This window comes from Catellatospora methionotrophica (assembly GCF_011297335.1).
In the GTDB taxonomy this organism is placed as follows: domain Bacteria; phylum Actinomycetota; class Actinomycetes; order Mycobacteriales; family Micromonosporaceae; genus Catellatospora; species Catellatospora methionotrophica.
In genome coordinates, this window is the sequence record NZ_JAAOTJ010000006.1 from 171,008 (window position 1) to 228,220 (window position 57,213).

The window sequence follows — 57,213 nt, forward strand, 5'->3', positions numbered from 1 at the left end:
GGGCACGGGCGGAGGCGTAGTTCAGGCCCGCCCAGCCCTCGGTGGGATACATGTGCCCCGAGGTGAAGTCGATGTACGGCGAGGACTGGATGTAGGTCCACGGGCCGCCGGAGTCGCCGCCGTAGCCGTACTTCGTCTCCTGGCCCTCCTGGCCCGTACCCAGCAGGTGGTTCGGGTCCAGGCTCTTGACCAGCGCGCCCATCTCGTCGACCCAGGCCCGCAGGGTGGTGCCGGTGGTGTTCTCGTTGGGCGTGGCGTCGGGGTAGCGGGGCTCGTTCATCAGCTCCCAGGCCAGCACCGTCGGGTCGTTCTTCCAGGCCACGCCGGTGAACGAGTTGACCCGGGTGAGCGCCTTGGTGACGTAGTTCCGGTACTGGGTGAAGCAGCCGGGGCAGGCGGTCTTGTTGAAGAAGCGCCACCGGTTGGCGTATCCGGTGGGCAGGCCCTCCCAGGACAGGCGCTTGTCGATGCCGCCGTACGCCTCCCAGAAGTTCTCGAACACCGGCACGAGCCGGATGTTGTGGTCGCGGGCCGACTTCATGACGTAGTCGAAGAGGATGAACGCCTCCTCGGTGTAGACGCCCTCGGTCGCCTCGAAGCCCATCCAGTCCTCGTGGCTGAACATCCACAGCCGCAGCACCGACACGTTGTCGCCCTGCAGCCGGGTCATGTGGGCGTCGATCTTGGCCTTGTCGACGTACTGCTCGCCGGGCAGCCAGTCCGAGCCGAAGGTGAACACGTCGTAGGTGTTGGTGCCGGCGAAGTAGTAGGGCTTGCCGTCCAGGCAGAAGCGGATGCCGCAGCGGGTGACGAAGCTGTCGCGCGGGTCGGCCGCCTGGGCGGCGGGGGAGGCGACGAACGGCACGGCCAGGGCCAGCGTGGCCGTGACCGCCGCCAGTGCGGCCAGCAGGGCACGCCGTGGGGAACGGGACATGGGGACTCCTCGGTAACGCGGCTGCTCCCAGCGATGCGGGCACATCGCGGGCGATGGGAACAACCGTCAATGGAAGCGCTCCCATATTAGGGCCCGGCCCACCCCAGGTAAAGCGGTTCAGTAGCGGCCGAACCCCGGCCCGGAACGCATCGAGGCTCCGTCCCGGGTGGGGCGGAGCCTCGATCGACGAACTGCGGTGTCAGCGGTCCTGCATGCCCGCGCGGCGGCGCAGGGCCGGAACGTCCATCACCACGATGCGGCGGCCCTCGGTGCGCAGCCATCCCCGGCTGGCGAAGGAACCGATCGCCTGGTTGACGCTCTGCCGCGAGCCGCCCGCCATCTCGGCCAGCTGGCTCTGGTTCAGCTCGATCGTGATCATCGGCGCCTGGCTCTCCCCGGCCAGCCGCACCAGCGTCTTGGCGACGCGGCCGGGCAGATCGAGGAACACGTGGTCGGCGTTCTGCTCGGTCAGCCGGCGGATCAGCGCGCCCAGCGAGCGCATGACCGCGTCAAGGATGCGCGGGTTCGAGTGCACCAGCTCCATGAACGCGCCGCGCGACAGGGCCAGCGCGGTGCAGTCCTCCAGTGCCTCACACGACGCCGAGCGGGCCGAACCGTCCAGAAGGGACACCTCGCCCAGCACGTCCGGCGGGCGCAGCACGGACAGCACCGCGCGCTCGCCGGTCGGGGACGTGCGGAAGATGGCCACCGATCCCCGCTTGAGCACGATGAGTGACTCGCCGGGGTCGTTCTCGACGAACAGCAGCTGCCCCTTGCGGAAGGTGCGCGGCACCGCCGCGGCGATCACCCGTTGCCGTACCTCAGGCTCCAGACCAGCGAACATGTCGACCCCGGTGAGCGCGTCCGCAGCTTCCGGAATGCGAATCTCCACCGCCTACCCCTTCCGTGTTCCCACCCCCACCGACATCCACGGTCGTGGCGGTCGGTGCAACCCTGGACAGATCATCGCGTGCGTGAGCCGCCACGTCCACTCCGTGCCTCGGCATCGGAGGCTGTCCATCGACGAATCTGCCGCAACGCAGACACCGCCGACGGATACGACAGCGTGCCGCCACATGTGATAATCCGCCCGTGCTGGCTGACGATACGATCCGCACGACACTTCGTACGGCATGGCACCTTCAGCCGGATGGCTGCACTCCGCTGGACGGTGGGCCGACGACATCGACCAGGTCGGTTGCCGTAGGTGACCGGCGGTACCTGGCGGTGCTGGTGAGAGGCCCGCAACGGGCCAGTTTCGAGGCCGGCCTCGCCGCGGCCGAACATCTCGCCCGGCGGGGCTTCCACACCGGCGCACCCGTGCGCGCGGCGGACGGCGCGCTGTGCGTGCCCGTCGGCGACTGCGTGCTCGCCCTCGTGGAGTCGGTGCCCGGCCGCCCGCTCGACGGCGCGGACCCGGTCGACCAGCAGTGGTGGGGCGACCGGCTCGGGGCGGCACACCGGGGGCTGGCCGGATTCCGGCACGCCGGGCTGCCCGCCTGGCATCCGCTGCGGCCCGAGGCCCCGCACCTGTCCGTGGCGGGCTGGCTGCGCCCGGCGATCACGGGTGCCATCACGGCGCTGACCAAACTCCAGGTCACCGACCGGCTGACGGTCGGCCCGCTGCACGGCGATCCGCGCCCCGACGCGTTCCGGATCGACGCCGGAACCGGCCGGATCGGCCTGGTCAGCTGGGGTCGTGCCCGGTTCGGGCCACTGATGTACGACGTCGCCTCGGCCGTGCGACACGCCGGTGGCCCGTCCCGCGCGGCGGAACTGCTGGCGGCGTACGAGGACGCGGGCCCGGTGCCGGTCGCCGAGATCGAGGGCAGCCTCGACACCCTGCTGCGCTTCCGCTGGGCGATGGAGGCCGACGCCTGCGCCCGCGCCCTGGCCGCCGGGCACTCCGACGAGGACGCCGCCGACCTCTGCCGAGCAGCCCTCACCGAAACCCGCACCGCCCTCCTCGACTGACCCACCGCGCCCCGCCTGCCGCCGGCCGCCTGCCGCCTCCCCGCCTGCCGCAACTCTTAAAGAGTCGCGGCATCCGGGGAGGCTGAGGCCGCGACTCCTTAAGAGTTGCGGCAGGTGGGGGTGGGGGTGGGGGTCAGGGGGTGCGGAGGTGGGTGAGGACGAGGGGGTCCATGTGGCCGGGGACGAGGCGTTCTTCGAGGTTCTCGATGCCGGCCCAGTCGGACAGGGCGGTGTCGAGATCGGAGGCGGTGTGGCCGCGGGCGGTCAGCAGGGTGCGGACCTCGTCGGCGAGGGCGTCGCGCAGGGGGAGCAGGGTGGCCGGATCGGGTCTGCCGAACAGCAGGGTGTGGATGTCGAGTAGGCGGGCCAGTTCGGCGCACGGGTCGGGGTGGTCGTCGACGCGCAGGTCGGCGACGATGTCGCTGGTGCCGCCGTAGCCCTGGCCGGGCGCGACGACGTACAGGGACGCGCTCTGGCGTCCGCGCTTGTCGCCGCCCGCGCCATCGCCCGCGCGCAGCGCCGCGAGCAGCCGTACGGCCAGGTCGGCCGCGGGGTCGGACGACAGCCAGGCGCTCTCCATCGCGGCGACCACCTCGGGTCCGGCGAGGATGTTGCCCTGGATGGCGTATCCGTCGCCGGTGCGCCCGCCCGCCCAGCCGTGGCAGCCCGCCCCGGTGTACGTCGCGCCGTCGCCGGTGCGGCCCACGACGCCGAGCTGGCGGGAGTCGCGGGCCGGGTCGGCCGCGGTGAGCCCGGCCACCACGTCGGCGGCGGCGGTGCCCGTACGCAGCAGGGCGAGTCCCTGCGGCCGGTAGGCGAGGTTGGCGTAGGACTGGGTGGCCAGCGCGCCGACGGCGGCCTCCGCGGCGGGCACGGCGGCTCCCACGGCCAGGAACTTGCTGGCTACGGCGACCCCGAGGGCGACCCCGTCGGCCGAACGCGCGACGATCGAGAACGTCATGGCGCTCAGGGTAGGGGTCCCGGTGCCGGGCGTACAGGAGAGATCCTCACGACAGGGGAAGACGTGGCCTACCGCTATTTCTACGACTGCGAGTTCATCGAGGACGGAGTCACCATCGACCTGGTCTCGATCGGCGTGGTCGACGAGTTCGGGCGGGAGTTCTACGCCGTGTCCACCGAGTTCGACCCGAACCGGGCCATCCCGTGGGTGCGCGACAACGTGCTCAACCTGCTGCCGTCCCCGGCGGACAAGGCGTGGCGCTCGCGCGAGCGCATCCGGGCCGAGCTGCTGGAGTTCCTGACCGAGCCGCTGACCGGCCGCCCGCAGGAGACCATCGAGCTGTGGGCCTGGTACGGCGCGTACGACCATGTGTGCCTGGCGCAGTTGTGGGGGCCGATGGTGACGCTGCCCCGGGCGATTCCGCGCTTCACCAAGGAGCTGCGCCAGTTGTGGGACGACAAGGGCCGCCCGGCGCTGCCCGAGGCGGCCACGGCGCGGCACGACGCGCTCGTCGACGCCCGGCACAATCTGGCTCGCTACCGGGCGATGACAGCGCGTAAGCGCAAGGACGCGAGACCGCCCGCGGTGGACGCGGGGTGAAGGGCCGATGACAGGCCGGATCGGCACGGACCGGCCTGCCGCGGGTCTGTCACGCACGGGTAACCTTGCCATGACGACACTGTTGCGCTGGCCTGGTGGCCGGCTCGCAGCCCCGGTGTGCAGACAGCGGCGGGGCGTGCTGGCCTAACCCAGGTGAGCCCAGTACAGTGCGCATTTGCGGCCCGCCCCGGCCGGCAACGTAGCCGTGATCACTCGTCTCCCGGGGCCCGGCAACTGACTACCCGTAATCGGGAGGACGAGAAAATGCGTATCGGCGTACTCACCGGCGGCGGCGACTGCCCCGGTCTCAACGCGGTCATCCGCGCCGTGGTCCGCAAGGGCGTGGGCACCTACGGGCACGAGTTCGTCGGGTTCCGCGACGGCTGGAAGGGACCGCTGGAGGGCATCACCCGCCCGCTCGGCATCCCCGAGGTCCGCGGCATCCTGCCGCGCGGCGGCACGATCCTGGGCTCGTCCCGCACCAACCCCTTCAAGATCGAAGGCGGCGTGGAGCGGATCAAGCAGAACCTGGCCGACATGGGCGTGGACGCGCTCGTGGCGATCGGCGGCGAGGACACCCTCGGGGTGGCCACCAAGCTGACCGAGCTGGGCGTGAACGTCGTCGGCGTGCCGAAGACGATCGACAACGATCTGGGCGCGACCGACTTCACGTTCGGCTTCGACACCGCGGTCAACATCGCCATGGAGGCGATCGACCGGCTGCACACCACGGCCGAGTCGCACCACCGCACCGTCGTCGTCGAGGTCATGGGCCGCCACGCGGGCTGGATCGCGCTGCACGCGGGCCTGGCCGGCGGCGCGAACGTGATCCTGCTCCCCGAGCAGAAGTTCGACCTGGACAAGGTCGTCGAGCACGTGGAGACCCGGTTCCAGACCAACTACTCGCCGATCATCGTGATCTCCGAGGGCGCCATGCCGACCGACGGTGACATGATCACCCTCAACGGCGAGCTGGACGCGTTCGGCCACGTGCGCCTCGGCGGCATCGGCAACTGGCTGGCCGACCAGCTGGAGAAGCGCACCGGCAAGGAGGCGCGCGCGGTCGTGCTGGGCCACACCCAGCGCGGTGGCACCCCCACCGCCTTCGACCGCGTCCTGGCCACCCGCTTCGGCCTGCACGCCATCGACGCCGTTCACGAGGGCGACTTCGGCAAGATGGTCGCCCTGCGCAGCACCGAGATCGTCCGCGTCCCGCTGGCCGACGCGACCCGCGAGCTCAAGACGGTCCCCCCGCACCGCTACGCCGAGGCCGAGGCCTTCTTCGGCTGACCGGTCCGGTCGATCCATGGCGGGTTGATCATGAACTTGGGGGCACCCCTGACTTCATGATCAACCCGCTCTTGCTCTTTGGAGGGAGCGCGGATGTACACCGTTGCCGTTGTCGGGGCGGGGAAGATCGGTGAGGTGCTGCTGTCGGGCTTGGTCAAGGCCGGGTGGCCGGTGGATCAGATCGTGGCCACGGCGCGGCGGGCCGAGCGGGCCGAGCAGTTGCGCGAGCGGTACGGCATCAGGGTGCTGGACAACGCGGCGGCGGTGGCGGCGGCGGACGTGGTGGCGATCGCGGTGAAGCCGCAGGACGCCGGGGCGCTGATGGCCGAGCTGGGGCCGCAGATTCCGGCCGGCAAGCTGGTCGTCTCGCTGTGCGCGGGTCTGCCGACGGGGTTCTTCAGCAAGTGGCTGGCCGAGGGCACGCCGGTGGTGCGGGTCATGACGAACACGCCCGCCCTGGTCGACGAGGCGATGACGGCGATCTCGGCCGGGCCGCACGCCACAGCGCACCACCTGGGCATCGCCGAGGAGCTGTTCTCGCCGCTGGGCCGCACCATCCGGGTGCCGGAGAGCCAGCAGGACGCCGTCACCGCGCTGTCCGGCTCCGGCCCGGCGTACTTCTACTTCCTCGTCGAGGCCATGACCGACGCGGGCATCCTGCTCGGGCTGCCGCGCCAGGTCGCGCACGACCTGATCGTGCAGACCGCGATCGGCTCGGCCATCATGCTGCGCGACTCGGGGGAGCACCCGGTGAAGCTGCGCGAGGCGGTCACCTCGCCCGCGGGCACCACCATCTCCGCCATCCGCGAACTGGAGAACCATGGCGTACGCGCCGCGTTCCTCGCCGCGCTGGAGGCCGCCCGCGACCGGGCCAAGGAGATCGCCGACCAGGCGTCCTGACCGCGTTCACGTGATCGGGGGACCCCCGCAGGCTCATTCACGCCTGCGGGGGTTCCTGCTGTTCGGACGGTCGCCTTAGGCTCAGGAGCAGGGAGTTTGAGCCGAACGCCCGGTCCGCTCCGCCCCCGGAGCCGCACGCAAGGAGACCGCCATGCGACGCGCCGCAACGATCCTCGGGACCACCCTCGCCGCCCTCATGATCTCCGCCCCGGCCTACGCCTACGCCCACGACAAGGTCACCAACCCCGTGCTGCACGCCATCCTCGACGTGCTCACCCTCGCGGTCGTCACCGCTCCGGTGTGGACCGCGTTCGCCTGGTCCCGCGGCCGCCGCTCGGCGGCGCTGATGCTGCTGATCGCACTGGTGCAGGTCCCGGCCGGCGTGCTGGCCTTCGTGCCCATCCCCGACCCCGCGCTGCACGCGGCGGCGCTGATCACCAGCCTCGCCGTCACCGCCACCTCGATCGTCTACGTACGGCGCGAGGCCGCCGTCGCGGTCGAGGCGGCAGGCTGAGAGACCCGCTGCCGGGGCGACCCGGCGGACGGAAGGGACCCGCTGTCGGCTGTGTGCGACGAGTCGCGGACGGCCGGCGGCGGTGCCGCGCAACCGCCCGATCCGGCGCCCCCGGATCGGGCGGTGGTGCGCAGGGCGACCTTCTCGCCGTCCAGGTCGAGTTCCAGGTGCTCGCCGCTGTGCCGCACCTGGGGGCAGCCCGGATGCGGCGCGCCCCAGTCCCCGTCGGTGCGCCGGTACGCCGTCCAGCGGCAGTGCTCCTCGTCGACGTACCCCCAGGCCATGAACAGCTCGCTGCCCAGGTAGCGGTAGAGCCCCACGGTGGCGGTGCGGCCGTCCTCGGGTTTGCGGAAGAACTCGCCGGTCAGGCCCGGCACGACGTGTCCTTCGAGGTCGACGTCGGCCGCGATCCGGTGCGGGGTGTACTCGGCCAGCCGGGGCAGGGCGGAAACCCGCGCGTCGCCGTGTTCGCCGTCGACGAGGCCCGTCGCCGGAATGGTCTGCTCGCTCATACCCGATCAACGACGCCGTGCCCTGGTGGCGACACGTTCGCGCGCGCTGATCTCAGGTTGCGGAACGCGCCACGTCGGCTGCGGGCGGTCACCGGTGCGGCCTTACCCTTGAGCCCATGCGCCACGAATGGCATGAGCTCAGGCACCCCGGTCTCGAACTGGGCGACAATCGGCAGCCCGGCGAGTCCGGCGTCACCATCGGGCGGCCGACCACGGTCGCCTCGGCGGAGGACCTCGGGCTGGACCGCTGGCGCACCCTGCCGCGGGCGCAGATGCCGCCGTGGGAGGACTACGACGAGGTCGAGCAGGTGTGCCGGGTGCTCGACTCGGTGCCCTCGGTCGTCGCGCCCTACGAGGTCGACCAGCTGCGCCAGCGCCTGGCCCAGGTGTGCGAGGGCAAGGCGTTCCTGCTGCAGGGCGGCGACTGCGCCGAGACCTTCGCCGACAACACCGAGCACCACCTGCTGGCCAACGCCCGCACCCTGCTGCAGATGGCGGTGGTGCTGACATACGGCGCGAGCATGCCGGTGGTCAAGGTCGCCCGGGTCGCCGGGCAGTACACCAAGCCGCGCTCGCAGGCGCTGGACTCGCTCGGCCTGCCCGCGTACCGCGGCGACATGATCAACTCGCTGGAGCCGACGCCGCAGGCCCGCGTCGCCGACCCGCAGCGCATGATCCGGGCGTACGCCAACGCCGCCGCCGCGATGAACATGCTGCGCGCGTACCTCGGCGGGGGACTGGGCGACCTGCACGCCGTGCACGACTGGAACCGTGACTTCGTGCGCACCTCCGCCTTCGGTGAGCGCTACGAGGCCATCGCCCGGGAGATCGACCGGGCGCTCGCGTTCATCCGCGCCTGCGGCATGACCGACGAGGAGGCCCTGCGCACGGTCACCCTCTACGCCTCGCACGAGGCGCTGGCGCTGGAGTACGACCGGGCGCTGACCCGCATCGCCGACGGGCGGGCGTACGGCCTGTCCGGCCACTTCCTGTGGGTCGGCGAGCGCACCCGCGACCTCGACGGCGCGCACCTGGACTTCATCTCCCGCATCGCCAACCCGATCGGCGTGAAGCTCGGCCCGACGACCACCCCGGAGTACGCGCTGCGCCTGTGCGAGATGCTCAACCCGGACAACATCCCCGGCAAGCTCACGCTGATCAGCCGGATGGGCAACCACCAGGTCCGCGACGCGCTGCCGAAGCTGGTCGAGACGGTGCGCGACAACGGCGCGAAGGTCGTCTGGCAGTGCGACCCGATGCACGGCAACACCCACGAGTCGTCCAACGGCTACAAGACCCGCCACTTCGACCGGATCGTCGACGAGGTGCTGGGCTACTTCGAGGTGCACAAGATGCTGGGCACCCACCCGGGTGGCATACACATCGAGCTGACCGGCGAGGACGTCACCGAGTGCCTGGGCGGCGCGCAGGCCCTGGTCGACTCCGACCTGCCCGGCCGCTACGAGACCGCCTGCGACCCGCGCCTGAACACCCAGCAGTCCCTGGAACTGGCCTTCCTGGTCGCCGAGATGCTCCGCGGCTGACCCAACCCCACCCCCCCCGGCGCGTCGGGCCACTGCCCCGGTTCATGATCGCCGTTTGTGGTCAAGATCTGCGCTCAGACCGCAGATCTTGACCACAAACGGCGATCTTCGCATCGGGGACGTGGGGACGGGGGCCGGACCGCTGGGTGGGTGTGCGGGCTGATGCGGTAGGAACGGGGTATGACGCAACTGGTTGATCTTCGCAGCGACACCGTGACCAAGCCGACCGCCGCGATGCGGGCCGCGATGGCCTCCGCCGAGGTCGGCGACGACGTGTACGCCGAGGACCCGACCGTCAACGCGCTGGAGCGCAAGGTCGCCGCGATGTTCGGGCACGAGGCGGCACTGTTCGCCCCGACCGGCTCGATGGCCAACCAGATCGCGCTGCAGCTGGTCGTGCCGCCCGCGCAGGAGCTGCTGTGCGACGCGAACGCGCACGTGGTGACGTACGAGATCGGCGCCGCCGCGGCCATCGGCGGCATCTCCAGCCGCACCTGGCCCTTCGCGGGCGGTCTCATCGACGTGGACCAGGTCACCGCGATGATCCGCCCCGACGGCTATCACGCCGTGCCGACGCGGGCCCTGGCCGTCGAGCAGACCCACAACATGGCCGGTGGCGTCGTCATCGGGCTGGACACGCTGCGCTCGCTGCGCGAGGTCGCCGACACCGCCGGGATCGCGATGCACTGCGACGGGGCGCGGATCTGGCACGCGCACATCGCCGACGGGGTGCCGCTGGCCACGTACGGAGCGTTGTTCGACACGCTGTCGGTGTGCCTGTCCAAGGGCCTGGGCGCGCCGGTCGGCTCGCTGGTCGTGGGCAGCGCGGAGAAGATCGCTAAGGCACGCTGGATCCGCAAGCGCATGGGCGGCGGTATGCGCCAGGCGGGCATCCTCGCCGCGGCCGGTGTCCACGCGCTGGACAACCACCTGGAGCGGCTGGTCGAGGACCACGTGCGGGCCCGGCGGCTGGCCGAGGCGCTGGCCGCGTACGGCGTGGTGGATCCGGACCGGGTGCGCACCAACCTGGTCATCCTCGACCTGGCCAAGACCGCCCTGGACGCGCCCACGCTGGCGGCCCGCGCCCGCGAGCAGGGGGTGCTGGTCAGCGCCCTCGGCCCGCGCACCGGCCGCCTCATCACCCACCTGGACATCGACGACGCGGCCCTGGACCGCGCCATCGAGGTGGTCACCGGCCTGCTCTGACGGCGGCACGGAAGAGGGCCGGTGCGTCGCCGCGCCGGCCCTTTCCTGTCCGTACGTCAGGAGGCTTCCGGGTGCTCCGTGACGTTCTGCAGGTACAGGCCCTCGCCGAGGCTGGCGATCAGGCCGAGCTGGGTCTCCAGGTAGTCGATGTGGTGCTCCTCGTCGGCGAGGATGTCCTCGAAGATGTTCGCCGAGGTCACGTCACCGACCGAGCGCATGTACTCGATACCCAGGCGCAGCCGTTCGACGGCCTCGACCTCGACCTTCATGTCGCACTCGAACTGCTCCTTGACGGTCTCGCCGATGCGCAGCGCGAACAGTTTCTGGAAGTTCGGCAGGCCGTCGAGGAACAGGATGCGCTCGGCGAGGCGGTCGGCGTGCTTCATCTCGTCGATGGACTCATGCCGGGTGTACTTCGCGAGCTTCGTGTAGCCCCAGTTCTCCTGCATGCGGTAGTGCAGCCAGTACTGGTTGATCGCGGTGAGCTCGGCGGTCAGCTGCTCGTTGAGGAACTCTATGACTCGGGCGTCGCCTTGCATGGTGAAGTAACCCCCCACGGGAACTCTCGTATGGGGGCTAATCTACGCGGGTTGTCCGGTTATGCCGCGATTGCCACGAGCGTGTCGGCGCTCTCCTCGTCGATCAGGTCCACGATGCGGTCCAGGCAGGAACCGCACCCGGTCCCCGCGCCGCATGCCTCGCCGACGGAGTCCTCGCAGCGCGCGCCCGCGCGGATCGCCGAGCGCACCTCGCACTCACGAACCCGTTCACAGATGCACACGAACACAGCGGGGACCCTTCGGCACTGAGGAGTGAGGCTCCGGTCAAGCAAGCCTTGCCTCAGTAAGGGTGCCCTAAAGGAAATGTCTAGCGCAAGCCCCTGAGCAGGGAAATGTCTGCGGCATGGGTCTCACCCGGCGTCTCGACGACGACGGGCACGCCGGCGAGTGCCGGGTGGCGGAACATCTCGGCGAACGCGTCCGCGCCGATCAGGCCCTTGCCGATGGCCTCGTGCCGGTCGCGGGTGGACCCCATCGGGTCCTTGGAGTCGTTGGCGTGCACCAGACCGAGCCGGTCCGGCCCGCACACCTCGACCAGGGTGTCCAGGGTGAGCGTCATGCCGCCGGGCTTGGCCAGGTCGTGCCCGGCCGCCCAGGCGTGGCACGTGTCGAAGCACACGCCCAGGCGCGGGTGGCGGTCCACGGCGTCCAGGTACGGCCCCAGGTCCTCCACGCGGGCCGCCAGCGAGCGCCCGCCGCCCGCGCTGGGCTCGACCAGCAGCCGGGGGCCGTCGTCGGGCAGCGCGTCCAGCAGCGGCAGCAGCACGTCGCGCACCTGGCGCATGGCCGCCGGGGTGTGCTCGGCGTCGACCGAGGAACCGGCGTGGAAGACCACCCCGTGCGCGCCGATCGTGGCCGCCCGCAGCAGCGCGTGCGCCAGCACCTCGCGGGACTGCTCGACCGTCGCGGCGGTGGGGGAGCCGATGTTCACCAGCAGGGAGGCGTGCACGTACGCGGGGACGGACCGGGTGTGGCAGCCGGCGGTGAAGGCCTCGTCCTGGCGCGGGTCGCCGGGCGGGCGGGCCCAGCCCCGCGGGTTGCCCACGTAGACCTGCACCGCCGCGGCGCTGACCGCGTCGATGTAGGCCAGCGCGGCCTTGGCCAGGCCGCCTGCCACCGGCGCGTGCGCGCCCACCGCGTTCGTCATCCCAGCTGACAATCGATGATCACGTGCTGTCCCTGCTGTACCGCCGTGTTGGGCGCGGGGTCCTGGTTCACGACCTTGAACCAGTTCTTGTCGCCGAGCACGCCCCGGACCTCGACCTGCAGCCCCATCGAGGCGAGCAGGCCCTCGGCGTCGCCGCAGCGCGCGTTGCGCACCTCCGGCATCGCCTTGACGTTCTGATTGTTGCTGACCTGCAGTTTCACTTCGTCGTTGGCCTCTACGCCGGCCCCGTTGGCGGGGGTCTGCTTCACCACGGTGTCGTAAGGCTTGTCCGATTCCACCCGTTCGACGACCACGCGCAGGCCCATCTTCTGCAGGGTGTCGGTGGCCTCGGCCAAGGACTTGCCCTCGACGAACGGCACGCTCAGCGGGGCCTTGCCCTTGCTGACCACGACCTTGACCTCGGCGCCAGGCTTGACCTCGGTGTCGGCCTTGGGGTCGGTCGACAGCACGGTGCCCTTCGGGGCGAGGTCGTCGTACTTCTCGGCGAGCTTCACCGGCTTCAGCTTCAGCGGCGCGGCCTGCAGGTCGGCGACGGCCAGTTCCCAGGACTTGCCGACCACGTCGGGCACCAGGTAGCGCTCGGGGCCGTTGGACAGGGTCAGTTTCACGATGCCGCCGCGCACGACCCGCTCGCCGGGCGGCGGGTTCTGCACCAGCACGACGTCCTTGGGCACGTCCTCGCGATACTGCGGGTCGGCCAGCTCGTACGCCAGGCCCGCGCTGGTCAGCGTGCTGATCGCCTGGTCCTTGGTCAGGTTGACCAGCTGCGGGGTGACCTCGTAGCGGCCGAAGCCGAGCCACCAGCCGCCGGTCAGCACCAGCAGCACCAGCACGACCGCGGTCGCGGTCAGCGCCGTGCGACCCCGCGGGTCGGCCATCAGCTGCTGGTACCTCGCCTTGAGCCGGTCCAGCGGGCTGGTCGGGGCCGGTGCGGGGCGGCGGCGCGAGCGGGGCGCGGGCTGCTGCGTGTCGGGCAGCCGGGCCCAGGACGGGCGGTCGCGGGGCACGACGTGGCTGACCACCACGGTCTCCTGCTCGACCGGGCGCAGCCGCTGGGTGGCGGCGCTGCTCGCGGTGACGGTCTCGCGGGCGGCCTGCACGGCGGTCAGCAGCGCCCCGGCGTCGGTGGGCCGGCCGCCGGGGGAGCGGCGGGTCGCCTTGGCGACCAGCTCGTCCAGGGCCGCGGGCAGGCCCGCGACGATGCGCGAGGGCGGCGGCACGTCGCGGTCCACGTGCTGCCAGGCCACGTCGACGGGGCGCTCGGCGTCGTAGGGCACCCGGCCGGTGAGCATCTCGAACAGCACGATCCCGGCGCTGTACACGTCGCTGCGCGGGTCGGCGTGGCCGTCGGTGACCAGCTCGGGGGCGACGTAGGCGACGGTCGCCATGAGCTGCCCGCCGCTGGGGTCGTCTGCGCTGGCCTCGACGGCGCGGGCCAGGCCGAAGTCGGCGACCTTCGCGACGGCGTCGATGAGGTTGTGGCTGCCGCCGGTGGGCGCCTCGGCGACCAGCACGTTCTCCGGCTTGACGTCGCGGTGCACCAGCCCGGCGCGGTGCGCCGCGGCCAGCGCCGCGAGCACCTGCTCCATCACGGCCAGCGCCTCGACCGGGGTGAGCCTGCGCCGCTCGGCGAGGATGTCGCGCAGCGTGCGGCCGCGTACGTACTCCATCACCAGGTAGGGCAGGCCGAGGTGGGTGCCCTGGTCGTAGACGGCGACCACGTTGGGGTGGGTCAGCCGGGCGATGGTCTTGGCCTCGTCGGTGAAGCGGTCGAGGCTGAAGGCCTGGCCTGCGGCGTCGCGTACCTGCGCCGGGTGAATGATCTTCAGGGCGACGGTGCGCTCCAGGCGCTCGTCCACAGCCGTGTAGACGGTCGCCATGCCACCACGAGCCACGCGACCGCGGATGCGGTAGCGCCCGTCGACGAGTGTGCCGAGTAGTGGATCGGCGACCTGAGTGTCCATCGCAGCGCAGTCTAAGTCAGGCAGGGGCCGACGTCGTACACCCGCGCGTGCGAACACGTCGCGACCGGGCGTTTCCGCAGCATCACGGGGTCTCCGGGCCCTCGTGGCCGGTCGGCGGAACCGGGTCCACCGGGTACGAGGTCTCGGGCAGGACGATCGCGGACGCCGATGCCATCGCCGACGCGGACGCCGACGCCGACGCGCTGGGGCTCGGCGACGGGCTCGGCGAGGGGGACGGCGACGGCGACGGGCTCGGTGACGGGGTCGGCGACGACTCGCAGTCGCACGGGGTCGGCGACGGGCCCGGCGAGGGGGTGCGCCGGGGGCTCGGCCGCGGCGTGACGATCCGCCCGGCCGGGACGTCCTTCACCCGATCGGTGGGACTCGGCGTCGCGTTGGTCTGCCGCCACGGCGCGGGTTCGGCCGAACCCGGCGGTGCCGGGACGTGGGGCAGGGTCCCCGGCGGGCGCTCCTCGCCGACCAGGGCGTCCACCCCGGCCGCGACGGCGTAGTAACCGCCGACCACGACCGAGCCCACCACCAGCGCGCCCGCGGCGAGCACGGCGCGGCCGCGGGCGCGGGAGGGCCGGGGGTCGTGGCCGCCGGGCGCGGGCATGACGGTGGTGTCGTCGTGCATCCGGCGCCGGGCGAGGTCGTAGCGCAGCGAGCGGCGTGCGCCGTCGAGCTCGCGCATGATCTTCTGCCAGGGATTCATCGGAGAGTCCTCTATTCGGCCGGCACGGCGGTCGGGTCGGGGATGCGGTGGTGGGCCCGGTCGGCGACGTGGCAAGGTGTGGAGGTGGCCGAAACTTCGCACTCGACGACCGACGCCCCCACGACCTGGCTGCCCCTGCCGGACGTGGCCGAGCGCCTCGGGTTGTCGATCCTCAAGGTGCACCAGATGATCAAGGACGGCTCGCTGCTGGCCGTACGCCATGACGGCGTGCGGCAGGTGCCCGCTGAGCTGGTGGCCAACGACATCGTGCTCAAGCACCTCCCCGGCGTGCTGACGTTGCTGCGCGACGCCGGGTTCAACGACGATGAGGCCGTGCGGTGGCTCTACACCGCCGACGACACGCTTCCGGGCACTCCGGCGGCGGCGCTCGGCGGCGACAAGGCCCGCGAGGTGAAGCGCCGGGCCCAGGCCGTGGCCTTCTGACGGTGTACGCGTACCTGGCGGTGCTGCTCGGCTGCCTGGCCTGCGCGCTGTGGCTGGAACCGGTGCTGCGGGTCGGCGTGCTGCGCCAGTGGCGGCGGCTGCTGCTGGTGGCCGTGCCCGTGGTGCTGGTGTTCGGCGCGTGGGACCTGCTCGCGATCGCGGCCGGGCACTGGTCCTTCGACCATGCCCAGGTGCTCGGCGTCTGGCTGCCCGGTGGCATGCCGCTGGAGGAGCTGCTGTTCTTCCTGGTGGTGCCGCTGTGCGCGATCCTCGGCTTCGAGGCCGTACGCAAGGTGCTGGGCCGGGCGGAGCGCCCGTGACGTACACCACGGCCGCCGTGCTCGGCCTGGCCGGGGCGGTGGCCGTCGACCTGCTGGTGCTGCGTACCCGGGTGCTGCTGAGCCTGGCCTTCTGGGCGACATACCCGATCGTGCTGGTGTTCCAGCTGCTCAGCAACGGGGTGCTGACCGGGCGCGGGGTGGTCCGCTACGCGCCCGACGCGGTGACGGGGCTGCGGATCGCGTACGCCCCGGTCGAGGATCTGGTCTTCGGTTTCGCGCTGGTGCTGTTCACGCTGTCGCTCTGGGTCTGGACCGGACGGCGGCGACGATCAGCGCGATCGTGACCGCGAACGCGCCCACCGCCTTGGTCAGCACCGGCACCCCCAGCCCGTTGGGCAGCGTCAGCAGCGCGCAGGCCACCGCTCCCACGGCCAGCCAGCGCCGCCTGCGCGGACCGGTCTCCGCGGCGGCCAGCACGGCCAGCGGCGCGAGCGCGTACCACGGATAGAACACCGGCCCGAGCAGCGCCGTGGCGATCATCACCCAGCCGCAGGCCCGCACCACCGCTCCGGTCTCGTCCCGGTGCCGCCACGCGTGCGCCAGCTCCCACACCCCGAACCCGGCCAGCGCCAGCAACCCCAGCGCCCGCCCCACGGCCACCGCCCCGTCGACCCAGCCACCCTGCCCGGCCAGCCGGAACACGTACCCCACGGCCATGCCGACCGCCGTCGGCGGAGAACTCCACTGCACCAGCTCGCCGGTGCCCCGCAGCGCGGCGACCCACCCGAGCCCCAGCCCGCTGGCGGCACTCACCCCCGCGAACGCGGCGACCCCCGCGACCGCACCCGCCCACCAGCGCCGCCCCAGCAGCACCAGCACGAACGGCACCGCCACGAGCGCCGTCACCTTGACCCCCACGGCCCCCGCCACAGCGGCCCCCGCTCCGGCCGCCGCCCACCACGCACCCGCCTGACCCGCGCGGCCCCGGGCGATCACGGCAAGGGTCAGGGCGGCGACGGCGAGGGCGGCGACGAGGGCGTCGTTGTGCAGCGCGGACAGGGCGTGGACGGCGGTGAGCGGGGTCAGCAGGGCCAGCCAGTAGGCGGCGGGCACGGCAACGCCGCAGGCGCGCGCCAGGGGCGGGAGCGTCAGCGCGAGCAGGGCGAGCGCGGCGAGGGTGAGCAGGCGCAGGCCGGCCAGCGCGCCGAGCAGGCCGCCGAGCCCGGTCACGGCCGAGGTCAGCAGCACCGCGACGGGACCGTAGGGGGTCGGCGTGTGCCACCAGATCTCCGGGACCGCCGTGGTCCAGGGACAACCGCCGTCGGCGACACCCAGCGTGTACGGGTCCAGGCCCGCTCGCCACAGCCAGCCCTGGCAGGCGTACGCGTACGCGTCCCGGCTGCCCAGCGGCGGCGCGACCAGCAGCGGCGCGGCCCACGCCGCCCCGATCGCCAGCAGCCGCCACGCCGAGCCGGTGCGGACCGACCCGCCGGTGATCATGTCTTCGGCCCGGCCCAGCCGCCACCACGCGAGGGTCCACCCGGCCATGCCGAGCAGCCAGCACGCCAGCCCCAGCAGGAAGCTCGCCGACACCGCGCCGAACCCGCCCAGCCGCAGACCGGGGCCCGGATCGCCGCCGGGCAGCGCACCCGCGAGACATGCCGCGGCGGCCAGCAGCACGCCCGAGACACAGCCCAGGGCGACGGTCACACGGGCGGCGGCGTGGGGGAGCACCCGTTGATGATTCCACGGTCCTTGATCGCGACCACGCGACACCGCACACTCCCTGATGTGGACAGGATCGGGACGCGGCGCGACATCGTGATCACCGCCGTGGTGGCGGTGCTGGTCATCGCCCTCATGGCGCTGGTGGGGTACTGCGCGCGCACCGCCATGGCGCCCTCGGGCGACGGCGCACCCGTCCCGTCGGCGGCGGCCGGGACCCCGGTCTCCGGGCTGCCCACGGTGCCCCTGCGCGGCCTGCCCAAGGAGGCGGTCGCCACCGTCGCGCTGATCGACAAGAACGGGCCGTACCCCTACGACAAGGACGGCACCGTGTTCGGCAACCTGGAGGGTGTCCTGCCCAAGCAGCCGCGCGGCTACTACCGCGAGTTCACCGTGCCCACGCCGGGCTCACGCGACCGCGGCGCGCGGCGGCTGGTCGCCGGGCGCGACGGCGACCTCTACTACACCGACGACCACTACGAGAGCTTCCGCCAGGTGCTGCGCTGACTCAGGTGGCGCGGTGCACCGAGGCGTCGGCCAGCTCACGCAGCATCTCAGCCGCCTCCGGCTCGACCGGCGCGACCTCCAGCGCGGCGAGCGCCGTCGAGGTCAGCTCGGCGATGTACGCCTCCGTGCGGGCCAGCGCACCCGACTCGGTGATGATCCGGCGCAGCTGGGCCACGCCCGCCTCGTCCAGGTCGGGGCTGCCCAGCGCGGCGGCGAGCGTGTCGCGGTCGGCGGGCGCGGCGTGCGCCAGGGCCATGACGATCAGGTAGGTGCGCTTGCCCTCGCGCAGGTCGTCCCCGGCCGGCTTGCCGGTCGCCACCGGGTCGCCGAACACGCCGAGCACGTCGTCGCGCAGCTGGAACGCCTCGCCCAGCGGCAGCCCGAACGCCGAGTACGCCTCGCTCAGCGCGGCCGGGGCGTCGGCCAGCGCGGCCCCCAGCAGCAGCGGATGCTCGACGGTGTACTTCGCCGACTTGAACCGGGCCACCTGCGACGCCCGCGCCACCGAGGTGTCGGCCGAGGCCTGGGTGAGCACGTCGAGATACTGCCCGATCATGACCTCGGTGCGCATCAGGTCGAAGACCGGCCGCGCCCGCGCCACGGTCGCCGGGTCGAGCCCGCTCGCGTGCAGCATCTCGTCGGACCAGACCAGGCACAGGTCGCCGAGCAGGATCGCCGCCGCCGCGCCGAACCCGGCCCCGCCGCCCTGCCAGCCCGCCCGGTCGTGAATCATCGCGAACCGCCGGTGCACCGCGGGCTCGCCGCGGCGGGTGTCGGAGGCGTCCATCAGGTCGTCGTGCATCAGCGCGCTGGCCTGCACCAGCTCCAGCGCGGCCAGAGTCGACACCACGTCGTCACGGTCCTCGCCGCCCGCGCCGCGATAACCCCAGTAGGCGAAGGCCGGGCGCAGGCGCTTGCCGCCGCCCAGCACGAACGATTCCACGGCGTCGGCCAGCGGGCCCAGGCCGTGGTCGATGCCCGCCATGTGCGTCCGGCGGTCGGCCAGGAAGACCGCGAGGGCCTTCTCGACCCGCGGACGCAGCGCGGCCCGGTCCACCGGGTGAATGGTCATAGGACGAACTTAGTTCACTCCCGGCCGTGTGGATGACCCCGGTAGGTATGACGTGAGCTGTGTGATCAGCTCACTCAAGTCACGTACCGCGCGGATCTGCGGCCGGGCCGCCAGTCGCACCGACAGCTCACGGGTCTGCTCGGCCGCCCGCACCGACCCGGCCCGCACCGCCTCGACCGCCGCGTCCGCGCCGACCACGCAGGCCTGCTCCACCTCGCCGACGCCGAGCAGGGCACGGGCCAGCCAGCCCGCATAGACCGCCCGGGTACGCGGCTGACCGCGCCTTCGCCGGCGCAGTCCCGGCTGCTCCAGCAGCCGCAGGGCGCGCACCGGCCGGTCCAGCGCGACCAGGCACCGCCCCGCCATCGCGGCCAGCTCGGCCGGGTCCAGCCAGTACAGCCAGTCCGGTTCGTGCTCCGGGCGCACCCGGTCGCCGAGCCGCCGGGCGACCAGCAGGCCGTCCTGCGCGGCACGGCCGTCCCCGGCCCGCGCCGCCGCCAGCGCCGCCCGGTGCGCGAGCAGCGCCCGCAGGCCCGCGCTGCCGTCCCGGCGGGCACCCGCCGCGGCGATCCGGGCGAGCCGCCACGCCGCCCCCGGATCCACCTCGCAGAGCAGGTGGCTGGCCCCGCCCAGCACATGCGCGCCCAGCGCCGGATCACCCGCCTCCATCGACAGCACCAGCCCCGCCCGGTACGCCCGCAGCGCCCCCGCCCGGTCCCCGGCGTCGGCGGCCGTCCACCCGGCGAGCTGCGCCAGCTCCGTCACGGGCCGTAACAGCCGCCGCCGGTCCGCGCCACGTGCACGGCGCAGCCGGTCGGCCCCCTGCTGCCAGCACCGGTGCGCGACGGGAGCCAGGTCGGTCCCGCCGACGAGGTCGTCCATCCACCGCAGCTCGGCGACGTGCCGGTCGAGCTGCGCGGCCTCCCCGTCGCCCGGTTGCGCGAAGAACCGCCCGTATCCGTGCTCCGATCCGTCCAGGAGCGCTGATCCGGCGGGGTGGCCTGGCCCGGCGGCGTGGCCGGGTTCCGCGAGCCGCGTCACGAACCCCAGGCCTGCCGGGCCCCGAGACTCGCCCGGGGCGGGATCGCTGTTCGCGACATGGCGCAGCCACTGCTCGGCGAGCTGGAGCAGCCGGGTCAGGCCGTCGGCGGGAGCCGGGCTGTCGACCGGACGCGCGGCGGCGGCCAGCCACGCGGGCGGCAGGTCGAGCACGAGCGCCAGCCAGGCCAGCCACTGCGCGCCGGGCAGCCGGTCACCGCGCTCCCAGCGGCTCACCTCGTGCCTGGTCACCGTGGTGACCCCGGCCGCCGCGCAGAGCAGCGCGGCGAGCCTGGTCTGGCTGTACCCCCGTCGTCGTCGGGTATCAGCGATCAGTCTGCCCAGCGTTGGACGGGACACGGCGGCCTCCAGGCTCGTCCCACGGCGTTACCGGACACAGCCGACCCCCGGCGCAGGCCCCCATGCGCCGACCCGATTTCTACCGTCCGCGTACGACACCGCCGCCGCACCACTTCCATGATCGTCGTCTCCGGTCAGAAAGTGCGGTCCGGCCTCACTTTCCGACCCGAAACGACGATCATCGCGAGGCGAGCCGGGTCGCCGCGAGCCGCCGGACCTCCGGGGACTCGATCGGATCGTGGGCGAGGCCGCCCAGCACCCTCCTGGTGACGTGGTCGAGCTGGACATGGGCCACGGCGAACTCGCGCACCCCGCTCTCGCTGTCGAGCAGGCCCTGCCCCAGCGGAACCTCCGCGGCCAACGGGTCGACCGCCAGCAGCGCCCGCAGGCAGGCCGCCCGCTCGTACGAGTGCGGAGTCCACCGCCACATCGCCCGCAACCGCGGCACGGCATCGGCCGCCACGGCACCGAACCGGGCGAAGCCGTCCGCCAGACCGTCGAACCCGCACCAATCCTCGGACTCCCACTGCCTGTCCCAGGCCTCGACCAGCCGCGGGATGTCCTGCTCGGTCCCGTACGCGGCCAGCAGCGCCACCCCGAACCGGTGCATCCGCCCGTCCTGCGCCCACCCCCGGGCGTGGCCGACAGCGGCCGAGCCCAGCCGGGAGACCGCGCGATACAGCGACGGCGTCCCGTAGAGGTCCTCGGCGAGATCCAGCAGCCGCGGCTCCGGCGCGGAGCGGATCAGCTCCCGCAGCGCGGCCGCCCGCTCCCCGCGCGACGCCAGCGGGTCGCCCAACACCGCGACCAGCGCATCGCTGGACCGTGGGACGGGCGTCGGCGGGCGCGCCGGGCGTTCGGCGGTGAGCCGGGTCAGGTCCGCGATCCGGGGATGCCGCCGCGCCCAGGTGGCCCACGGGTCCCGGAACCCGAGCAGATCGTCCTCGTCCTGCGGGGTCAGCCGGGAGAGCAACACGGTGTCGAGGTCGTCCCAGCTCTGCCGGGGCCACCGATCGGTGATCTCGTCGAGCACCGCCGTCCAGTGTTCCGCCTCGGCGACGGCCCGCCGCAGCGCGTCCACCGCCCGGCGGTCGCCGGTGTGGCCGAGCGTCTCCAGCACACCGAGCGTGACGTGGAAGGTCCCCTCGTCGTAAGAGGCTCCGTCGTGAAGGTCGAGGTCGCGGTCGGCGGTCCAGAAGAGATCGATTATCGGGGCGAGGTCCAGGTCGAGGTCGCGGATCAGGCGGGCGAGATAATCGCCGCAGTCGTCGACCTGGCGGTCCCAGCGGTGGTCGCGCGCGATGCAGCCGTACACGGCCTCGGCCACGCCGGGGTCCCGCCGATCGCGGCGTGCCCGGAGCACCCCGCGCCCGTGCCCGCGTTGCAGGGCTCCCAGCAGGGTCCGGGGATGGTCGTAGTACCAGTGGTGCCCGTCGTCATCCGGTTCGGTCATCGCGGATCAGGATGGCTGCCCGTGACCTGTGGGCCAACCGGAATACGAAGTGATCATCCGGTGCTCCGCCGGCATGACGGCCGTGCTTGGGGGAGATCACGACCCATGGTGGTGTCGTAGAGTGCGACTGTTCCGAACAACGGAGGGTGGTCTGCGATGGCGGGCGAGCAGCCAGCGTACCGGCGGGTCGCGGATCAGCTGCGCCGACTCATCCTCAGCGGTGAGTTGGCGGAGGGAACGCGATTGCCCTCCCTGCGGGAGATCGCCACGCAGTACGGAGTCGCCGTGAGTATCGCGACACGTGCGCTGGACGTGCTGCGAGCTGACGGACTGGTGATGGCGCGGCCCGGTGCGGGTACCTATGTGCGCCGTTTCGAGCGCATCGTGCGTAGCTCGCCCGGCCGGCTGGCTCGGGATCACTGGGGTGGAGGCGCGGCAATTCAGGACCATGACACGGGCCCGCGAGTGCGGGCCGTCGACATCGTCATCGGCGATGCGCCAGCTTCCGCTTTCGTAGCGGAGGCGCTGGGCATCGAGCCGGGGACGCCCGTGCTCACCAGGTCCCGACGGTTCGTGGTGGAGGGTAGGGCGGTGCAGTTGTCCACCTCTTACCTGCCAAGGGAGCTGACCCGCGGAACACGTATCGAGCACACCGACGCCGGTGAGGGTGGTACGTATGCCCGGCTAGCCGAGCAGGGACTCGCGCTCACCCACTTCACTGAACGGATCGTGGGACGCAGCCCACTGCCTGAGGAGGCTTCGGCGCTCGATCTGCTCGCCGACGGAGCGCGCATCCTGGAGATCACGCGCCTGGCGTATGCGGAGGACCGCTGTGTCGAGGTGAACCGTATGGTCCTCGATTCCGACGCCTACGAGCTGACCTACTCGTTCCCCTCCTGACAACTGTTCCGAACAGATGTTGATTGTTCGGAACAGTTGTGATTGACTCGTGTCACGCTCCACAAGGGAGGACGTGTGGCATGGGAACTCCCCTCGATGCGCGAACGCTCGGCGCTTACGCCAATGCACAGGCGGCGTACGCCCGCCATTTGTTGGGTCTGCACCTACGTGACGGCACCGGCTGTTGCCGGAGCTGTGGCCGGACTCATCCATGCGCTGACCGGACACGTGCGGCGCAACTGATCGCACATTTCGCGGACTGGCCTATTGACAGTCAATGAGCTGGCGCGACAGTGCACATTCGGGCTTGAGGACTAGCGTTCGCCCTGATGGCAGGCCTGTAAGGACCAAAGGCCTCCAGGCCCCTACACATTTTTCTGCTGGCCCCTCCCAAGAGGGCTTCGGCCCGGTGTGATGAACGAGCTCGCGCTGGTGGACGGCACTCCCAACACCGTGTGAGCCGCCGGGGCGGCGCGTCATCTCCCATGGCCTGCGCCGCCCCGGTGCCCTTCGTTGCGTACACCCTGGAGGGTTTGATGGATCTTCCTTCGATCGACTGGGAGAACCCGCCGCTGGAGCCGCCGGAGCAGGTGGCGCAGCCGCTGATGTGGCTGCTGGCGGCGCGGCTGCTGCACGACCACGTGCCGGGCGCGGGGTTCCGGCCGCCGGTGCACCGCTGCCGGGTGTGCGAGCTGCCGTGGCCCTGCCCGGCGCGGCGGTATGCCGAGCGCGGGCTGCTCGCCGCGTGCCGCCATCCGGCGGTGGGGCGCGGGTCGGCCTCGTTCGCGGACTGGTTCCTCGCCGGCGAGCAACCGCGGTGAGCGCGGGACGGGAGGGGCTGGTGAGCATGGTCACGTGGGCGGGGCGCACCACGCACTGGGACGAAACCGCTCCTCAGACCGGTCGGCCGATAGAGTCGGCAGGGTGACGCTGCGTGCTCCTTCCACCATGCCGGGACCTCGGCCGACCGTGCGTGAGCTGCTGGTCTCGGGGGAGCCGACGTTCTCGTTCGAGTTCTTCCCGCCCAAGACCGCCGACGGCGAACGTCTGCTGTGGCAGTCGATCCGGGAGCTGGAATCGCTGCAGCCGTCGTTCGTCTCCATCACGTACGGCGCGGGCGGCAGCACCCGGGACACCACGGTGCAGCTCACCGAGCGCATCGCGACCGAGACCACGCTGCTGCCGCTGGGGCATCTGACCGCGGTCAACCACTCGGTCGGCGAGCTGCGCAACGTCATCGGGCACTACTCGGACGCGGGCGTGCGCAACATGCTCGCGCTGCGCGGCGACCCGCCGGGCAGCGACCCGCAGGCCGACTGGGTCGCCCACCCGCAGGGGCTGCACTACGCCGAGGAGCTGGTGCGGCTGCTCAAGGACAGCGGCGACTACTGCGTCGGGGTGGCCGCGTTCCCGGAGAAGCACCCGCGCTCGGCCGACTTCGAATCCGACGTGCACCACTTCATCCGCAAGTGCCGGGCCGGGGCCGACTACGCGATCACGCAGTTCTTCTTCGACTGGCAGGACTGGGCGCGGCTGCGCGACGCCACCGCTGCGGCGGGCTGCGACGTGCCGATCATTCCGGGTGTCATGCCGGTGACCAACGTCAGCCAGATCGAGCGGATGGCGCAGCTGTCGGGCGCGGCCTTCCCGCCGGACCTGGCGCAGCGGCTGCGCGCGGTCGCCGACGACCCCCAGGCGGTACGCGCCATCGGCGTCGAGGTGGCCACCGAGCTGAGCACGAAGCTGCTGGCCGAGGGCGCACCCGGCCTGCACTTCATCACGTTGAACCGGTCGACGGCCACCCGTGAGGTGTGGCAGCGGCTGCGGGTGGGCGCCACGGTGTAGCTCCCACCCGAGTGGCCTGCCGAGGCAGGCGGACCGGGAGTGGAGCATGGCGGCGCCGACGACGGGCACGAGCTGGGACGGGTACGTCTCCGGCTGGTCGAACTCGCACGACGGGTATGACCCGCGCCACGCGGGTCCGCTGCTGCGCAAGTGGCTGCGTGCCGCGTTCACGGTCAGCGGAGTGCTGGCCAGGCTCGGCGCGCGGCCCGCGTACGCGATGACGGTCGCCGCGGCCTGCGCGGTGCTGGTGCCGGTCATCGCCGCCCGTGGTGGGTCGTGGCCCGCGCTGGCGGTTCCGGTGCTGACGCTGGGGCTGGCAGCGGACACGGTCGGGCAGACGCTGGCGGTGCTGCTGGGGCGGACCTCCCGGATCGGTTCGTTCTACCGGACGATGCTCGACCGGATGAGCGAGGTGTGCTGGCTGGTCGCGCTCGGGGCGCTCGGCGCGCAGCAGACGCTGCTGCTGGCCTGTGGGGCGATGGTGTGGCTGCACGAGTACATCCGGGCCCGTGCGGGGGCGGTCGGGCTGCGTGCGGCGGGTTCGGCGACCATCGGCGACCGGCCCACCCGGGCCTGGCTGACGCTGCTGTCACTGCTGCTCGCGGCCGCCGCGACCGCGCAGGTCGGGCCTGATCTGGCCGCCGGGGTGGTGACGATGGTGCTGGTCCTGTGGTTCTCCCTGGCGGTGCTCGGCCTCGGCCAGCTCCTCACCGTGGTCCGCAAAGTCCTGACCTGACCGGGCCCGCCTGCACCACAGGGCGTTGAGGAAGGTGCCCTTCCTAACGCTCGCAGTCCGGGGGAGGCGGGCCATGATCGCTGTTTGCGGTCAGAAAGTGCGGTCCCACCTTGGTTTCTGACCGTAAACAGCGATCATCGCCGCGGGCCGGGCCGGGCCGGGCGGTGGGGTGGGTCAGTGGGTCAGGGGGAGGGGGCGGCCGAGGACGGCGAAGGGGCGGGGGTCGCCGGGGAAGAGCAGGTGGCGGGCGACGTCGGTGAAGCCGGTGCGGCGGTACAGCCGCCAGGCGCGGGAGGCCTGCTCGTCGGCCTCGGGAGTGGACAGCAGCGTGGTCGCCGCGCCGGTCATCGCCAGCAGTGCCCGCAGCTGTGCCTCGCCCAGGCCGTGGCCCTGCGCGGCGGGGCGTACGTGCAGCTCGACGACCTCGAAGCAGTCGGTCAGCCAGCGCTGCCGCGCGTCGGGTTCGAGCACCGAACCGACCTGGTCGTGCCACCACTGGCCGGGTGCGGAGTGGTAGCCGTAGGCGAAGCCGAGCAGCTGGCCCTGGTCGCTCAGGCTCGCGATGGCCCGGAAGTGCGGCCGCTGCAGGTGCGTGGTGATGTAACCGCGGCGTACGGCCAGGGCCTGCGGGTGGTAGGACATGGCCTCGCCGAACACGGCCAGCACGTCGTCCATGCGCCGGCCGAGGTCGTCGGGGGTCCAGGGGACCAGCCTCATGCGACCTCCGCCGGGGTCGCCGAGGTGACCCGCAGCAGCTCCGGGTAGGTGATCGGGAAGACGGCCTGCGGCACCCCGCCTGCGGCCCAGATCTCGCCGTAGGCGGCGAGCGCGGTGTCGATGAGGGTGCGCACCGGCTTGGGGTGGCCGAGCGGGGCGACGCCGCCGATGACCTGGCCGGTGTGCTCGCGTACGAACTCGGGGGTGGCCCGGCGCAGTTTGGCCACGCCCAGGTCGGCGGCGACCTTGGCGGTGTCGACCCGGTGCCCGCCGGAGGTCAGCACCAGCAGCGGCTCGCCGTCGACCTCGAAGATCAGCGAGTTGGCGATCTGGGCGGGTGCGACGCCGAGGGCTGCCGCGGCCGCTGCGGCGGTGTGCACGCCGTCGTCCAGGACGATGACCCGGCAGCCGTCACCGGCGTGGTTGCGGGCGTCGGCGGCGTCGAGCGCGTGCTGTACGGCGATCACGTTCGGGTGCGTCAACATCACTCGATCCAGGTGTCCGGTGGGCGTCAGCGGGCGCCTAGCACCCGGTCGGGTGCGACGGCACGGGGTTCATTCTGCCTCAGCGGCACCGGCTCGATCAGCGCCGCCACGGGCACCCGGGCGGTCTCGGCCAGCGCGACGCCGATCAGCAGCAGCGCGCCGCCGGCCAGCTGTGCCGGGTTGAGCACCTCGCCCAGGGTGAGCCAGGCCACTGCGGCGGCCAGTACCGGTTCGATCATGCCGAGGATGCCGACGCTGGTCGCGGGCAGGTGCCGCAGCGCGCCGGCGATCAGCAGGTACGGCACGATGGTGCCGAGGATCAGCAGGTAGGCGCAGAGCAGCCAGAGCGGCGTGCCGCCGCCGGTGTGCCCGGCCAGCGCGCTCCAGTCGGGGGCGGAGCCGGTCAGGGCCCGCAGGAGCAGGCCCGCCACGGCCGACACGCCGAACGCCCAGCCGGTCAGCGAGACGGTGTCGCGGCTGGCCACGCCCTTGGCGCCGAGGATGAAGTACGCGGCGAGCAGCACGGCGGCGCTGAGCCCGGCGAGCACGCCGACGCCGTCCAGGCTCAGGTCGCCCCAGATCTCGGCGACGCAGGCGAGACCGAGCAGGCACAGGGCCAGCCCGGCCCACAGCCGGGGGCGCACCGGGTGGCGCTGGCCGAAGCGGGCCCACAGCGCCACGAACAGCGGAGCGGTGTACTCGAACAGCAGCGCGACGCCGACCGGCATGCGGGCGATGGCCACGAAGTAGAGCATCGGCACGGCCAGGAAACCCGTGATGCCGTACGCGATGAGCAGCGGGAGCTGCCGGGCGGTGATCCTGAATCGGCGCAGGCCGGGGCGTAGTGCCGCGCCCAGCGCGAGGAGCCCGGCGCAGGCCCCCAGGGCGCGCAGCGTGGTGAGGTCTGGTGCGCTGACCCCGGCCCGCAGGATCAGTTTGGACACGGTGCCGTTGACGGCGAACAGCAGGCTGGCCAGCGTGACCATGGCGATGCCCAGGGCGGGACGGGGTCGGAACGGCACCGTTCGAGGCTACCTGGTGTCATGTGCGTACCTGCGTTCGGTCCTTACTTGAACGGTCCGGGTGGCGACACGGCGCGGGTCAGGGTTTACAACGCGATTTTTTCGAACTAACGTTCTACTCGTTGTTCGGACAAGTGTTCGATCATGTCTCGGGTGCAGCGGCTCGCTACCGCGAATCCCGGACCGGTGTTCGCGGCACCGACCCAGGTCACCGGAGATTCGCGGCTCCGGCGGCCGACCAGGCGGGTGCCACCCGCTGCCCATCGACCCCCGGGCAGTGGGTGGCCGCCCGACCGGCGAGCCGGTCCGGGCGTGGCGTGGGGAAGCTCCACGCCCGGCCGGCAAGCGCTACACCACGTTCTTCCTCCGTGGCTCGGAAAGCGGGCGGTCGCCCGGCCGGAAAGATCCGGTTCGAGTGACAGTCCTGAGTTCGGCCGGGTATAGGCCGTTCGACGATGGAGGGAGCCGCCGACATGAATGCCACGACGAAGGTGCCGGCCCATCTGCTGCCGCACCGCACGCCGATCGAGCTGATCGTCCTCGCCCGCCGCGGGCTCGCCGAGGCCCGGGAGACCGAGAGCCACGCGCAGCGCTACGCCACCGCGCACCTCGCCGCCCTGCGCGCCGCGGCCGCCGTCATCGCCGCCCGGGCCCTGCCCGCGCCCGCCCGGCGACGCCAGATCACCAGCGTATGGGTGCTGCTGGCCATGGTCGCTCCCGAGATGAGCGCCTGGTCGTCCCTGTTCTCGTCCGGCGCGGCCAAGAGGTCCGCCGCCGAGGCGGGCATCGCCCGGGTCACCGCCATGGAGGCCGACACCCTGCTGATGCAGGCCGTTCACTTCACCGACGAGGTGCAGGAGGCGCTGGATCTCGCGATCCAGCCCGCCCTCGCGAGGTGAGTTCGGGGCCCGCGGGGGCGGGCCCACCGCGCCCGCCGGGCGCACTCCGGACAGCCCGTCCCCGGTGCCGCCCGCCCGCGGCCCGCCGGGGACGGGCCACCGGGGACCAGGACGACGGATATCCACGTACGACGGGGGGATGAACGCCATGGCGGGGCTGAGCCAGGCCCGGTCTATGGAGTTGCAGCACACTGCGGTGCGGCGCGCCAGTGACCTCACCGACGAACAGGCGGGGCTGGGCACCGACCGGATGCTGCCGGTGCTGCCCGAGCTGCGCGAACTGCTGCCCGGCCGGGGGCTGCGCCGGGGCAGCACCATCGCGGTCGCCTCGACCGGCGCGCCCGGCTGCGGCGGGACCACCTCACTGCTGCTGGCCCTGCTGTCGGCCGCGTCGTCCGCCGGTTCCTGGTGCGCCGTCGTCGGGCTGCCGAGCCTGGGCATGGCCGCCGCCGCTGAGCTGGGCATCGCGCTGGACCGGCTCGCCCTCGTGCCGCATCCCGGCCCGCAGTGGACCACCGTCGTCGGAGCGCTGCTCGACGGGTTCGACGTGGTGGTGGCCGCCCCGACGGGGCCGGTCGCCGCGTCCGTACGCCTGCAGCTCGCCGCCCGTGCCCGCCAGCGCGGCAGCGTGCTGGTGCCGTTCGGCGGCGAGTGGGAGGGTGCCGACGTGGTGCTGTCCCCGGTCGAGGGCATGTGGATCGGGCTGGGCCAGGGGCACGGCAGGCTGCGCGCCCGCGAACTGACCGTCTCGGCCCGGGGCCGGGGAGCCGCGGGCCGCCCGCGCCGGGTCACCATGTGGCTGCCCTCGTCGTCCGGGCCGACCGTGCCCGTCGCCGAACCCGTGACCATGCCCGTCGCCGAAGTCGTGGCCGTGCCCGCCGCCGAAGCCGTGGCCGTCTCGCCGTCGCGCCCGCTGCCCCACGCCGAGGGCCAGAGCCGAGGCCACCTGCGCGTGGTGCAGGGATGACGGGGGTACCGCAACCTCCGGGAGTGGTGCCGACCTGGTGCGGGGGCATCCGGCCGATCATGGTGCCGGCTGGGCGCTGGGGCATCCGGCCGATCACGGGCCGGGTGTCGCCGCCCCGCCATGATCGCTGTTTGAGGTCAGAAGACGTGGTCAGGCCGCACTTTCTGACCGTAAACAGCGATCATGGCGGGTCGCCGCCGGTGGGGCGTTGATGGGCGACGCCGCCCAGCGCACGATGCTCGTCTGGTGTCCGGACTGGCCGGTCATCGCCGCCGACCTGCTCGACGGGGTGCCAGCGCACCGGCCCGTCGCGGTGCTGCACGCGAATCGGGTCGTCGCCTCCTCTGCCGCCGCCCGTGCCGAAGGAGTGCGGCGTGGCCTGCGTAAACGTGAGGCGCAGAGCAGGTGCCCGCAGGTGATCACGATCGACTACGACCCGGTCCGCGACGTACGGGCCTTCGAGCCGGTGGTCGGCGCGGTCGAGGAGATCGCGGCCTCGGTGGCGGTGCTGCGGGCGGGCGTGTGCGCGTTCGCCGCGCGGGGTCCGGCGCGCTACTTCGGGGGCGAGGAGGCCGCCGCGGAGCGGATCGTCGAGCAGGTCGCGCAGCAGTGCGGGGTGGAGGCCCAGATCGGCGTCGCCGACGGGACGTTCGCCGCGCTGCTGGCCGCCCGCGCCGGGCGGATCATCGACCCCGGGCAGACCGCCGCCTTCCTGGCCGCGATGCCGGTGACGACCCTGGACCGGCCCGCGCTGACCAGCCTGCTGCGGCGGCTCGGTGTGCATACCCTCGGGGCTTTCGCGGAGCTGCCGCCCAGTGACGTGCTGGCCCGGTTCGGGCTCGACGCCGCGCTCGCGCAGCGGCTGGCCGCCGGCCGTGACGACCGGCCGCTCGCGGTCCGCCAGGCCCCGGCGGAGTTGGAGGTCGAGGAGCGCTACGACGAACCCGTGGACCGGGTCGACAGCGCCGCGTTCGCCGCGCGGGCGCTGGCCGAGCGGCTGCACGAGCGGCTCGCCGGATACGGCATGGCGGCCACCCGGCTGGCCATCAGCGCGGTCACCGCCGACGGCCGCGAGCTGCACCGGGTATGGCGCCACGACGGCGTGCTGACCGCGCAGGCCATCGCCGACCGCACCCGCTGGCAGCTGGAGGGGTGGATCACCCAGCGCCGGCTGGCGGCCGGGATCGTCGCGCTGCGGCTCATCCCGGACGGCCTCGTACGGCAGGCCGGGCTGCAGGCCGGGCTGTGGGGCGACGTCGGGCAGGAACGCGACCGGGCCCACCGGGCGATGCACCGGGTGCAGGGCATCCTGGGCCCGGAGGCGGTGGTGACCGCGGTGCTCGGCGGCGGCCGTGACCCCGGCGCGCAGGCGACCCTGGTGCCCTGGGGCGACGAGCGGGCCCCGCAGCGCCCGGACGGCCCGTGGCCAGGGCGGCTGCCGCAGCCGTCCCCGGCCGTGGTGCTGCCCGAGCCGCAACCCGTGCAGCTGCTCGACGCCTCCGGCGAGGTGCTGCGGGTCAGCGCCCGCCTCGACCTCAGCGCCCCGCCCGCCCGCCTGGTCGTCGACGGCCGGACCGTCGAGGTGACCGGCTGGGCGGGCCCGTGGCCGGTGGAGGAGCAGTGGTGGGACGGCCGCCGCACCCACCGCTCCGCCCGCCTCCAGGTCCTCCTCGCCACCGGCCGCGCCCTCCTGCTCACCCTCAACGCCGGCCAGTGGTCCATAACCCTCCACTTCGACTGACCCGTGATCGACGGTGATCGCCGTTTCGTGTCAGAAGGTGGAGTCAGGGCGCAGGTCTGGACACGAAACGGCGATCATGACAGCCTCGGGGAGCGGAGTGAGCTGGGGTTTAGTACAGTTGTTCGAGTGGGGTTCGATAGTCAGGGGCAGTTGCCGTGGGCGGAGCTGGAGCGGCGGATGCGGGGCGGCCAGGTGGTCGATCCGCTGGCCGCCGACGGGGGTGACGCGCCGGGGTTCTCGCGCAAGCGGGAGCCGTATCGGGCCGAGCCGGTCGAACGGCCGCGGACCACCGTGCCGTACGCGGAGCTGCACTGCCACACCAACTTCAGTTTCCTGGACGGGGCCAGCGACCCGGAGGAGCTGGTCGCCGAGGCGGTGCGGCTGGGTCTGGAGGCCCTTGCGATCACCGACCACGACGGGTTCTACGGGGTGGTGCGGTTCGCGGAGGCGGCCCGGGAGCACGGGCTGCCCACGGTGTTCGGGGCGGAGCTGAACCTGGCCGGGCTGCCGCGCGGCGGGGGAGCGCCCGACCCGGCGGGCACCCACCTGCTGGCGCTGGCCCGGGGACCGCAGGGCTACGCGAACCTGGCCCGCACCCTGTCCGAGGCGCACCTGCTGGGCGGCGAGAAAGGGCGGCCGTCCTACGAGCTGGGGAAGATCGCCGAGACGCTGAACGGGCAGGCGGTGATCCTGACCGGGTGCCGCAAGGGCGCGGTGCCGCACGCGCTGCTCACCGAGGGTGTCGATGCGGCGGCGCGGGAGCTGGACCGGCTCGCCGACCTGTTCGGCGCGCAGAACGTGGTGGTGGAGCTGACCGACCACGCCGACCCGTCCGACGGCGACCGCAACGAGGTCCTGGCGTATCTGGCGCAGCGGCGCGGCCTGCCCGTCGTCGCCACGAACAACGTGCACTACCACGGTCCGGCACGGCGGCGGCTGGCCACGGTGACCGCGGCGGTGCGCGCCCGCACCAGCCTGGACTCCCTCGACGGCTACCTGCCCGCGGCGGCGACCGCGCACCTGCGCTCGGGCGCGGAGATGGCGGCCCGGTTCGCGGCGATGCCGTATCCGGGTACGGACCGGGCGGTGGCGTACGCGGCGGAGCTCGGCAAGCAGCTCGCCTTCGACCTGCGGCTGGTCGCCCCGAAGCTGCCGCCGTTCACCGAGCCGGACGGCACGCGGGTCGACGAGGTGGCGTTCCTGCGCGAGCGCACCTACGAGGGGGCCGCGCAGCGGTACGGGCCCCGGCAGGCGTACCCGGAGGCCTACGAGCGGATCGACCACGAGCTGAAGATGATCGAGCAGCTGGAGTTTCCCGGCTACTTCCTGGTGGTGTGGGACATCGTGGAGTTCTGCCGTAGAAGCGACATCTACTGCCAGGGGCGGGGGTCGGCGGCGAACTCGGCGGTCTGCTACGCGCTGCGGATCACCAACGTGGACCCGGTCGGCGGGGAGGGCGGGCTGCTGTTCGAGCGCTTCCTGGCCCCGGAGCGCGACGGGCCGCCCGACATCGACGTCGACATCGAGTCCGACCGGCGCGAGGAGGTCATCCAGTACGTCTACCGGCGCTACGACCGGCAGCACACCGCGCAGGTCGCCAACGTCATCTCGTACCGGCCGCGCTCGGCGGTGCGCGACGTGGCCCGCGCGTTCGGCTTCTCGGCCGGGCAGCAGGACGCCTGGTCCAAGCAGATCGACCGCTGGCACGGGGTGTCGGCCAAGGACGTCGACGGCATCCCGGAGCACGTCATGGAGTACGCCAACGAGCTGCTCAACGCCCCCCGGCACCTGGGCATCCACTCCGGGGGCATGGTCATCTGCGACCGGCCGGTGATCGAGGTGTGCCCGGTGGAGTGGGCGCGCATGCCGGGCCGGACCGTGCTGCAGTGGGACAAGGACGACTGCGCGGCGGTCGACCTGGTCAAGTTCGACCTGCTGGGCCTGGGCATGCTGTCGGCGCTGCACTACGCGTTCGACTTCCTGGGCCAGGAGCTGGACCTCGGCGACCTGAAACCCGACGATCCCGAGGTGTACGAGATGCTGTGCCGCGCCGACACCGTCGGGGTGTTCCAGGTGGAGAGCCGGGCGCAGATGTCGACGCTGCCCCGGCTGCGCCCGGAGCGCTTCTACGACCTGGTGGTGGAGGTGGCGCTGATCCGGCCCGGCCCGATCCAGGGCGGTTCGGTGCACCCGTTCATCCGGCGCAAGAACGGGCTGGAGCCGGTCGACATCCCGCACCCGCGCATGCACAACGCGCTGGCCCGGACGCTGGGCGTGCCGCTGTTCCAGGAGCAGATGATGCAGCTCGCCATCGACGTCGCCGACTTCACCCCGGTGGAGGCCGACCAGCTGCGCCGGGCGATGGGCTCCAAGCGGTCCATGGACAAGATGGAACGGCTGCGCCGGCGGCTGTACGAGGGCATGGCGGGCAACGGGATCGGGCCGGAGCTGGCCGACGACATCTTCGGCAAGCTCGCCGCGTTCGCCAACTACGGCTTCCCGGAGAGCCACGCGATCAGCTTCGCCTACCTGGTGTACGCCAGTGCCTGGCTCAAGCGCTTCCACCCGGCGGCGTTCTGCGCGGCGCTGCTCGGGGCGCAGCCGATGGGCTTCTACTCGCCGCAGTCGCTGGTCGACGACGCCCGGCGGCACGGCGTGCGGGTGCGCCGCCCGGACATCAACGCGAGCCTGGTCAAGGCCAACATCGAGTGGGCGCCGGGGGACCGGTCGGGCAGCCTGCCGGGGGAGCAGCCGTCGCAGTGGGGGCTGGGCGGCCCGGCCGTGCGCCTCGGCCTGGACAGCGTGCGCACGCTCGGGGAGGACGTGGCGAAGCGGATCGTCGAGGAGCGCGCGCACGGCCCGTACGCCGACATGACCGATCTGGCCCGGCGGGCCCGACTGCCCGCGGCCCAGCTGGAGGCGCTGGCCACCGCGGACGCCTTCGCCTGTTTCGGCCTGGACCGCAGGGCGGCGCTGTGGGCGGCGGGCGCGGCCGCCACCGACACCCCGGACCGGCTGCCGGGCACGGTCGTCGGCGTGCACGCGCCGACGCTGCCGGGCATGGACGCGGTGGACAAGCTGGTCGCCGACGTGTGGGCGACCGGGCTGTCGCCGGACGACCACCCGATCCGGCTGGTACGCGAGCGGCTGGCCGCGCAGGGAGCGCTGCCGATCGCGCGGCTCACCGGGGTCGAGCACGGGTCCCGGGTGCTGGTCGGCGGCCTGGTCACGCACCGGCAGCGGCCGGCCACCGCGGGCGGGGTGACGTTCCTGAACCTGGAGGACGAGACGGGGATGCTCAACGTGGTCTGCTCGCCGGGCCTGTGGCTGCGCCACCGCACGGTGGCCCGGGGCAGCGCAGCGTTACTGGTCCGGGGGCGGCTGGAGTCGTCGTCGGGGGTGCGCAACCTGGTCGCGGACCAGCTCGCGCCGCTGACCGTGGCGACCCCGGTCGCCTCGCGGGACTTCCGTTAGTAGCGCGGCGATTACCGCCAGTCTATAAAGGACGACCGTACGTCTTGTGTGGACCTGAAACTGCCGATAACGTTCGCTCGACCCATCACCCCTGGGACGAACGGACACCAGATGCGGAAAACGTCGTCGATCGTGGCCGGCTGCGGCCTGATGCTCGCCACCCTGGTCACCTCCCTGCCCGCCCAGGCCGTGCCGGCGCTCACCGTGGACTGCCAGGTCGCCGCGCCCGCCACCGGGCTCACCGCGGGTCTGACCGCCGACCGCGCGCCCGCATACGGGCAGTGGCTCGACACCGAACCGGCCCGGCAGGCCAACCGCGCCGTGCAGACGGCCGCGCGGCAGGCGCTCGGCGTGACGGGGGCCAAGGAGCGCATCGCCGACCAGGTGCGCCGCGGATACATCGGCACCGCGATCGACCACAACACGCAGACGGTGACCATCGTGGTCACCCCGGAGCAGCGCACCCGCGCGGCCGGCCTCGACAGCAGCCTGGCCGGCGCGTCGCGGGCCGCCGACGGCGCCCTCGCCATGAAGACGGCCGTCAAGGTCGGCTGCTTCTCCGCCGAGCGCCTGGCCGCCGCCGACGAGCTGCTGTCCGGCCGCGCCTGGCACCCCGACGCGGCGCGGGCGTCGTTCAGCTACAGCCTGCGCGCCGCGGACTCCCGCTTCCAGGTCACCTTCGACCCGCGCTTCCCGGCCGCCGCGCAGGCGCTGCGCGACCAGCTGGGCGAGGTCGCCGAGGTCATGCTCGACACCGCCCCGCGCACCGGCCGCCTCAACGACGGCGAGGCCCACTTCGGCGGCGCGGGCGTACGGGTCAACTCCGGCGCGACCAACACCTGCACCACCGGTTTCGTCGCCCGGCGCAAGTCGGTCACCGGCGACACCGCCGTCTACACCGGCGGCATCAGCGCCGCGCACTGCTTCGGCAACGGGCAGAAGATCTACTCGTCGACGCAGTACTGGGGCACCGCCTCCCGGGAGAGCGACTACCCGTCGTACGACATGCTGTTCGTCGGCGCGGCCACGGAGACCTACGACAACGTCATCCACACCGACCCGTGCTGCCCGACCCAGCGCAACATCACCGCCAAGCGCGACCCGCTGATCGGTGACGTGGTCTGCCTCAGCGGCATGACCACCAAGGCCACCTGCGGCGTCACCGTGATCAGCCTGAACGCCATGATCTGCGACGCGGAGGGCTGCACCGGCGGGCTCATGGAGGGCGGCCGGGGCGGCGACATCATCGTGCGGACCGGTGACTCCGGCGGCCCGGTCTACATCAGATCCGGCACCAGCAACGCCATCGCGCTCGGGATGATCATCGGCTGCACCAGCGGCTGCCGCGGGGTCGTCGCCGAGCAGCTGACCAACATCGAGTCCCACCTCAACGCCACCATCCTCACCTCCTGAGGCGGGCGCGTCACGTACGAAAGGCTGGACATGAGCGGACAGCGGAGCTGGCCGGCGCGGATCGCCGTGCTCGCGCTCGCCGGTGCGGTCGCCGGATGCGCCGCGCGCAACCTGCCGCCCGCGGCCGTGCCGGAGCCCACCGCCGACGCGGTGACCGTCACGACCCGGGTGCCGCAGGTCGTGGACGGCGGCGTCAAGGTGCTGGACAAGGAGTTCAGCAAGGCCGGGCTGGTGCCCCTGGTCAAGTACGAGCCGGGGCTGCTGCTCGAACGCGGCGTCGTCGCGGTCACCGACCCGCCCGGCGGCACCAGCCTGCCCCGGGGCAGCGTCGTCCGGGTCGTGGTGGCGGGCGAGCCGGCCACCCTCGACGAGTACATCCGCGGGCACTGGGAGACGTTCGTCGGCACCGGCATCGACGCCAAGGGCACCGTGGTGCTCGGCGTACACGAGGGCAACGGGCTGCCGGGTGTCGTCGAGGGCGTCGAGAAGTACGTCAAAGGCAAGCCGTACCGGCTGGTTACCTGCCCGAACTCGCGCGTCGACCTGGAGAAGGTGGTCGTCGAGCTGAGCGAGCGCCGCTTCCTGCCCACCGCGTCGGCGCTGAAGTTCTCGCTGAGCATCGACGGCTACGCATGCGCCGTGCAGATGCGCGCCGACCTCAACGACGAGGAGACAGCCCAGCTCATGGAGAAGTTCGGCGCGAAACTCGTGATCGAACGCGGGCCGGTCGAGGGCAGGTTGCGCGGCGATGGCTGACCACCGCCCGGACGGCGTGCCCCTACGGCCGCCCGTCGGCGGCCGCTAGGCTCGGGCGCGTGGAGCGAACTGTGGCACAAGCGCGCATTGCGGGACCCCGTACCGCCGTGATCTGGTCGGTGCTGCGCGGTGAGCTGGCCGGACAGGACGGCCGCCCGCTCAGCGTCGTCGACGTCGGCGGCGGCACGGGCGGCTTCGCCGTGCCGCTGGCCGAAGCCGGACACACGGTGACCGTCGTCGATCCGAGCCCGGACGCGCTGGCGTCGCTGCTGCGCCGGGCCACCGACGCGGGCGTCGCCGACCGGGTGCGCGCGCTGCAGGGCGACGCCGACTCGCTCGGCGACCTCGTCCCGCCCGCCGCCGCCGACCTGGTGCTCTGCCACGCCGTGTTCGAGTTCGTCGACGACCCCGACGCGGTCGCGCGGGCGCTGCACGACGCGCTGCGGCCGGGCGGCGCGGCCAGCATCCTGGTCGCCAACCGGGCCGCCGCGGTGCTGTCGCGCGCGGTCGCCGGGCAGTGGCAGGCCGCGGCCGCGCTGCTGGGCGCCGGTGGCGAGGCCACGGAGACCCGCACCGCGGGCGGGTCGCCGGGAACCGCCGGGGTCACCGGGCGGGACACGGTGCGCCGCCGGTTCGACCTGCTGAGCGCGGAAGCACTGCTGGCCGAGGCCGGGCTGCACGTCGAGCAGGCGCACGGGGTGCGCGTGGTCGCCGACCTGGTGTCCGGCGTGGTCGCCGACGCCGACCCGGCGGCCCTGCTGGCCTTCGAGCTGGCCGCCGCGGCCGTGCCGCCGTACCGGGACGTGGCGACCCAGCTGCACCTGCTGGCCCGCCGCCGCGGCCACTGACCCCTGGAGGCCGCCGTGTTCGTCGCGCCGAACTACGACCAGGGCACCCTGGCCGACGTGCTGCCCGGCGCGCTGGCCGCGCTCGGAGTGCCCGGCCTGCCCGACCGGCTGGGCCTGAGCGCCCGGCTCGACGGTGTACGCCGTCTCGCGGTGCTGCTCGTCGACGGGATGGGCCACCACCAGCTGCCCGCGATGGCCCCGGTCGCCCCGGTGATCGCGGCGACCCTGCGCGGCGAGCTCGGCCTGGCGCTGTCCACCACCTGCGGCTTCCCGTCGACCACCCCGACCAGCCTGATCAGCCTCGCCACCGGCGCGCTGCCCGGCGCGCACGGCGTGCTGGCGTTCAACACCATCGTGCCGAGCACCGGCCGGGTGCTCAACCACACCGTCTGGGCCGACGACCCGCCGCCCCGGGAGTGGGTGCCGGTGCCGCCGCTGTACGCCGCCGCGGCCGCCGCCGGGATCGACACCACCGTGGTCAACCGCCCCGAGTACGCGGGCAGTGGCCTGACAACGGCGACCAGCGCGGGCGCGCGTTACCTGCCCGCCGTCGACGTCGACTCCCTCGCCACCGGCATGCTCACCGCGCTCAAGGAGGCCCCGGCCCGCGCCCTGGTCTACGGCTACCACCCGCAGCTGGACAAGGCCGGGCACGCGTTCGGCCTCACCTCGGCGCAGTGGAGCGCGGCCGCGGCCGAGGTGGACGACCTGCTGTCCCGGCTGGTCGACGGCCTGCCCGAGGATGCCGCACTGCTGGTCACCTCCGACCACGGCCAACTCGACGTGCCCGCCGACCGGCGCATCGACGCCCACGCCGACTCGGCGCTGTCGGCCGGGGTACGGGTCGTCACCGGCGAGCCCCGCGTCCGCTACCTGCACACCGAGCCCGGCGCGACCCCCGACGTGCTCGCCGCCTGGCGGGCGCTGGCCGGACACGCGGCCTGGATCGGCACCCGCGAGGAGGCCGTCGCCACCGGCTGGTACGGCCCCCTCGGCGAGCGCCACGCCGCCCGCCTCGGCGACGTGGTGGTGGTCTGCCGCGACGACTGGGCGATCCTGGCCACCGCCACCGACCCGGCCTCGGTCTCCAGCCTGGTAGCCATGCACGGCTCCCTCACCGAACCCGAGATGCGCATCCCCCTGCTCGTCTACCGCCCCTGATCCCAGCGGCGTCTGCACGGGGATGTCTCACCTCGGCGGTAGCGTCGTGGCTGTGGGACGTGCCAGCGGGGGTGGGGCGCCGAAGGGCTTCGGGCCGGACGGCGACGATTCCGGCTGCCCGTTCCTGCACATCGACATGGACGCGTTCTTCGCCGCGGTGGAGGTGCGCCGCCGCCCGGAACTGCGCGGGCTGCCGGTGGTGGTCGGCGGGACCGGCGGGCGCGGAGTGGTGTCCTCGGCCAGCTACGAGGCCAGGGAGTACGGCATACGCAGCGCGATGCCCACCGCGATCGCGCGCAGCCGCTGCCCCCAGGCCATCTTCATCCAGCCCGACATGGCCGCGTACGCCGAGGCCTCCCACGCCGTGATGGCGCTGTTCCGCGACATCACGCCGATGGTCGAGCAGCTGTCGGTGGACGAGGCGTTCCTCGACGTGTCCGGCAGCCGCCGCCTGTTCGGCCCGCCCGCCGAGATCGCCCGGCTGATCCGCCGCCGCGTCGCCCAGGAGCAGCGGCTCACCTGCTCGATCGGCGTCGCGCCGAACAAGTTCCTGGCCAAGCTCGGCTCGACCCGGGCCAAGCCGGACGGGCTGCTGGTCATCCCCGCCGACAGGACGCTGAAGTTCCTGCGCCCGCTGCCGGTGTCGGTGCTGTGGGGGGTCGGCGAGCGCACCGAGGAGTCGCTGCACCGGCTGGGCCTGCGCACCGTAGCCGACGTCGCCGACGCGCCGCTGAGCCTGCTGCGGACCGCGGTCGGCCAGTCGCTGGCGGCGCACCTGCACGAGCTGGCCTGGGGCCGGGATTCCCGCCAGGTCAACACCGAGCACCAGGAGAAGTCGATCGGGGCCGAGGTTACCTTCGACACCGACCTGGGCGATCCGGAGGCGCTGCGCCGGGCGCTGCTCGCGCTGGCGCAGAAGGTGGCGGGCCGGGCCCGCGCCGCCGGGCAGGCCGGGCGCACCGTGTCGATCAAGGTGCGGTTCGCCGACTTCCGGACCATCTCCCGCTCGCGCACCCTGCCCGGCCCGACCGACGTGGCGCACGAGATGCTCGCGACCGCCTGGGAACTGTTCGAGGCGGTGCGTGCCCAGCAGCGGATCCGGCTGGTGGGGGTGCGGCTGGAGGGGCTGTCGGCGGCCGAGGGGGCGGTGCGGCAGCTGGCACTCGGCGAGGAGGAGGACGGCTGGCGGGAGGCTGAAGTGGCCAGCGACGCCGTCATCGCCCGGTTCGGCCGTGGGGCCGTCCGACCGGCCAGTCTTCTCGGTACGACCCGGCGTTCTACGGGTGCGGAGGGGCCGCGGTCGCAAAATCCCGCTCCGGGCATGGTCGTCCCGCTTTCCGACCCGCCACCGCCCTCGTAGACTGACGGGTAGCAGTCGTCCGGCTGCAACACGTATTCACGGTTTGGCGATCTTCATCTGGGGAATCGGCGCTCTGTCGCACCCTGGAGAGGGGAACGCCGACCTGGCGGACCGGGGAGGAGAGCCGTGCCGCTATCCGAGCACGAGCAGAGGCTGTTCGAGCAGATCGAACGGTCGCTGTCCGAAGACCCGAAGTTCGCTTCGGCCGTCCGCCACAGCGACCCCAAATTCCACGCCCGCCGGCGGATCATCATCTCCGCCGTGCTCATCCTCGCCGGACTGGGTCTGGTCGTCTACGGCGTCGCCGACAGCTCGAAGCTGTGGCTGGGCGTCGTCGGCTTCGTGCTGATGCTCGGCGCGGCGGCGTTCTGGATGCTCGCGCACAAGCGCAGCCAGACCACCGAACTGCGCACCGTGGGCGGCACCGCGACGCGCCGCACCCGTGGCGGCAACCGGCCCGGCCGCACCGGTGGCATCATCGATCGCCTGGAGAACCGCTGGCGCGAACGCGGTGACTTCGACCGCTGATCCACCCCACCACCGGCGGGCCGCGCCGGTGCCCATACGACGGACGAGGGCCGCCCCGGCTGGGGCGGCCCTCGTCATGCGCGGCGGGATGCGCGGGTCAGCGCAGCAGCCGCCCTGGCCGTAGCGGCCGCAGCAGCCGCTTGCCGACCCCGCTGAGCCGGGCCAGCCGGTCGGACAGGGTGGTGAACCCGTTGAACGCGGCGTTGCGCCACCGCAGCAGCACCGACGGCGGCATCAGCATGGCCGTCAGGCGCACGCCCCGGTCGGCCTCGCCCGCGATGGCCCGGCGCACCGCGCGGACCGCCGGGGTGAGGCGGTCGGCCGCCAGCGGCACCGGCGCGTACCGGGCCCGCTCCTCGGCCATGCCGAGCAGGCGCGCCTGCTCCACCGCCGCCGACGCGGGCAGCGCGGTGCTGATCAGCCGCTCGACGGTGGCTCGCGGGGTCTCCGCCGGGTCGACGACGAGGCGGTGGTCGATCATCGTGTCGATGAGCTCGTCCCAGGCCGCGTGCGCCTGCCGCCGGGCGGCGTCGGTGTCGGTGACCACGGTCATGGTCAGGTCCGCCACCGAGACGCCGACGTCGGCGAAGTCGCCGCCGGAGGCCGCCACGGCGGCCCGCATGCCCCGCCGGCGGCGCAGCATCGAACGCCGCAGCGCCGGGGTGATCAGCAGCGCCAGCAGCAGCACCACGCCGCCGGTCGCCACCCATACCCAGGTGGGCAGCTCGTTGTCCAGGGTGATCGGGCCGGCCACGCCGCCGTCGGGGTCGATCGGGTCGCGGGTCGGCCCGCCCGGACCTGCCGAGCCGTCGGTCGCGCCGGGGCTCAGCGAGGGCCGCGCGCCGCCCGGGACCTCTTCGGGCGCGTCGACGTCCGGCGCCCACGCCGTGGGGGCCGAGCCCACCACGTACGTCGACGGGGTCGCGTCGAACGGCACCCAGCCGAAGCCGGAGAAGTAGACCTCGGTCCAGGCGTGCAGGTTGCGGTTGGTGAGCGTACGCACCCCGTTGTCCGACGAGCTGCCCAGCGTGAACCCGAACGCCACCCGGGCCGGGATGCCCGCGGTGCGCACCATCCAGGCCAGCGCGGCGGCGTACTGCTCGCAGAAGCCGCGCTTGTTGTTCAGGAAGTCCACGATCGCCGCGCCCGAGGTGCCCGCCGGGGCGGCCACGTCGTACCTGAAGTCGTTCTTGGCGGAGAAGTAGTCGTAGAGCGCGCGGACCCGGTCGTAGTTGTTCGTCTTGCCCTCGACCAGCTTGTCCACCAGCGTCCGTACCTCGGACACCTCGGGCACCCGGCTGAACTCGCGCTGGTTGCTGTCGGACGCGGCCATGATCGGCGCGGTGCGCAGCTGGTCCGGGGTGAAGTCCGCGCGCACGTAGTCGAACTCGTACGACTGCTCGGCGGAGTTGGCCCGCTGCGAGTAAAGGATCTGCAGCGACGGGTCGTACGACCAGGCGGCGTCCAGCCCGCGGACCGCCGTCGGGGCCGCGTAGACCGGCAGCAGCGGCATGGCGAAGTTCTCGGTGATCTCGACGCGGGCCGTGGCGGCCTGCGAGCGCACCGAGCCGAGGTCCAGCCCGGACGGGTCGGGCAGGTTGTCGCTGACCGGCTGCCCGGTGGGCTGGCGGCTGGCGAACCCGCCGCCGCTGATCTGGTCCGCGACGCCGAAGCGCATGTAGAACGGGTCCGGGTCGTTGGTGGTGACCTTGACCATGTCCTGCACCCCGGCCTGCTTGAGCCGCCCGGACAGCTCGGCGAACAGGTCCACCCGGCCGTTGCCGCGGGGGCCCTTGCCGGCCTGGCCGAGGCCGTCGCCGGAGCCGAAGTCGCCGAGGAAGCCCGCGCTCATCGCGGGTACGGCCAGCGGCAGCGCGACCGCCACCAGCACGCCGACCACGGCCAGCCGCCGCCCGGCCGACGCCAGCGGCGACGGCTCCCAGACGTCGACGCCGCGGCCCTCGCCGGTGAACCGGCGGCCGAAGCGGCGTACCCGGTCGACGTTGTCGCTGACCAGCAGCCACAGGAAACCGATCGCGCCGACGATGAACGGGATCGGCGACAGCGAGTCGACGTAGACCGCGACCGGCACCGAGTAGATGGCCAGCATCGGCAGGCCCGCCAACGCCGGGCGGCGCAGCCCGACGGCGCACACGTCCACCAGGATCGCCACCGAGCCCATGCCCAGGGCGCTGACGAACAGCAGCCCGTCCAGGTCGGGGACCGGCACGTAGCTCTTCTGGACCTCCTCGCCGGCCAGCGCGAACAGCCTGCCGAACTCGGCGAAGGTGTCCGGGGTCGGGATCAGCCCGAGGATGGCGGTGCCGTTGCCGAACAGCCAGGTCAGGCCGATCAGCAGCGCGCCCAGCATGGCCAGCAGCTGGGCCCAGAGCCGCCCGCGCAGCGAGCGCGCGCCCAGCGCGGCTCCGGTCACCATCGCGACGATGAGCCCGCCCTCGAACAGCCAGGTCCACCCGGCGAAGATGTCCGAGATCGGGGCCGAGGCCAGCACCGTGGCCGCGCCCGCGACCAGGCCCAGATGACGTCGTGAGTTCATCGGCCGCCTCCCATGGTGACCGTCTCGGCCATCGCCGCGCGTACCGCGAAGCCCTGCTGGCCCCGGGCCGCCTGCGGCCACAGCGTGGGCAGCTGGTCGCCGTGCTTGACCCGGACGACCCGCCAGCCGCTCTGCATCAGCGACAGCGCCGCCGCCGCGTGCTCGTGCTCGGCCGCCTCGCGCGACGCCGCGGGCAGGTTGAGCCAGGTGCTGGCGTCCAGGAAGAACGCCACGCAGGTGGTGCCGCTGGTACGCAGCGCCGACAGCAGCCGGGCCTCCTCGGCGCTGAGCAGGCCCAGCACCGCGATGATCAGTCCGCCGTCGGCGCGCCGCCGGGTGTGCTCGACCAGGCTGCCGACGTCGCCGCGCGGCGAGGCCTTCACCTCGGCCAGGTGGTCGAGCAGCATGCCGTCGCCGACGCCCTCGGTGGCGTCGATGTCGGCGCCGGTGTCGGTGACCAGGCGCAGCCGGTATCCGGCCTGGCGCAGGTGCACCGCGATGCTGGCCGAGGCCGACACCGCCCACTCGAAGCTGGCCGTCGGGCCCTCGCCCCGGTGCGCGCCCAGCCGCGTGTCGAGCAGGACCGTGGCCCGGCTCTCCCACGGCTGCTCCTCGCGGCGCACCATCAGCTCGCCGACCCGCGCCGTCGAGCGCCAGTGCACCCGGCGCAGGTCGTCGCCGCGGCGGTACTCGCGCGTCGCGGCGTCGTCCTCGCCGTGTACGGCGACCGAGCGGGCGCGGCTGTCGCCGGTGCCGGAGTACTCCCCGGCCAGGCGCACCAGCTGCAACGGGGACACGTTCGGGATGACGGTCAGCTTGTCCGCGCTGGGGAACGAGCGGGTCAGCTCGCACAGCCCGAACGGGTCCGTCATGCGCAGGGTCAGCGGGCCGACCTCGTAGCGCCCGCGCAGCTCGGCCCGCACCGTGTACGCCACGGAGCTGGCCTGCTGCGCGCCGAGGCGCTCCAGCACCAGCCGGGGCCGGCTGCCCAGCGCGTAGGGCAGCCGGTCCTCCAGCAGCAGGGTGCCGGTGGGCAGCCGCGACATGTTCTGCAGCCGCAGCAGCACCCGGGCGTTGCCGCCGGCCTGCACCCGGTACGGGTCGAGGCTGCGGGTGCAGGCGAGCTTGTAGCGCGCCCGGCCCACGTACATCGCCGCCATCAGCGGCAGCGCCACGAGCAGCACCGCCACCCGCATCAGGTCCTTCTCGCCGAGGGCGAGCGCGCACAGCAGCGCGGCCGCGCCCGCGGCGAGGAACGAGCGTCCGCGGGTGGTGAGCCCGCGCAGCGCCTCACGCATGGGTCAGCCCCGCCGGTCGTAGAAGGAGTTGGGCGGCGTCGCCGGGCGGGTGTCGTACGGGGAGCGCCCGCCGCGGTCGTGCGGCACCGGCAGGCGGTGCACCAGCTCGGACAGGATCGCGTCGGTGGTCCGCCGGGCCAGCTGCGCGTCGGCGGTCGGGATGACGCGGTGCGCGAGCACCGGCACGGCCAGCGTCTGCAGGTCGTCGGGCACGACGTAGTCGCGGCCGTCCAGCGCCGCGACGGCCTTGGCGGTGCGCAGCAGCTGCAGCGTGGACCGGGGGGACGCACCCAGGCGCAGCTCGGGGGCCTCACGGGTGGCGGTGACCAGCTCCACGGCGTAGCGCTTGACGGCCTCGGCCACGTGCACGCTGCGCACCGTGGCGATGAGCCGGCGTACGGTGCCGCCGTCGACGACCGAGGTCAGGTCCTCGAGGGGGTCGTGGGAGTGGTAGCCGTCGAGCATGGCGTACTCGGCCGCGGCGTCGGGGTAGCCCATGGCGATGCGGGCGGTGAACCGGTCGCGCTGGGCCTCGGGCAGCGGGTACGTGCCCTCCATCTCGATCGGGTTCTGCGTCGCGACCACCATGAACGGGATCTCCATGGTGTACGTCACGCCGTCCACGGTGACCTGGTGCTCCTCCATGCACTCCAGCAGCGCCGACTGGGTCTTCGGCGAGGCCCGGTTGATCTCGTCGCCGACGACCAGGTTGGCGAAGACCGCGCCCGGCTTGAACTCGAAGTCGCGCGTCTCCTGGTTGTAGACGCTGACCCCGGTGACGTCGCTGGGCAGCAGGTCGGGGGTGAACTGGATACGCCGCACGGAGCAGTCGATGGACCGTGCGAGGGCCTTGGCCAGCTTGGTCTTGCCGACGCCGGGCACGTCCTCGATGAGCAGGTGGCCCTCGGCCAGCAGCACGGCCAGGGCCAGCCGCACGGTGGCGGTCTTGCCTTCGATGACCTGCTCGATGTTGGCCACGATGGCGTTGGTCGTGGCGCGGAACTCGTCGACCGTCATGGGGTCGGTGAGTTCGCCCCCACTGCGTTGCGTGGTCACATGTCCTCCTGTAGTTCGCAACTGCGGGGCCTGGCCCCCGTGGGACGGGCGCTCGATGCGCTCACCCGGGCCTCCCACCATTCTGATCACTCGCGCTCCGACAGAACGCCGACCTCCGTCGGGGAGGTTGCTTCCTGTGCAAGCACCGGGCCGGACGGCCGACCCGGCGCGCCGGGCGCCCCGCAGCGGACTGCGAGCCTTGTCCGCAGTGTTCCGTAGTTGCGGCGCATGCGGCAATGGCGGGCCGCCGTCGGCGGGTGTGACGCGCCGGATCGGCCGGTGTGCGAGGTATGCGAGATGCAGGGCCGGTGCGTCCGGGGGTATCATGCGGTCATGGCTTGGGCCCTGGCGCTCCTTAGTGAGCCGTGCTGACGCGACAGAGCGCGTGTGAGCACGGCGACCCCTCCTGCGTGAGGGGCTTTTTTGTGCCCGCTCGCGGGTGCGCGGGACAAGCCCCGCTCGCCTGGGGCACGCCGCCGACGCGCTGACGCGTCCGCCTACCGCCCGATGACTTTGATCTTGATCTGACTCGTGAGGACCTGGACATGAGCGAGCACGCCGAGACCCCGGCCGACATTCCCCCCTACCGCTACACCGCCGCGTCCGCGAACGCCATCGAGGCGCAGTGGCAGGACTACTGGCAGGAGCACGGGACCTTCCACACGCCGAACCCGGCGGGTCCGCTGGCCGACCCGTCGCACCCGCGCTCGGGCGCGCCGAAGCAGTTCGTGCTGGACATGTTCCCGTACCCGTCCGGCGCGGGCCTGCACGTGGGACACCCGCTGGGCTTCATCGGCACCGACGTGTTCGCCCGCTTCCAGCGCATGGCGGGCTTCAACGTGCTGCACACGATGGGCTTCGACTCGTTCGGCCTGCCCGCCGAGCAGTACGCGGTGCAGACCGGCACCCACCCGCGCATCACCACCGAGCGCAACGTCGAGCGCTACCGCGCCCAGCTGCGCATGCTGGGCCTGGGCCACGACGACCGGCGCTCGGTGGCCACCACCGACGTCGCGTTCTACCGCTGGACCCAGTGGATCTTCCTGCAGGTCTTCAACTCCTGGTACGACGCCGAGCAGGGCAAGGCCCGGCCGATCTCGGAGCTGGTCGAGAAGTTCGCCGCCGAGGACCCGTCCTGGGCCGCGAAGTCCGTCGCCGAGCAGCGCGCGATCATCAACGAGCACCGCCTGGCGTACGTCTCCGAGGCCCCAGTGAACTGGTGCCCCGGCCTGGGCACGGTGCTGGCCAACGAGGAGGTCACCTCCGACGGGCGCAGCGAGCGCGGCAACTTCCCGGTCTTCAAGCGCAGCCTGAAGCAGTGGATGATGCGCATCACCGCGTACGGCGACCGCCTGATCGACGACCTGGACACGCTGGACTGGCCCGAGCCGATCAAGGCGATGCAGCGGAACTGGATCGGCCGCTCCACCGGCGCGCACATCGCGTTCCCCGTGGCGGGCGCGGACCCGATCCGGGTGTTCACCACCCGCCCCGACACCGTGTACGGCGCGACCTACATGGTCGTCGCGCCCGAGCACGAGCTGGTCGACGGCATCGTCCCGGCGGCGTGGCCCGAGGGCACCCACGAGGTGTGGACCGGCGGGCACGACACCCCGGCCGCGGCGGTCGCCGCGTACCGCGCCGAGGCCGCGGCCAAGACCGAGCTGGAGCGCCAGGCCGACGCCAAGGTCAAGACCGGCGTCTTCACCGGGGCGTACGCCACCAACCCCGTCAACGGCGCGCGCGTGCCGGTGTTCATCGCCGACTACGTGCTGGCCGGCTACGGCACCGGCGCGATCATGGCCGTGCCCGGCCAGGACGAGCGCGACTGGGAGTTCGCCGAGGTCTTCGAGCTGCCGATCATCCGCACCGTGCAGCCGAGCGCGGGCTTCGACGGCAAGGCGTTCACCGGCGAGGGCCCGGCGATCAACTCCGGCATGCTGGACGGCCTGGGCATCGCCGAGGCCAAGGAGAAGATCATCGCCTGGCTGGAGGCCGAGGGGCACGGCCAGGGCGCGACCACGTACCGGCTGCGCGACTGGCTGTTCAGCCGCCAGCGCTACTGGGGCGAGCCGTTCCCCATCGTGTACGGCGCCGACGGCAACGCCATCGCGCTGCCCGAGTCGATGCTGCCGCTGGAACTGCCCGAGGTCGCCGACTTCTCGCCGAAGACCTTCGAGCCCGACGACGCCACCTCCTCGCCGGAGACGCCGCTGTCGCGCAACAAGGAGTGGACCGAGGTCGAACTGGACCTGGGTGACGGCCCGCAGACCTACATCCGCGAGACCAACACCATGCCCCAGTGGGCGGGCTCCTGCTGGTACCAGCTGCGCTACCTGGACCCCACCAACGAGCTGGCCTTCGTCGACCCGGCCAACGAGGCCTACTGGGTCGGGCCGCAGCACGCGGGCGACTCCGGCGGCGTCGACCTGTACGTCGGCGGCGTCGAGCACGCCGTCCTGCACCTGCTGTACGCCCGGTTCTGGCACAAGGTCCTGTTCGACCTGGGCCGGGTCAGCAGCTTCGAGCCATACCATCGGCTGTTCAACCAGGGCTACATCCAGGCGTACGCCTACACCGACGACCGGGGCGCCTACGTCCCGGCCGAGGAGGTCGCCGAGGAGCAGCAGACCGTCTACACCTGGAACGGCGAGAAGGTCAACCGCGAGTACGGCAAGATGGGCAAGTCGCTGAAGAACGTCGTGACGCCCGACGAGATGGTCGAGCGGTACGGCGCCGACACCTTCCGCGTCTACGAGATGTCCATGGGCCCGCTGGAGGTGTCCCGCCCCTGGGAGACCCGGGCCGTCATCGGCTCGTACCGCTTCCTGCAGCGGGTCTGGCGCACCGTGATCGACGAGGAGACCGGCGCGGTCACCGTGGTCGACGCCCCAGCCTCCGACGACCTGCGCCGCCTGCTGCACCGCACCATCGCCGGGGTCCGCGAGGACATGGCCGCGCTGCGCTTCAACACCGCGATCGCGAAGCTGATCGAGCTGACCAACGCGGTGACCAAGGCCGGCGCGACCCCGCGTGAGATCGCCGAGCCGCTGGTGCTGATGCTGGCCCCCATCGCCCCGCACATCGCCGAGGAGCTGTGGTCCAAGCTGGGCCACGAGGGCTCGCTGACCTTCGCCGACTTCCCGGTCGCCGACCCGGCGCTGCTGACCGCCGACCTGGTCACCTACCCGGTCCAGGTCAACGGCAAGGTCCGCGGCCGGATCGAGGTGGCCGCCGACGCGGCCGAAGACGAGGTCCGCGCCGCAGCCCTGGCCGCGGTCACCGACTCCCTGGCCGGCAAGGACCCGAAGAAGGTCATCGTCGTCCCCGGCCGCCTGGTCAGCATCGTCGCCTGACCCTTTTTGAAGGAAGGGCACCTTCTTAACGCTCCGCGTTATGGAAGGTGCCCTTCCTTCTGCTTACGGTTCGATGATCTGTTTTTGTGGACGCCTACGGCCCCTATAGGGGCATCCAGCGTCCGCAAAAACGGATCATCGTCCGGGCCAGCCTGCCGCGCGGAGGGCGGCGCGGACTGTTGCGAGGACCTCGTCCGGCTGGTTGCGGACGGCCCAGGCGGGGAAGCGCAGTACGCGGTCGCCCTTGACCCACAGCGCGTTCTGCCGCCGCATGTCGGCCCAGTACGCCCGCACGTCGAGATGCTGCGCGCCGTCGATCTCGGCGTGCACGCCGTAGGGCTCGAACAGCGCGTCCAGGTAGCGCTGCCGGCCGTCGCCGTCGCAACGGCTGACCTGCAACCGTGGACGGGGCAGGCCACCTCGCCGGCACAACGCCAGGAACTGTGCCTCCGGGAGCGACCCGGCCCCGCCGGCCGCATCGTTCACCGCGAGCGTGATCACCGGACGACGTCTCACGGAACTCAGCCGGGCCAGCACGGTGCGCAGGTCGGCGGCGTTGACCAGCCGCTGCTGGACGGCCGCCGCCACGAGGGCGCGGGCCTCGTCGTCGGAGCGTGCCCACTGTGCGGCGTCCACCACCGCACGAGCGGGCATCGTGCAGGGCGGGCTGCCGAGATCGTGCACCTCAGTGGCGTCCAGCAGCCTGGTGCGGTGGACGATCACGTCAGACGGCGTGTCCCGATCCCGTGCGGCGGACGGCATGAGCAGGTGAATCGCGTGGACGTGGAAGCCCCGCAGCCCGAACTGGGCGAGCGCCGTGCGGCCCGCGGTCACCGTGCCCTCCGGTCCGGCCAGCACGGCGATCCACCGGCGCTGGTCATCGTCACCGGGGGCGGACCGCAGCACGTACACGCCGCGCCGGGGACGCTGCCACCGTCCCGTGGCCAGCCGATGCCGGACGGCCTTCTCGGTGAAGTGAGCCAGGGCCTGCGTCCGGCTGAGCACGTCGTGCTGCCGGAAAAGCAGAAAGTCCAGATCGGACGAGTCGTCGTTCGGCACCGTGCGCACGTCCGAAGAGCCTACGACCATTGAGCAAGATCTGTTCTTGTGGACGACCGTAGCCCCTATGGGGGCCGTCAGCGACCACAAAAACAGATCTTGTTACGGGGTGCCGCAGTCAGGCGGTGGCGGGGCGGGTGGTGTGGCGGGTTTGGCGGCGCCAGTGCAGGGCGGCGGCGGCGCTGATGGCGATGCCGGTCGCGGCCGGGATGAAGGTCAGCCAGCTCAGCGAGTCCGGCGCGATGGCGGCCGCACCGATGGTGGCGTAGCTGAAGGATGACGGCAGCCCGCCCAGCGCGGTGCCCAGCAGGTAGTGCCGGAACCGCACCGACGTGGTGCCGTATGCGTACCCGACCAGCCCGAACGGGGCGATCGGCTGCAGCCGCACCACGATCACGGCGAGCAGGCCGCGCCGGGCCAGCCACCGGTCGAGCCGGGCCAGCCGGTCACCGGCGTGCGCGGCGACGAGGTCGCGCCCGGCCCAGTGCCCGGCGGCATAGGTGATCGTGGCCGCCAGCAGCGCCGCCGTCAGCGACCAGGCGGCCCCTCCGACCGCGCCGAACAGCGCCCCACAACCCAAGGAGATCGCGGTACGCGGCACCAGCGCGCACAGCAGCACCGTGCAGACCAGCACCGCGACCGCGGGCGCGGCCGGGCCGAGCTGGTCCACCCAGGCGGGCAGCTTCTCCAGCGGCAGCTTCCACGCGGCGAAGCCCGCCAGCCCCACGAACGCGGCCAGCGCGACCAGCCGCGGCCAGTGCCTGCCGCCCGCGCCCCCGTCCGTGGCGGAGCCGGTCCGAGCCGAGTTCGCTGCGCCGGTCTGTGAGCCGGTCCGAGCCGAGTCCGCTGCGCCGGTCTGAAGGACGGCCGGGGACGAACCGTGGCTGGCCGGTGCGGTGCCGCGCGGGACCGTGGCTGCGCCGGTCGCCGAGCTGTCGTCGGCTGAGTCCTTCCCCGTTGAGGCCGTGACCTCGGGTGGGGCGGTCACACGAGTCCCGCGGCGCCGAGGCGCTCGCCGCGGAGCCGGGTGGGCCAGGTGTCGTCGGGTGCGGCCAGCGACTCCTCGCCCGTGGCCCAGCGCAGCAGCAGGTCGGCCAGGGCCGGGTTGCGCGACAGGGCGGGGCCGTGGGAGTACGTGCCGATGACGGTGCCGGACCATACGCCCTCGGTCGCGCCGTCGTTGCCGATGCCGGCGCGCACCTTGGCCAGCGGCTTCACGCCGGGGCCGAGGTGGGTGCGGCCGCCGTGGTTCTCGAATCCGGTGAGCATGGGCAGGCCCAGCGCCGGGTCGATGTCGCCGGCCAGTTCGCCGACGGCGCGGGTGGGGCCGCGGTCGGAGTGCAGGTCGACCAGGCCCAGCCCGTCGCACTTGGCACCCTTGGCGAAGAAGCTGGTGCCGAGCAGTTGGTATCCGGCACAGACGGCGAACACGACCGCGCGCCGGTCCACGGCCCGGTGCAGGCCGCGGTCGGCCGCCAGCCGCTGGGCGGCCAGCGCCTGCGGGCCGTCCTCGCCGCCGCCGATGAGGTAGATGTCGCCGTAGGGCAGGGCCTGGTCGGAACGCACCTCGACGGTGTCCACGGGGATGCCGCGCATCCTGGCCCGGTGCGCCAGGATCAGCATGTTGCCGCGGTCGCCGTAGGTGGACAGCAGGTCGGGGTAGACCCAGACGATCTGGAGTGCGCTAGACAACTCGATCCAACTCCGCTCGGATGTCCTGGAAGGCGGTGTAGTTCGCGATCACTTCCAGGCGGCCGGGCGGCACCGCCGCGACAGCCTCGTCGAATGACTTCACGTGGGTGAAGGGGACGTCGTTGACCTCCAGCCGTACGGCGAGGTCGTAGGCGCGGTCGCCGGTGATCAGGACCTGGCGGCCGCGCAGCGGGGCGAAGTCGACGTCGAACAGCCAGCTGGTGTCGAAGCCGTCGGGGTCCCGCGCGTTGATCGACAGCAGGGTCGGCTGCTCCTCGGCCATGTCGAAGGCCTCCAGCCAGCTGGCCGGGTTCTTGGCCAGCAGCAGGCGGATGTTGCGCCCGTCCCGGTCGACCTGGGCGTAGCGCCCGGCCACGCTGGCGACCTCGGCCAACCGGGGCGCGGCGTCGGCGGGGGAGACCCCGAAGCGGTGCGCGACGGCCAGCGCGGTGGCCGCGTTACCGACGTTGACCTTGCCGGGGAGCTGGAGCTTGACCTCGTGGCGTACGCCGTCGGGGTCGATCACGCCGGACTCGTCGACGGTCCACTGGGGTTCCGGGCGGACCAGGTCGCCGGTGGCGCAGCGCCACGCGTCCTCGTCGGCCTCGTCGCGCTCGATGTGCGCGCCGCAGGCCGGGCAGACGTGGGCGTCCTCGCGCCAGCGCTGACCGGCGGAGAACCAGGTGACCCGGCCCGCACCGGCGGCGGCGTGCGCGGCGGCGGCGTAGACGACCATCGGGTCGTCGGCGTTGGCGACCACGTGCACGTCGGGGTGGTCGGCGAGCGCGACGCGCCACAGCTGCGCCATCATCGCCACCTCCTTGGCCCGGTCGAGCTGGTCGCGGGACAGGTTCAGCAGTGCCACGACCAGCGGCGTGGTCGCCCGCAGCACCTGCGCGAGGTAGTGCTCGTCGACCTCCAGCACCGCGTACGGCGTGGCGCCGGCGCGGGCGAGGGCGGAGGTGTGGCCGGTGGGCATGTTCGCGCCGAACGAGTTCGTGGCGACCTCTCCGAGCACGCCGACCGCCGCGGCGGTGAACCGCGTGGTGGTGGTCTTGCCGTTGGTGCCGGAGACCAGCGCTATGCGCCGCCCGGCCGCCAGGTGGGCCAGCAGGTCGGGGTCGATCATCATGCCCAGTCGCCCGCCGATGACCGATCCGTCGCCCCGGCCGGTGGCGCGCGAGAGCGCGGCGGCGGTGCGCGAGACCGATGCCGCGAGCGAGGCCCGCAGCGGCAGCTTGTTCTCCGTCACGCCGGAGAGGCTACCTGACTCCCGGACGGCGTCAGGCCTGTGGCGTGAACCACTGCCCCGCTTCCTGTTTTCCCTGCGTATTGCGCGAATCGGGTCTCAAAGGGTAAAACGATACAGCGGCTGTGCGCGACCGCGCACCACGTGCCGGGTGGCGAGCACTTGGCACAGTGGTGGGCCGCACCCCTGGAAGGACATCGCTGTGCTCGAACTCCCCGAGCGGCGTCCGGCTCGTCTGCTGCTGGGCCTGGGCGCCGGTATCGCCGCGGTCAGCCTGCTCGGCGCACCGACCGCCAAACCCGCCCCCACCACCGCCAAGACCTCGGCGAGCGCGACCGCCCAGCCCGACGGGCAGTCCCGCCGCGACCAGCGCCGACCCGCCGGCCAGGACGCCACGGTCGGCGACGAGGCCGCCGAGGTCCCCGCCGAACGCGCCGAGGATCGCGCCGACGACGACGAAGCCACCGAGGACTGACCGCGCTCGCGGCGGTCTGCCCGCAAGAATCGCCGGTTCGCGGCGAGAGCGCACCGGTTCGCGCGGCAAGATCGCGGTTTGGCGTCGACATCTGCGGTCTGACTCCACTTTTGGACACGAAACGCCGATCATCACCTCGGAACAACACAGAGCGGACCCCGTAACCGACGGGGGATCGACGGTCATATAACTAAGTGGTACCCAGAGATAGCTGCCAAGCACCCTCTGTCACCGCATTTTCACCTCCGGGTGACTCTGCGGAGACGGAGGGTGCTTTTTCCTGGGGTCACTCCGGGTGTCAAAAAGATGACCTTGGTAACGCGCCGCGCCGCCCTCCACTGGTCGTTTGCGGCCATGAGCTGCGCCTATGTGGAGCGAAACCCCACCCGGAAGGCTGAATCCGCATTGACCGTGGAGGGAAGTGGAGTAAAGTGGGGCGCAATGGCGGGCCGGATGGTCCGCCGGCCCCGGAGGCAACGCACGGCGACTCGTCCGCGAAACGAGACGGCGGCGGTGTCGGCGCTGGAGGGGGTGGGGGCCGTTGTTCCTGGGCACCCATACTCCCCGGCTCGACGACAAGGGCCGGCTGATCCTGCCCGCTCGGTTCCGTGACGAGCTGGCAGGAGGTGTCGTGATCACCAAAGGGCAGGAGCGCTGTCTCTACGTCTTTCCGACGCCGGAGTTCCAGCGCATCGCGGGCCAGTTGGCCGAGGCTCCGATGACGCACAAGGCGGCCCGTGCCTACAGCCGGGTCTTCTTCGCGAGCGCGCACGACGAGATCCCCGACAAGCAGGGCCGGGTAACCATCCCGGGCCACCTGCGGGAGTACGCGGGACTGGATCGGGATCTCGTGGTCATCGGCGCCAGCACCCGCGTCGAGGTCTGGGACAAGCAGGCGTGGGACGACTACCTCGCGGCGAACGAGGACGAGTTCGCCGACATCGAGGAGGGGGTGCTGCCCGGCGGTCTGTGAGGACGGGGGTCCGGCACACGTTCGACGGCCGGGCTCGGAAGTCGTACCGCGAGATCTCCACCCGCTCCGGCACCTGGCGTCACTTCCCCGACGCCAGGCGCATCGCTCTCATCCTCGGCCGCGACGAGGGTGGGAACGGGGAAGCGGTTGGGGATCTGGCGGTACGACGAGGCACAGCGAAAACAGGGGGGTCGAGATGGTGGAGCCGCGTGGCGTACACGTGCCGGTTCTGCTTGATCGATGCCTGGAGTTGCTGGCCCCCGCCCTGGACCGGCCGGGTCACGCACCCGGCGGGCGCACCGTCTACGTCGACGGCACCACCGGGCTCGGCGGCCACGCCGAGGCCGTGCTGCTGGCGCACCCGAACACGATCCTGGTCGGGCTCGACCGCGACACCGAGGCGCTGGCCCACTCGCAGCGCCGGCTGGAGCGGTTCGGCGACCGGGTGCACCTGGTGCACGCGGTCTACGACGAGTTGCCGCTGGTGCTGAGCAAGCTCGGCCTGGAGAAGGTCGACGGGGTGCTGTTCGACCTCGGGGTGTCGTCGCTGCAACTGGACGAGGCCGACCGCGGGTTCGCCTACGCCCAGGACGCGCCGCTCGACATGCGCATGGACCAGACCAGGGGCGTCACCGCCCAGGAGATCGTCAACAGCTACTCCCACCCGGACCTGACCCGCGTGCTGCGGGTGTACGGGGAGGAGAAGTTCGCGTCCAGGATCGCGGCGGCGATCCTGCGCGAGCGCGACAAGGCGCCGATCACGTCATCGGCCCTGCTGGCCGAGCTGGTGCGGGACTCGATCCCGGCACCGGCCCGGCGTACCGGGGGACATCCGGCCAAGCGGACGTTCCAAGCGCTGCGCATCGAGGTCAACGGCGAGCTGTCCACGTGGGAGCGTGCCCTGCCCGCCGCGATCGACGTGCTGGAGCCCGGGGGTCGGGTGGTGGTGCTGTCGTACCACTCACTCGAGGACCGGATCACCAAGCAGGCCTTCGCGGCCCGCGCCCGCAGCACCGGACCGGTGGATCTGCCGGTCGAGCTGCCGGGCACCGGGCCGACGCTGCGCCTGCTGACCAAGGGCGGGGCCGAGATGGCCTCCGAGGCCGAGGTGGCCCGCAATCCGCGGGCGGCGTCGGTGCGGATGCGGGCCGTGCAGTTGATCGAGGACGAAGGTGCCCGCCGGAACGGGGCCGAGGTCGGGCGACCGGCCAAGAAGGCCGCGAAGCGGGCTCCGCGTGACACAGACCAGGGTCCCTGACCGGGGGACCGGCAAGCTGCGAGCAAAGGGGGTAGGGATGAACGTGACACCGCTGCGGGCATCGCGCCGCAGCACAACGCCAGCGCAGGGGGCGTCGCGACCGGGGGGTCGGGCCGCGAACCTCGATGCGAGGGCGATGGAGGAAGGCCGTTCCGGGGATCGCTACCGGACGGTGGGCAGTGCCGCGCTGGCGGTGCAGCCGGAGGCCGTGTCGTCGCCGGAAGCGCGGCGGCCGCGGCTGCGGCTGGCTCCGCCGGTGCCGGTGGCGGCGCCGCGAACGCCGTTCGTGTTGCTCATCGTGCTGGTCGTGGTCGCCGGGGTGCTCGGCATCCTGGTGCTCAACACCAAGATCGCCGAGGGCGGCATCCAGCTGACCGATCTGAAGAAGCAGCAGGCGCAACTCGACCTGCGCGAGCAGCAGATCACGCAGGAGATCACGGAAGCGGAGTCGCCGGGTCGCCTGGAGGCGGCGGCCAAGCGGCTGGGCCTGGTCCCGGCGGGTTCGCCCGCCTTCATCCGGCTGCCCGACGGCAAGATCATCGGGGTACCGCAGCCGGCCACCGGCAAGCCGAGCATCACCAGCCAGTGAGCGTAGGGCTCCGGCATGGCCCCCACGCGGGGCCGTGCCGGAGCCTGTCCGCAGGTAGGGCGTAGAAGGGGCGACGATGGCGCGACGCGACACCGACGAGCCGGAGGACCGCGGCCGCAACCGCCGCAGCGGCATCGGCGACGCGCGGGCCTTCACGCCGCGCGGCCGGACCACCCGCGACGGCGGCACCGGCGACGGCGCGGACGCCGCGGCGGACCCGCAGGCCGATGCCGAACTGCAGCGCCGCCGGGCCGAGCTGCGCATGGTGCGCGGCGGCCGGGCCGAGGAGGGCCGCCCGCCGCAGCGCCTGGGCCGCGTCACCGGCGCCCCCGCGAACCGCCGCCCGCGCCGCGCGCAGGAAGATCCGGACCTCGGTGACGGCGACTTCGACGTCGAGCCGCCGCCCCGCCGCCGGACCGCACCCGCGGGCCGCGGCCGTCCCGACCGCGAATTCATCGGGCGTACGCAGGCCGCCCGCGCCCGGGAGCCGCGCCGCGCGGACCGGCCGGCCGCCGGACGCAGCCGTCCCCAGGACCGCCGCCAGCGCCCCGCCGCCCCGCCGCCCGACCCGCCGAAGATGGGCGAGCCGCGCCGCCGGCTGCGCCTGGCCACCGCCCTGGCGCTGCTGCTGTTCGCGGCGATCGGCGTGCGGCTGGTGCAGTTCCAGCTCGCCGACGCGCCCGCGTTCGCCGCGCAGGGGCTGGAGGACCGGCTCGACAAGATCACGTTGCCCGCGCCGCGTGGCTCGATCTTCGACAGCACCGGCGCGGTGCTGGCCAAGAGCGTGGAGGCGCGCTTCGTCGCGGTCGACCCCGAGCTGGTCGAGGAGCCCAAGGCGACGGCCGGGCTGCTCGCGCCGCTGCTGGGCAAGGCGCCCTCGGAGATCGAGCCGCTGCTGCAGAAGGGCAAGCAGGAGGTCAGCGGTAAACCCGTCCGCTTCCGCTGGCTGCTACGCGGGCTGAACGTGGACGACGCGAACATGGTGCGCGCGCTCAAACTCAAGGGCATCATCGTCGACCGCGACGAGCGGCGCGACCTGCCGGGGCACGACCTGGCAGCCAACCTCATCGGGTTCAC

General features: G+C 72.8%; 53 protein-coding genes and 1 pseudogene (2 of these 54 only partly in view). 31 read left to right on the forward strand and 23 right to left on the reverse strand.

The genetic code is table 11. From position 1 onward, the window contains the following. On the reverse strand, positions 1–934 hold the 5' portion of the coding sequence (locus HAV40_RS17025) for a cellulose binding domain-containing protein (protein WP_166382340.1). 716 nt of this gene lie to the left of the window's left edge; 934 of the gene's 1,650 nt are visible here — the first part of the coding sequence; the start codon lies at positions 932–934; its stop codon lies off the left edge, out of view. 199 nt (positions 935–1,133) lie between these two features. Next, entirely contained in the window at positions 1,134–1,826 is a 693-nt protein-coding gene (locus tag HAV40_RS17030; protein ID WP_144121521.1) for a Crp/Fnr family transcriptional regulator, read from the reverse strand. A 200-nt stretch (positions 1,827–2,026) separates the two neighbouring features. Here HAV40_RS17030 and HAV40_RS17035 point away from each other — a divergent pair, with 200 nt between their 5' ends. Further along, positions 2,027–2,908 (forward strand): phosphotransferase enzyme family protein, encoded by an 882-nt coding sequence (locus HAV40_RS17035; protein WP_166382342.1) that lies wholly within the window; start codon positions 2,027–2,029, stop codon positions 2,906–2,908. Positions 2,909–3,041: 133 nt separating this feature from the next. Here HAV40_RS17035 and HAV40_RS17040 read toward each other — a convergent pair whose 3' ends face one another. Beyond that, complete coding sequence (locus HAV40_RS17040) at positions 3,042–3,869, reverse strand: DUF1028 domain-containing protein (protein ID WP_166382344.1); 828 nt, start codon at positions 3,867–3,869, stop codon at positions 3,042–3,044. Between the two features lie 63 nt (positions 3,870–3,932). Between HAV40_RS17040 and HAV40_RS17045 the strand changes: the two genes are divergently transcribed. The 4 genes from HAV40_RS17045 (at position 3,933) to HAV40_RS17060 (ending at position 7,173) form a co-directional block, all read left to right on the forward strand. Further along, positions 3,933–4,469, forward strand: a complete 537-nt coding sequence (locus tag HAV40_RS17045; RefSeq protein ID WP_166382346.1) for a polyadenylate-specific 3'-exoribonuclease AS — start codon at positions 3,933–3,935, stop codon at positions 4,467–4,469. A gap of 264 nt (positions 4,470–4,733) precedes the next feature. Continuing rightward, a complete protein-coding gene (locus HAV40_RS17050; RefSeq protein ID WP_166382348.1) occupies positions 4,734–5,759 on the forward strand; it encodes a 6-phosphofructokinase in 1,026 nt (341 codons plus the stop codon). A 93-nt stretch (positions 5,760–5,852) separates the two neighbouring features. Then, positions 5,853–6,659: a pyrroline-5-carboxylate reductase gene (gene proC / locus HAV40_RS17055; RefSeq protein ID WP_166382350.1), complete on the forward strand. Its 807-nt coding sequence runs from the start codon at positions 5,853–5,855 to the stop codon at positions 6,657–6,659. A 151-nt stretch (positions 6,660–6,810) separates the two neighbouring features. Further along, positions 6,811–7,173: a hypothetical protein gene (locus tag HAV40_RS17060; RefSeq protein WP_166382352.1), complete on the forward strand. Its 363-nt coding sequence runs from the start codon at positions 6,811–6,813 to the stop codon at positions 7,171–7,173. On the opposite strand, the gene HAV40_RS17065 is transcribed toward HAV40_RS17060, so the two are convergent. Further along, positions 7,128–7,685 carry a hypothetical protein gene (locus HAV40_RS17065; protein WP_166382354.1) on the reverse strand — a complete coding sequence of 186 codons (558 nt, stop codon included), beginning with the start codon at positions 7,683–7,685 and terminating at the stop codon, positions 7,128–7,130. The two genes, HAV40_RS17060 and HAV40_RS17065, sit on opposite strands and share 46 nt — an antisense overlap. Before the next feature lie 116 nt (positions 7,686–7,801). On the opposite strand from HAV40_RS17065, the gene HAV40_RS17070 reads away from it, so the two are divergent. Together HAV40_RS17070 and HAV40_RS17075 are read left to right on the forward strand one after the other, a co-directional pair. Then, the gene (locus HAV40_RS17070) at positions 7,802–9,229 is read left to right on the forward strand and encodes a class II 3-deoxy-7-phosphoheptulonate synthase (protein ID WP_166382356.1); all 1,428 of its coding nucleotides are present in this window, start codon (positions 7,802–7,804) and stop codon (positions 9,227–9,229) included. A 180-nt stretch (positions 9,230–9,409) separates the two neighbouring features. Next, entirely contained in the window at positions 9,410–10,435 is a 1,026-nt protein-coding gene (locus tag HAV40_RS17075) for a threonine aldolase family protein (protein WP_166382358.1), read from the forward strand. Between the two features lie 56 nt (positions 10,436–10,491). Here HAV40_RS17075 and bfr read toward each other — a convergent pair whose 3' ends face one another. From bfr to HAV40_RS17100, 5 genes are all read right to left on the reverse strand, one after another. Then, positions 10,492–10,974 (reverse strand): bacterioferritin, encoded by a 483-nt coding sequence (gene bfr / locus HAV40_RS17080; protein ID WP_166382360.1) that lies wholly within the window; start codon positions 10,972–10,974, stop codon positions 10,492–10,494. A 59-nt stretch (positions 10,975–11,033) separates the two neighbouring features. Further along, complete coding sequence (locus HAV40_RS17085; protein ID WP_166382362.1) at positions 11,034–11,222, reverse strand: (2Fe-2S)-binding protein; 189 nt, start codon at positions 11,220–11,222, stop codon at positions 11,034–11,036. A gap of 80 nt (positions 11,223–11,302) precedes the next feature. After that, entirely contained in the window at positions 11,303–12,142 is an 840-nt protein-coding gene (locus tag HAV40_RS17090) for a deoxyribonuclease IV (RefSeq protein ID WP_166382364.1), read from the reverse strand. Then, positions 12,139–14,127, reverse strand: a complete 1,989-nt coding sequence (gene pknB / locus HAV40_RS17095) for a Stk1 family PASTA domain-containing Ser/Thr kinase (protein WP_166382366.1) — start codon at positions 14,125–14,127, stop codon at positions 12,139–12,141. The genes HAV40_RS17090 and pknB overlap by 4 nt, the downstream gene beginning before the upstream one ends. A gap of 82 nt (positions 14,128–14,209) precedes the next feature. Then, entirely contained in the window at positions 14,210–14,842 is a 633-nt protein-coding gene (locus HAV40_RS17100; RefSeq protein WP_166382058.1) for a hypothetical protein, read from the reverse strand. A gap of 84 nt (positions 14,843–14,926) precedes the next feature. Between HAV40_RS17100 and HAV40_RS17105 the strand changes: the two genes are divergently transcribed. From HAV40_RS17105 to HAV40_RS17115, 3 genes are read left to right on the forward strand one after another with little or no spacing between them, the layout of a single operon-like run. Then, complete coding sequence (locus tag HAV40_RS17105; protein WP_239085825.1) at positions 14,927–15,286, forward strand: Rv2175c family DNA-binding protein; 360 nt, start codon at positions 14,927–14,929, stop codon at positions 15,284–15,286. 2 nt (positions 15,287–15,288) lie between these two features. After that, positions 15,289–15,606, forward strand: a complete 318-nt coding sequence (locus HAV40_RS17110) for a lycopene cyclase domain-containing protein (protein ID WP_239085824.1) — start codon at positions 15,289–15,291, stop codon at positions 15,604–15,606. Further along, positions 15,603–15,911 carry a lycopene cyclase domain-containing protein gene (locus HAV40_RS17115; protein ID WP_166382370.1) on the forward strand — a complete coding sequence of 103 codons (309 nt, stop codon included), beginning with the start codon at positions 15,603–15,605 and terminating at the stop codon, positions 15,909–15,911. Before HAV40_RS17110 ends, HAV40_RS17115 begins: the two co-directional genes overlap by 4 nt. Here the strand turns inward: HAV40_RS17115 and mptB are convergent. Beyond that, on the reverse strand, positions 15,856–17,301 hold the full coding sequence (mptB, locus tag HAV40_RS17120) for a polyprenol phosphomannose-dependent alpha 1,6 mannosyltransferase MptB (protein WP_166382372.1): 1,446 nt from the start codon (positions 17,299–17,301) through the stop codon (positions 15,856–15,858). The genes HAV40_RS17115 and mptB overlap by 56 nt on opposite strands. 57 nt (positions 17,302–17,358) lie before the next feature. On the opposite strand from mptB, the gene HAV40_RS17125 reads away from it, so the two are divergent. Further along, positions 17,359–17,799: a guanyl-specific ribonuclease gene (locus HAV40_RS17125; RefSeq protein ID WP_239085823.1), complete on the forward strand. Its 441-nt coding sequence runs from the start codon at positions 17,359–17,361 to the stop codon at positions 17,797–17,799. Position 17,800: 1 nt separating this feature from the next. Here the strand turns inward: HAV40_RS17125 and HAV40_RS17130 are convergent, their stop codons facing one another. From HAV40_RS17130 to HAV40_RS17140, 3 genes are all read right to left on the reverse strand, one after another. After that, on the reverse strand, positions 17,801–18,871 hold the full coding sequence (locus HAV40_RS17130) for a polyprenyl synthetase family protein (protein WP_166382374.1): 1,071 nt from the start codon (positions 18,869–18,871) through the stop codon (positions 17,801–17,803). Between the two features lie 9 nt (positions 18,872–18,880). Next, complete coding sequence (locus tag HAV40_RS17135; protein WP_166382376.1) at positions 18,881–20,269, reverse strand: NsdA family TPR-like regulatory protein; 1,389 nt, start codon at positions 20,267–20,269, stop codon at positions 18,881–18,883. Positions 20,270–20,447: 178 nt separating this feature from the next. Continuing rightward, the gene (locus tag HAV40_RS17140) at positions 20,448–21,722 is read right to left on the reverse strand and encodes a hypothetical protein (protein WP_166382379.1); all 1,275 of its coding nucleotides are present in this window, start codon (positions 21,720–21,722) and stop codon (positions 20,448–20,450) included. A gap of 156 nt (positions 21,723–21,878) precedes the next feature. On the opposite strand from HAV40_RS17140, the gene HAV40_RS17145 reads away from it, so the two are divergent. The 4 genes from HAV40_RS17145 to HAV40_RS17160 all read left to right on the forward strand — a co-directional run bounded on the left by HAV40_RS17145 (position 21,879) and on the right by HAV40_RS17160 (position 25,203). Continuing rightward, positions 21,879–22,622: a GntR family transcriptional regulator gene (locus HAV40_RS17145; protein WP_166382381.1), complete on the forward strand. Its 744-nt coding sequence runs from the start codon at positions 21,879–21,881 to the stop codon at positions 22,620–22,622. Positions 22,623–23,158: 536 nt separating this feature from the next. Further along, positions 23,159–23,443 (forward strand): hypothetical protein, encoded by a 285-nt coding sequence (locus HAV40_RS17150; protein ID WP_166382383.1) that lies wholly within the window; start codon positions 23,159–23,161, stop codon positions 23,441–23,443. A 103-nt stretch (positions 23,444–23,546) separates the two neighbouring features. Further along, positions 23,547–24,467, forward strand: a complete 921-nt coding sequence (metF, locus tag HAV40_RS17155) for a methylenetetrahydrofolate reductase [NAD(P)H] (protein WP_166382385.1) — start codon at positions 23,547–23,549, stop codon at positions 24,465–24,467. 46 nt (positions 24,468–24,513) lie between these two features. Beyond that, positions 24,514–25,203, forward strand: coding sequence for a CDP-alcohol phosphatidyltransferase family protein (locus HAV40_RS17160; RefSeq protein ID WP_166382387.1), 690 nt, complete (start codon positions 24,514–24,516; stop codon positions 25,201–25,203). 174 nt (positions 25,204–25,377) lie between these two features. On the opposite strand, the gene HAV40_RS17165 is transcribed toward HAV40_RS17160, so the two are convergent. From HAV40_RS17165 to HAV40_RS17175, 3 genes are read right to left on the reverse strand one after another with little or no spacing between them, the layout of a single operon-like run. Continuing rightward, a complete protein-coding gene (locus HAV40_RS17165) occupies positions 25,378–25,920 on the reverse strand; it encodes a GNAT family N-acetyltransferase (protein WP_166382389.1) in 543 nt (180 codons plus the stop codon). After that, positions 25,917–26,405, reverse strand: coding sequence for a YbaK/EbsC family protein (locus tag HAV40_RS17170; RefSeq protein ID WP_166382391.1), 489 nt, complete (start codon positions 26,403–26,405; stop codon positions 25,917–25,919). The genes HAV40_RS17165 and HAV40_RS17170 overlap by 4 nt, the downstream gene beginning before the upstream one ends. A 26-nt stretch (positions 26,406–26,431) precedes the next feature. Beyond that, positions 26,432–27,427, reverse strand: a complete 996-nt coding sequence (locus HAV40_RS17175) for an EamA family transporter (RefSeq protein ID WP_166382393.1) — start codon at positions 27,425–27,427, stop codon at positions 26,432–26,434. A gap of 473 nt (positions 27,428–27,900) precedes the next feature. On the opposite strand from HAV40_RS17175, the gene HAV40_RS17180 reads away from it, so the two are divergent. The 10 genes from HAV40_RS17180 to HAV40_RS17220 all read left to right on the forward strand — a co-directional run bounded on the left by HAV40_RS17180 (position 27,901) and on the right by HAV40_RS17220 (position 40,574). Continuing rightward, entirely contained in the window at positions 27,901–28,326 is a 426-nt protein-coding gene (locus HAV40_RS17180) for an SAV_6107 family HEPN domain-containing protein (protein ID WP_166382395.1), read from the forward strand. Positions 28,327–28,465: 139 nt separating this feature from the next. Then, positions 28,466–29,293, forward strand: a complete 828-nt coding sequence (locus HAV40_RS17185) for a hypothetical protein (RefSeq protein WP_308440997.1) — start codon at positions 28,466–28,468, stop codon at positions 29,291–29,293. A gap of 211 nt (positions 29,294–29,504) precedes the next feature. Then, positions 29,505–31,034, forward strand: coding sequence for a DNA polymerase Y family protein (locus HAV40_RS17190; protein ID WP_166382397.1), 1,530 nt, complete (start codon positions 29,505–29,507; stop codon positions 31,032–31,034). 177 nt (positions 31,035–31,211) lie between these two features. After that, a complete protein-coding gene (locus tag HAV40_RS17195; RefSeq protein ID WP_166382651.1) occupies positions 31,212–34,508 on the forward strand; it encodes an error-prone DNA polymerase in 3,297 nt (1,098 codons plus the stop codon). A gap of 111 nt (positions 34,509–34,619) precedes the next feature. After that, the gene (locus tag HAV40_RS17200) at positions 34,620–35,921 is read left to right on the forward strand and encodes a chymotrypsin family serine protease (protein ID WP_166382399.1); all 1,302 of its coding nucleotides are present in this window, start codon (positions 34,620–34,622) and stop codon (positions 35,919–35,921) included. Positions 35,922–35,951: 30 nt separating this feature from the next. After that, entirely contained in the window at positions 35,952–36,677 is a 726-nt protein-coding gene (locus HAV40_RS38475) for a PASTA domain-containing protein (RefSeq protein WP_239085819.1), read from the forward strand. Positions 36,678–36,736: 59 nt separating this feature from the next. Continuing rightward, complete coding sequence (locus tag HAV40_RS17205) at positions 36,737–37,525, forward strand: methyltransferase domain-containing protein (RefSeq protein ID WP_239085818.1); 789 nt, start codon at positions 36,737–36,739, stop codon at positions 37,523–37,525. A 15-nt stretch (positions 37,526–37,540) separates the two neighbouring features. Continuing rightward, entirely contained in the window at positions 37,541–38,686 is a 1,146-nt protein-coding gene (locus HAV40_RS17210; protein WP_239085816.1) for an alkaline phosphatase family protein, read from the forward strand. Positions 38,687–38,708: 22 nt separating this feature from the next. Beyond that, a complete protein-coding gene (gene dinB / locus HAV40_RS17215; protein ID WP_166382403.1) occupies positions 38,709–40,046 on the forward strand; it encodes a DNA polymerase IV in 1,338 nt (445 codons plus the stop codon). A gap of 126 nt (positions 40,047–40,172) precedes the next feature. Further along, positions 40,173–40,574: a DUF3040 domain-containing protein gene (locus HAV40_RS17220; protein WP_166382405.1), complete on the forward strand. Its 402-nt coding sequence runs from the start codon at positions 40,173–40,175 to the stop codon at positions 40,572–40,574. A gap of 97 nt (positions 40,575–40,671) precedes the next feature. Here HAV40_RS17220 and HAV40_RS17225 read toward each other — a convergent pair whose 3' ends face one another. The 3 genes from HAV40_RS17225 to HAV40_RS17235 are packed head-to-tail and all read right to left on the reverse strand — an operon-like array spanning position 40,672 to position 45,446. After that, positions 40,672–43,131 (reverse strand): transglutaminase TgpA family protein, encoded by a 2,460-nt coding sequence (locus HAV40_RS17225; RefSeq protein ID WP_166382407.1) that lies wholly within the window; start codon positions 43,129–43,131, stop codon positions 40,672–40,674. After that, positions 43,128–44,429: a DUF58 domain-containing protein gene (locus HAV40_RS17230; RefSeq protein ID WP_166382409.1), complete on the reverse strand. Its 1,302-nt coding sequence runs from the start codon at positions 44,427–44,429 to the stop codon at positions 43,128–43,130. The genes HAV40_RS17225 and HAV40_RS17230 overlap by 4 nt, the downstream gene beginning before the upstream one ends. A 3-nt stretch (positions 44,430–44,432) precedes the next feature. After that, positions 44,433–45,446 (reverse strand): AAA family ATPase, encoded by a 1,014-nt coding sequence (locus tag HAV40_RS17235; RefSeq protein WP_203671078.1) that lies wholly within the window; start codon positions 45,444–45,446, stop codon positions 44,433–44,435. A gap of 584 nt (positions 45,447–46,030) precedes the next feature. Here HAV40_RS17235 and leuS point away from each other — a divergent pair. Further along, positions 46,031–48,841, forward strand: coding sequence for a leucine--tRNA ligase (leuS, locus tag HAV40_RS17240; protein WP_166382411.1), 2,811 nt, complete (start codon positions 46,031–46,033; stop codon positions 48,839–48,841). Between the two features lie 135 nt (positions 48,842–48,976). Here the strand turns inward: leuS and HAV40_RS17245 are convergent, their stop codons facing one another. The 4 genes from HAV40_RS17245 to HAV40_RS17260 all read right to left on the reverse strand — a co-directional run bounded on the left by HAV40_RS17245 (position 48,977) and on the right by HAV40_RS17260 (position 52,829). Further along, positions 48,977–49,909, reverse strand: coding sequence for a DUF559 domain-containing protein (locus tag HAV40_RS17245; RefSeq protein ID WP_239085815.1), 933 nt, complete (start codon positions 49,907–49,909; stop codon positions 48,977–48,979). A gap of 109 nt (positions 49,910–50,018) precedes the next feature. Further along, on the reverse strand, positions 50,019–50,888 hold the full coding sequence (locus tag HAV40_RS17250) for a TVP38/TMEM64 family protein (RefSeq protein WP_166382416.1): 870 nt from the start codon (positions 50,886–50,888) through the stop codon (positions 50,019–50,021). Further along, the gene (locus HAV40_RS17255) at positions 50,885–51,592 is read right to left on the reverse strand and encodes a type 1 glutamine amidotransferase (protein WP_409364927.1); all 708 of its coding nucleotides are present in this window, start codon (positions 51,590–51,592) and stop codon (positions 50,885–50,887) included. Before HAV40_RS17255 ends, HAV40_RS17250 begins: the two co-directional genes overlap by 4 nt. Further along, positions 51,585–52,829, reverse strand: a complete 1,245-nt coding sequence (locus tag HAV40_RS17260) for a MurT ligase domain-containing protein (protein WP_166382657.1) — start codon at positions 52,827–52,829, stop codon at positions 51,585–51,587. Before HAV40_RS17260 ends, HAV40_RS17255 begins: the two co-directional genes overlap by 8 nt. Positions 52,830–53,043: 214 nt before the next feature. On the opposite strand from HAV40_RS17260, the gene HAV40_RS17265 reads away from it, so the two are divergent. The 5 genes and pseudogenes from HAV40_RS17265 to HAV40_RS17285 form a co-directional block, all read left to right on the forward strand. Then, complete coding sequence (locus HAV40_RS17265) at positions 53,044–53,316, forward strand: hypothetical protein (protein WP_166382418.1); 273 nt, start codon at positions 53,044–53,046, stop codon at positions 53,314–53,316. 541 nt (positions 53,317–53,857) lie between these two features. Beyond that, entirely contained in the window at positions 53,858–54,289 is a 432-nt protein-coding gene (gene mraZ, locus HAV40_RS17270) for a division/cell wall cluster transcriptional repressor MraZ (protein ID WP_166382420.1), read from the forward strand. A 196-nt stretch (positions 54,290–54,485) separates the two neighbouring features. Beyond that, positions 54,486–55,440 (forward strand): annotated as a pseudogene (gene rsmH / locus HAV40_RS17275) (16S rRNA (cytosine(1402)-N(4))-methyltransferase RsmH); the annotation flags it as partial. 144 nt (positions 55,441–55,584) lie between these two features. Next, a complete protein-coding gene (gene ftsL / locus HAV40_RS17280; protein WP_239085813.1) occupies positions 55,585–56,136 on the forward strand; it encodes a cell division protein FtsL in 552 nt (183 codons plus the stop codon). A 76-nt stretch (positions 56,137–56,212) separates the two neighbouring features. Then, positions 56,213–57,213 carry the beginning of a peptidoglycan D,D-transpeptidase FtsI family protein gene (locus tag HAV40_RS17285; RefSeq protein ID WP_239085812.1) on the forward strand. The gene runs 1,237 nt beyond the window's last position, so only the first 1,001 of its 2,238 coding nucleotides appear in the window; the start codon lies at positions 56,213–56,215; its stop codon lies beyond the right edge, outside the window.

Coding starts and splice junctions, on each gene's coding strand:
- HAV40_RS17160 (WP_166382387.1), top strand. CDS start 24,514: ATGGCGGCGCCGACGACGGGCACGAGCTGGGACGGGTACGTCTCCGGC.
- HAV40_RS17075 (WP_166382358.1), top strand. CDS start 9,410: ATGACGCAACTGGTTGATCTTCGCAGCGACACCGTGACCAAGCCGACC.
- HAV40_RS17090 (WP_166382364.1), bottom strand. CDS start 12,142: ATGACGAACGCGGTGGGCGCGCACGCGCCGGTGGCAGGCGGCCTGGCC.
- HAV40_RS17185 (WP_308440997.1), top strand. CDS start 28,466: ATGAACGCCATGGCGGGGCTGAGCCAGGCCCGGTCTATGGAGTTGCAG.
- proC (WP_166382350.1), top strand. CDS start 5,853: ATGTACACCGTTGCCGTTGTCGGGGCGGGGAAGATCGGTGAGGTGCTG.
- HAV40_RS17130 (WP_166382374.1), bottom strand. CDS start 18,871: ATGACCATTCACCCGGTGGACCGGGCCGCGCTGCGTCCGCGGGTCGAG.
- HAV40_RS17070 (WP_166382356.1), top strand. CDS start 7,802: ATGCGCCACGAATGGCATGAGCTCAGGCACCCCGGTCTCGAACTGGGC.
- dinB (WP_166382403.1), top strand. CDS start 38,709: ATGTCTCACCTCGGCGGTAGCGTCGTGGCTGTGGGACGTGCCAGCGGG.
- HAV40_RS17230 (WP_166382409.1), bottom strand. CDS start 44,429: ATGCGTGAGGCGCTGCGCGGGCTCACCACCCGCGGACGCTCGTTCCTC.
- ftsL (WP_239085813.1), top strand. CDS start 55,585: ATGAACGTGACACCGCTGCGGGCATCGCGCCGCAGCACAACGCCAGCG.
- HAV40_RS38475 (WP_239085819.1), top strand. CDS start 35,952: ATGAGCGGACAGCGGAGCTGGCCGGCGCGGATCGCCGTGCTCGCGCTC.
- HAV40_RS17200 (WP_166382399.1), top strand. CDS start 34,620: ATGCGGAAAACGTCGTCGATCGTGGCCGGCTGCGGCCTGATGCTCGCC.
- HAV40_RS17180 (WP_166382395.1), top strand. CDS start 27,901: ATGAATGCCACGACGAAGGTGCCGGCCCATCTGCTGCCGCACCGCACG.
- leuS (WP_166382411.1), top strand. CDS start 46,031: ATGAGCGAGCACGCCGAGACCCCGGCCGACATTCCCCCCTACCGCTAC.
- HAV40_RS17190 (WP_166382397.1), top strand. CDS start 29,505: ATGGGCGACGCCGCCCAGCGCACGATGCTCGTCTGGTGTCCGGACTGG.
- HAV40_RS17195 (WP_166382651.1), top strand. CDS start 31,212: ATGCGGGGCGGCCAGGTGGTCGATCCGCTGGCCGCCGACGGGGGTGAC.
- HAV40_RS17165 (WP_166382389.1), bottom strand. CDS start 25,920: ATGAGGCTGGTCCCCTGGACCCCCGACGACCTCGGCCGGCGCATGGAC.
- HAV40_RS17140 (WP_166382379.1), bottom strand. CDS start 21,722: ATGACCGAACCGGATGACGACGGGCACCACTGGTACTACGACCATCCC.
- HAV40_RS17150 (WP_166382383.1), top strand. CDS start 23,159: ATGGATCTTCCTTCGATCGACTGGGAGAACCCGCCGCTGGAGCCGCCG.
- HAV40_RS17225 (WP_166382407.1), bottom strand. CDS start 43,131: ATGAACTCACGACGTCATCTGGGCCTGGTCGCGGGCGCGGCCACGGTG.
- pknB (WP_166382366.1), bottom strand. CDS start 14,127: ATGGACACTCAGGTCGCCGATCCACTACTCGGCACACTCGTCGACGGG.
- HAV40_RS17065 (WP_166382354.1), bottom strand. CDS start 7,685: ATGAGCGAGCAGACCATTCCGGCGACGGGCCTCGTCGACGGCGAACAC.
- HAV40_RS17060 (WP_166382352.1), top strand. CDS start 6,811: ATGCGACGCGCCGCAACGATCCTCGGGACCACCCTCGCCGCCCTCATG.
- HAV40_RS17040 (WP_166382344.1), bottom strand. CDS start 3,869: ATGACGTTCTCGATCGTCGCGCGTTCGGCCGACGGGGTCGCCCTCGGG.
- HAV40_RS17100 (WP_166382058.1), bottom strand. CDS start 14,842: ATGAATCCCTGGCAGAAGATCATGCGCGAGCTCGACGGCGCACGCCGC.
- HAV40_RS17050 (WP_166382348.1), top strand. CDS start 4,734: ATGCGTATCGGCGTACTCACCGGCGGCGGCGACTGCCCCGGTCTCAAC.
- HAV40_RS17145 (WP_166382381.1), top strand. CDS start 21,879: ATGGCGGGCGAGCAGCCAGCGTACCGGCGGGTCGCGGATCAGCTGCGC.
- HAV40_RS17170 (WP_166382391.1), bottom strand. CDS start 26,405: ATGTTGACGCACCCGAACGTGATCGCCGTACAGCACGCGCTCGACGCC.
- bfr (WP_166382360.1), bottom strand. CDS start 10,974: ATGCAAGGCGACGCCCGAGTCATAGAGTTCCTCAACGAGCAGCTGACC.
- HAV40_RS17235 (WP_203671078.1), bottom strand. CDS start 45,446: ATGACGGTCGACGAGTTCCGCGCCACGACCAACGCCATCGTGGCCAAC.